The following is a 57,339-nucleotide window of genomic DNA, read 5'->3' as shown; positions in this document are numbered from 1 at the left end:
CCGCCTCACTGGACCGGCTGGACGCCCTGGTCTTCACCGGGGAGATCGGCGAAGACCAACCCGAGGTACGCGAGGAGATCTGCTCGGCCCTGACTGTTCTCGGTGTACGAGGCGGGCTGCTCGTCCCCGAACTGGAAGATCTGATGCGGGAAGGCCACCGACGCATCGATCAGGCGGTGAGAGGTGTCCCGGTCCTCGTGGTCGCAACCGGCGAGACGCAGCAGATCGCCGTCGAGACCCGACGGGTGCTCGGCGGCACGTGACTGGTCAAGGCATGTGCCGGCACATCCACACTTACCTGGCCCGCGCAAAGAACCGGCCTCCTGGACCTGGACAGCACGGAGGAGCGGCGACGTCTGGTCCTGTACGCCGCCCCGTCTGGGTCACGGGGCTCCCCGCAGACCAGACGGCTAAGCTCGAACGTGAACGAAGCCGAGCCATCCCGTCTTGAGCTGCTGCAGTTCGCGCGCCGGGTGGTCGTGCAGCAGGCGGCGGCTGCCCTAGAGCAGATCGACCGGTGGATCGCGACGGAGCAGCGGCGGGAGGCCGAGCGCCGCCGCGGTGCGGAGATGCGGCCGCCTGCGCCCGAGTGGCTGCTCGAGGTGGGCCTGAACAAGAACAACCTGGTGGCCGTGCATACGGGCGACTGCTGGGGCGTGGGAAAGCGGGCATGGCCGGTGACGCGGGCGGAGGCTCTACGTCGAGGACCAGGCCGTCGGGCAGGGCGGTGGCCGCGCGGACGAGATCGGGGAATCGGGTCTGGATGAGACTGCCTCGGCGGGACTGCAGCAGCACGGGCCCTGGGGCGGGGCAGGGGGTGAACAGGATCGCTCTTAACCCGTCCTTCTCCAGATTTGCCGTGTCTCATGAGACACGGCCCCGCCCGCGAGTCTCGCGACCAGACGGCGGCGCCCGCTTCCGGCCGCCGAGGCTGACTCATCTCCACAACCGCATAGCGTGAAGGATGTAACTCAGCGTGATCGTGCGCAGATTGACGTCCGCCATAGCGGTTCCCAAGCTGTAGAAGGGGCTGGTGGAAGGGGCCGTGGTCGTGAGCGGTAAGCAGAGTGGACTTCCCTGGCTGCTGACCGCAGCGGAGAGAGCGGCGCCGGTGGACGCCGTCGACGTCGTTGCCGAGGACCTGCGGCGGCGTTTCGAGGCCACGAAGATCTCCTTTCTCATCGTGGACCTGACGGGGAAGGCGGTGGCGCGGCTGTCCACGGCCATCGGCGCGGAGGATGGGCGGGAAGCGGAGCGGATCCCCATGGTCGGCAGCGTCTACGAGCAGGTGATTCGTACGCAGCGGCTGTATCAGGAGACGACCGGTCAGGGACAGCGGGTGATCGTGCCGGTCACCAACCGGGGGGACGCCATCGGACTACTGGAACTGCTCCTGCCCGCCGACCCCGGCGACGACGTCCTTGACGCGGTCGAGGAAGCCGCCCACATCCTGGCCTACGTCGTGATCGCCAACGGGCGCTTCACCGACCTCTACACCTGGGGCAAACGCTCAACGCCCCCCACGTTGGCGGCTGAAATCCAGTACCAGCTGCTTCCCCCCTCACTGTCGTGCGAGGCCGCACAGTTCACTCTGTGCGGGCACTTGGAGCCCTCCGAAGATCTCAGCGGCGACACCTTCGACTACTCGCTGGACCGCGACATCCTGCACGTGTCGGTGACTGACCCCATGGGCCACGACATCGATGCCGCCCTGGCCGCCACGGTGCTGGTGGGCGCCCTGCGCGGCGCCCGTCGCGCAGGAGCCGACCTGGCCGAGCAGGCTCACCGGGCCGACCAGGCCCTGGCCGGCCACGGTCGCGGTCACGCCACCGGGCAACTGCTGCGCATCAACCTCCACACCGGTCGTGCTCAGCTCGTCAATGCCGGCCATCCCTGGCCACTGCGCATGCGTGAGGGGGCCGCGGAGACGATCACCTGCGAGGCGGACCTGCCCTTCGGGCTGCCTGTGCCCGTGCCCCATCCCTACCGTGTCCAGGACATCGACCTACGCCCCGGTGACCGTCTGCTCATGCTCACCGACGGCATGCTCGAACGTCACGGGGAGAAAGTGGACCTGCTAGCCCTGCTGGAGCGCACCCGGGACCTGCACCCGCGGGAGACAGCGCTAACGCTGACGTCTGCAGTCCGCGACGCCGCCCGGGGCCGGCTCGAAGACGATGCCACGGTGATGTGCCTGGACTGGTACGGCCCTGAGCGGACCCAGCGGCACGTCAGCTCTGGCGCGGACACTCACCAGGCATCAGCCGGACAGTAGGCGCAACAAGGGCGGGCACCCCCTTGGACGGCGATAAGCTCTCGCATCTGGCCTTGCCCCTGGCTTTTGCCCAACTGCTGCGGCTCTAAAGACCTGGCCGAATGAGACATCCCGAGGTGTCCGGAGAACCGTCCCATTTCGGCTGGAACACCGGGTCGCCGGGCAGTGCGCTGGGCGGCGGCAGGCTGTCGCGGGCCTGCGCCAACATCGGCTCTATCGGTGGGCGGAGGACCATCCCGCTCCCCCGGACGGTCAGCTGGGGTGGGCGGCGGCCTTCAGTTTCCAGCCGCTGCCGCTGCACCCCTCGTGCATCGGCGGGAAGCGGTGCCCTTTGACGTCCGTGCTCCACTGGTGCTGTCCGCAGTCGCACTCGTAGATGCCCGAGTCGGGGACGATCTCGCCGGGGTGGTAGATCCGTTCGCTGTCCTTGCTCATACGTCTGGTCTAAGGGCACGGCTGACGGTCCGCGACCCGGGGCGGGTTATCCACAGCCTCCCGCGCGGTCGGCCGCCGGGCCGTACGGTGCTGCTCTGTTGATCACGACCGCCAGTGGGCCAGGGATTCCGATCAGGTGCTCCCAGACGACGTTGCGATCCTCGGTCGCCCCGGGCGGCGACCGCCAGCGCCGGCGTACAGGCCGACGTGAGAGATGTCCTTGTAGTTGCGATCCCCGGTCGCCCCGGAGGGGGACCGCCAGTAGGTCTCGGACTCCAGGGTGCGCGTGCCGGTCACGTTGCGATTCTCGGTCGCCCCGGAGGGCGACCGCCAGCCACGGCACCGACCACGATCCACACCACTGCACCAGGTTGCGATCCTCGGTCACCCCGAAGGGCGACCGCCAGAGGGCGAGGGTCATGACCCCCGTCATCCAGCGCAGGTTGCGATCCTCGGTCGCCCCGGAGGGGGACCGCCAGCCGGTACATGGTGGCGTCTGACACTACTTGAAAATGTTGCGATCCTCGGTCCCCCGGACGGGGACCGCCAGTCGACGAGGCCTTCGGCGATGAGGTCGGCGGCTTGGTTGCGATCCTCGGTCCCCCGCAGCGGGACTGCCAGGCTGCTTGAGCAGTGGAAACAGCGTATCGCTCGCTGCTGTGTGGGCGAGCAGCGAGCGACAGAGCCGTTGAATACGGACATTCGGCTTCGGTGCGACCCGCGTGTCGTGTGTCCACTTGAGGTTCCGAGGCAAGGCGCTCCCGGAACGAGCCACGGAGTCTGGAGCCTACTGGTTCGGCACACTGGCCGGCTGATGTCAGATAGGGCGGCTACGGTCTTGGCCACGGTGTGGTGTGGAGGGCGCCGCCCGGCGTGGAGGGGGAGGGAGTGGCAACTATGGGGGGTGCGTTGTATGCGCACAGCATGAGTGGGGTTTCGGGGGTGCGGCACGCGCTGGAGGATCATTTACGTGGCTCGGCTGCGCTGGCGCGGCGCTTCGGGGAGGTGTTCGGGGCCGGGGAGTTGGCGGAGTATCTGGCCCTGGTACACGACGTGGGCAAGGGGGCGTGCGCCTGGCAGGACAAGCTCAAGGCTGTCGAGGCGCGGGGTGGCAAAGGCAGAGTGGGGATCCCGCACAAGCACGCCGGCACGGTCCTGGCAGAGCGGTACACCCAACTGGCTTGTGCGGCTGTGGTCTTCGGCCACCACGGAGGCCTCCCGGATCTGGAATGCCTCCGCGACGAGTTGCACAAGACCCGCCGCGGGGGCTCAGAGGCCGCGCGAGTCGAGGAAGCGATCCAGGCTGTGGAGCGGATCGTCCCGGAGATTCATCGCCCGTCGAAGATCCATCTGCCCAGCTGGCTGCTCGATCTACCCAAGCTGGACCAGCGTCTGGGGTTCGATCTCCTGCTACGGATGTTGTTCTCCTGCGTCGTAGACGCCGACTACCTCGACACGTCGGCCCATTTCGAGGGCACGACCGTCCGGGTGAGGGAGCCAACGGTCATGGCGGCCCTGGTGGAACGCTTCGAGGCCCGGAGAAGCCAGTACCTGGTGGGGCGTGACCCTTCTCCGATCGATGCGGTGCGACAGTCCGTATATAAGCAGGCGTGCGCGGCGGCGGCGGAAGAGCCCGGTGTGTATGTGTTGCAGGTCCCGACCGGTGGGGCGAAGACCATGGCTGCGGGCGGCTTCGCGCTCCGGCACGCGGCGGAGCACGGCAAGCGGCGCGTCATCGTGGCCGTTCCCTTCATCTCGATCACCGAGCAGAACGCTGCCGTGTACCGGGACCTACTCGATCCGGAGGTCGGAAGCGGCGAGCCGGCTGTTGTACTGGAGCACCACAGTGCGGTCGACCTTGAGCCGGAGGGTGCCGTGCTCGGCTCACTGACCGAGGAACAACGTGCAGACCTGCGGCAGCGGGCTCGGACGGCGAAACTGGCGGCGGAGAACTGGGACGCGCCCTTCGTAGTGACCACGACGGTCCGGCTCTTCGAGTCCTTGTTCTCGCACCGGCCGTCGCAGATGCGGCGTCTCCACAACCTGGCCGGCTCGGTCGTCGTACTCGACGAGGTCCAGGCGTTGCCGGACCGTCTTCTCGCCCCGATCCTCAGTGGGCTGCGTGGCCTGGTCGATCACTTCGGGGTGACGGTGCTGCTGGCGTCGGCGACCCAGCCGTCCTTCTGGGAGCTCTCAGCTTGGAAGGGGCTGGAGCGTAGGGCGATCGTCGACAGTCCGGCGGCGCTGTTCGACAGGTTGCGGCGAGTGACGTACGAATGGCGGACCAGTCAGGACGTCACGTTGGAGAGCATCGCGCGCGAGGCGGCAACGTATCCGCAGGTGCTGACGGTGGTCGGGACGACGCGGGACGCGGCACGTTTTCACCGGCATTTGGAGGCCGAGTCCGCCGAGGGCCAGGTGCTGCACCTGTCGACGCGTATGACCGGCGCCCACCGCAGGGTGGTGATCGCTGAGATCCGTGAGCTGCTCCGCAGGGGCGATCCGGTCCAGGTGGTGTCCACGAGCCTGATCGAGGCAGGTGTCGATGTGGACTTCCCGCGGGTGTATCGGGCTTGGGCGCCGCCGGAGTCGTTGCAGCAGGCAGCAGGTCGCTGCAACCGCGATGGGCGACTGAGCGGACTCGGCATCGTGGTTGTCTTCGAGCCTGCCGACGGCGGCAGCCCCCGCAGCGCTGAATACAAGGCCGCGGTGCAAGCCGGGGAGCAGTTCTTTGGACCCGGCCTTGCCCAGCCGGACGATCTCGGAGCCCTGCACCGCTACTACCAGCGGCGCTACGCGTACCAGCAGGGTGGGGACGCCGATTTGGGACTGGGCTCCGAGATCCAGGACCTGCGGCGTGCCCTCGACTTCCCGAAGGTGGACCGTGCCTTCGAGATGATCGACAACGAGTACAGCGTCCCGGTCGTGGTCGTTCGCGACGAGAGCGATCGAGAACAGATCGAGTCAGCGGTCGCACAGCTGACGGATCCTTTCCGGCCATGCGGCCCGGAGGTCCTGCGCGGCCTCCAGCAACACACAGCTTCTCTTCCGAAACAGGAGGCCGAGGCCGCGCTGCGGTCCGGGCTGGCGGTTCCGGTGACCGGCGACCTGCTGCTCTGGCTCGGCGCCTATCACGACAGGCGCGGGCTCGACCCTGACGAGACGGAGAGCCCTGACGCGTACGGCGTCGTGTGAAAACCCTCCCCGACGGCGGCTCTGCTCACCGGTGATCGGGCAGGGACTGGCGGAAAAAGCCGCTGGTGAGGCACCACTGTCAGTGGGGGTGCATATCCTGCGATGTCATTACGACTCCTTCACGAATGAGGGTGTCTGGTGAGGGACTTGGGGGTTCTTCTATGGCCGTTCAGACGGCTTCGGCCTCGGTTGACCGCCGGGGCAACGGGGGGTGGGCCTTCCCCGATCTGGTGGTGGAGGTGTCCGGGCCGCTGGCCTGCTTCACCCGGCCCGAGCTGAAGGTGGAGCGGGTCTCGTATCCGGTGATGACGCCGTCCGCCGCGGTGGGCGTACTGGAGTCGATCTTCTGGAAGCCGGAGATGGCGTATGTCATCACGGGGATCGAGGTGCTCAAGCCGATCGAATGGACGTCAGTCCGCCGCAACGAGGTGAAGTCCGTGGTCAGCGCCGCGGAGGTCGCGGCGCTCCGCAAGGACCCGACGCGTCGCTACGACGTCGAGAGCGACCGTGATCAGCGCAACAGCATGCTGCTGCGCGACGTGCACTACCGGATCCGCGCGCAGATCCTCCGTGCCCCGCACGCGCGCGAGGTACCAGAACAGAAGTACCGCGACCAGCTGCGCCGGCGCGTCGACAAGGGCGCCTGCTTCTCCCAGCCCTACCTCGGCTGCCGGGAGTTCAGCGCGGCCTTTGGTCCGAGGACGGACGCCCAGCCGATCAGCCGTGACGAGGACTTGGGCGTCATGCTGCACTCCATCGCCTATCCCGCCTCCGGCGGGGAGCAGTACCACTGGTTCCACGCGCAGCTCCACCAGGGCGTGATGTCGGTGCCGCTTGCTCCGCTGGGCGCGGGTGCCGTCGCGATGCCGACCTCGTCCGGGTGGCGTGCGGATGCCGCGTCCGGCGGGGGACGGTGAGCGGGGATGCTCCTGCACCGTTTGACCGAGTACGCCGCCCGAGCCGAGGCGGACAACGCATTGCCGCCCCCGTACTACCGGCCCAAGCGAATCCAGTGGGTTCTGCAGCTGACCGAGGACGGAATGGCAGCGACCCTCGTGGACCGTCGTGCGGCAAAGGGCGAGAAGCCGATGGAGTCGCCCGCCCCGTACGCCTACCGGTCCGGGACGATGCCGCCTCCATGCCTGATGGTGGACACGGCTCAGTACGTCCTCGCCCTGCCGAAGCAGGCCCCGGGCAAGCCTGTCACCGAGCGCGCCGTCGAGGAAGGCCGACGCCGGCAGGGTGCGTACGCGGATCTGCTGCTGGCGTGGGCCGACACGGCGCCCGGTGACCCGTATGCCGAGGCGGTGCGGACGTTCGTCACCACGGGCGTCCTGCAGGGTCTCCAGGCTCCGGAGGGGATGACGGCCGGCGACAACATCGCCCTGATGATCGACAACACGTGGCTCCACCGGCTGCCCAGCGTCCAGGACGCGTGGGCGGCCATCGTGCGGTCCCGCAAGTCCGGCAAGGGGGCCACCGGCCTGTGTCTGGTGTGCGGCAAGGACGGCGAGCTGCTCGGCACGATTCCCGAGAGCATCAAGTCGGGCGCCATCCCCACCGGTGGCCGGGGCCGCGACGCCCAGCTCGTCAGCATCAATGCCTCGGCGCACGGGCGGGGCGGGGCCCTACAACTGGTCAACACCCCGGTCTGCGAAGGGTGCGGCAGCCGCGCCATGGCCGCGCTGAATCTGCTGCTGGCCAGCGAGACGAACCGCCGACGCGCCGCCGACTCGGTCACCGTGTGGTGGACGCAGGAGCCGATCGACGACCTCTTCGCAGCCCTGGACGCCGCCACCGACGCCGCGGTGGCCCGGCTTCTGGACTCCCTGCACGAGCACCCCGACCCGGCCACCGCCGAACGGATCGACCCCGCCGGCTACTACTCGCTCACCCTGGGACTCAACAACGCCCGGGCCGTAGTCCTGAACTGGCTGGACATCCCCGTCGGGCGGCTCCGTAACCACCTCGGCGCCTGGTTCGAGCACCACCGCGTCTACGACGGCTGGGAGCAGCGCTACCGCTACCTCCCGCTCTGGCGTCTCGCCCTCGCCGCGGGCCGCTGGGACGACAAGGCGAACAAGTACGTCTCCGGCAGCGCGCCGAAGGGCCTGGAGCAGGAGCTCCTTCGCGCCGCCCTGACCCGTGGACCGGTTCCCGCCCGCCTCCTGCCCCACCTGCTGCAGCGCATCCGGGCGGACCGACGCATCGACCACCCGCGCATCGCCCTGCTGCGCCTCGCGCTCCACCCGAACCGGAAGGACCACCAGGTGACCGCCCCCGCCGACCGCCTCGACACCGCCCAACTCGACCCCGGTTACCTGTGCGGACGGGCCTTCGCCGTGCTCGAGGCCATCCAGTACGCGGCGCTGCCGGACGTGAAAGCCACGATCGGCGACAAGTTCTTCGGCACCGCCATGACCGCACCCGCCGCCGTCCTGAAGTCCCTGCGCCTGGGGGCCAACGCCCACCTCAAGCGGCTGCGCCGCGACAACCGGCCCGCCCACGAGGCGCTCACCAGGAGGCTGGCCGAGGCGTTCGCCCGCTTCGACCCCGAGCAGGGTGTTCCTGTCCTCCTCACCACCAAGCAGCAGGCCCTGTTCGTCCTCGGCTACGAGCAGCAGCGCGCGGCAGACTTCGCCGCCAGGGCCGCACGCAAGAAGAACAAGGACGAGGACAAAGCGTCGGTTAAGAGCGCCGAGGGCGCCGCTCCCGAGGCCGAGTAACCGGCCGGCGGCGGAGCCCAGCACTCCGCGCTCTTTCAATGCCGTTCCCTGGCCGGCCCCGCAGCACGGAGGCCGCAGCCGGAAGATTCCCATTCGTACCACTCTGGAGACACAGGCCCATGACCAGCCCGCACCTCGACCCTAACCGCAAGATGGACTTCGTCTTCCTCCTCGAGGCCCGTGACAGCAACCCCAACGGCGACCCCGACGCCGGCGGCATGCCCCGCACCGACCCCGTGTCCGGGCAGGGCTTGATCACCGACGTCGCCCTCAAGCGGAAGATCCGCAACACGGTCGCTCTCCTCAACCAGGAGGAGAAGAAGCCCGGTTACGACATCTACGTCGAATCCGGCGTCGCGCTCAACAGCCAGCACGAGCGCGCCTACGCGGCCGACGCCCTCGGCCCGGACGCCAGCCAGCTCGACGCGCAGCAGTGGATGTGCCGGGCCTTCTTCGACGTCCGCATGTTCGGCGCCGTCATGACCACCGGGCAGAAGAACCGCCAGGCCGGGCGGGTCCGTGGACCGGTCCAGCTCACCTTCTCCCGCTCCGTGGACCCGATCACCCCGCTCGAGTTCGGCATCACCCGCGTCACCCCCACCAAGCCGGAGGACCTCGCCAAGAAGGACACAGAGATGGGATCCAAGCACATCGTCCCCTACGGCCTCTACCGCGGCGAGGGCCACTTCAGCGCCCCACTCGCCGCCAGCACCGGGGTCACCAGTGACGACCTCGCCATCTTCTGGCGGGCCTTCACCCTCATGTTCGACCACGACCGTGCCGCTGCTCGCGGCGAGCTCAACCTCCGCGGACTGTACGTCTTCGTCCACGATGACAAGTTCGGCAACGCCCCGGCCCGCCAGCTGCTCGACCGCGTCACCGTCAAGGGACCGGGCGACGCCACCGCCCGCTCGTTCAGCGACTACCAGGTGGACGTCCATGACGCCGACCTGCCCAAGGGCGTCACCCTGACCACCTTGATCGGATGACCATCACACTTCCACAAGGCGGAGAGGGAGACCTACCTCAGATCTCCCTCTCCGCCCTGGAGCACTACGCCTACTGCCCAGGCGAGTGGCAGTCGCCTTCCGGGACGGCCGAGGATCACAACTGTGGCGTCACCCCGCTCGAGGCCGCAGGGCTGTCATGTGGCGGTCGCCCTCCGGGGCGGCCGAGGATCGCAACCCCGGGCAGCGCGTCGGTATCTACACCAGCGCGGACGTGGCGGTCGCCCTCCGGGGCGGCCGAGGATCGCAACTCCGGTGACGGTGTGTACGGCGACCCGACGGATACCGCGTGGCGGTCGCCCTCCGGCGCGGCCGAGGATCGCAACGACGCGCACGGGCCCCGCGGCGCGGCGGCCTGGTGGTGGCGGTCGCCCTCCGGGGCGGCCGAGGATCGCAACGCCGGGAACCCGGTCATCAACCAGATCGGCGTCAGAGTGGCGGTTGCCCTCCGGGGCGGCCAAGGATCGCAACGGCTACGAAGTCACGCACCTGAAGAACGGCAGCGTGTGGCGGTCGCCCTCCGGGGCGGCCGAGGATCGCAACCTCCAGCCCTTGTCGCAGACGTAGACCCGCTGAGGCAGTGGCGGTTGCCCTCCGGGGCGGCCGAGGATCGCAACCACCTGCACCTGCACCTGGTGCCCCGCGCCGAGGACTGCGGTCGCCCTCCGGGGCGTCCTAGGATCGCGACTCCTGAGCGGCGTTGAACGCCTTCATGGTCGGGTGTGGCGGTCGCCCTCCGGCGCGGCCGAGGATCGCAACCTCGGCGACTACGAGGCCCGGGAGCGGCTGGCCCGGCAGTGGCGGTCGCCCTCCGGGGCGGCCGAGGATCGCAACACCGCGCTGCAGGGCGCGTCAATCCCCGCGTCCACGTGGCGGTCGCTCCGGGGTGGCCGAGGATCGCAACTCGTTGGACCACTCGACGTACCGAGCGACCTGCTTCTGAGTGGCGGTCGCCCTCCGCGGTGGCCGAGGATCGCAACGCTGAGATGGCGGCGTACAACCCGGAGAAGACCTTGTGGCGGTCGCCTTCCGGGGCGGCCAAGGATCGCAACACCATGTACGCCCACAAGAAAGCCACCCAGCCGCGCGTGGCGGTCGCCCTCCGGGACGACCGAGGATCGCAACCTATGGGACGTGACCGTGTCGGAGGCGGGTGTCGAGTGGCGGTCGCCCTCCGGGGCGGCCGAGGATCGCAACGTCATCGGCTCCGACGGAGGCACCCCGAGCGCGACCACGTGGCGGTCGCCCTCCTGGGCGGCCGAGGATCGCAACTTGCGTGCGCGGTCGTACCGGCGGGTGGTGCGCGGGTGGCGGTCGCCCTCCGGGGCGGCCGAGGATCGCAACATCTGGCACCACACCGGGGCCGCCGTCTCCAACGAGTGGCGGTCGACCTTCGGGGCGGCCGAGGATCGCAACTACACGCGGGACTCGATCACCCACACGCGGGGAATGTGGCGGTCGCTCTCCAGGGCGGCCGAGGATCGCAACGACCCACGCCGCCTGCTGGACACCAGCGCCGGTGCCGTGGCGGTCGCCCTCCGGGGCGGCCGAGGATCGCAACACCACGATCATGGCGGCGAACCACAACAGCTACAAGGGCGGCGGTCGCCCTCAGGGGCGACCGAGGGTCGCAACGACGACCTCTCCGACAACGACCGCATCGTGCTGCGCGTGGCGGTCGCCCTCCGGGGCGGCCGAGAATCGCAACGTCGTGCGCATAGGGGAGCGGTCGATCTCCTCCTCGTGGCGGTCGTGCTCCGGGGCGGCCGAGAATCGCAACACCGAGCTGATCACGAAGGCGGACGACGACCCCGAGTGGCGGTCGCCCTCCCGGGCGGCCGAGGATCGCAACGACACGGGCCCCGGCCCGGAGGACCTGGTGGACGGCGGTGGCGGTCGTCCTCCGGGGCGGCCGAGGATCGCAACTACTGGCTGCCCGACGGAGTCAGCGTCGAGTCGCCTGGCGTGGCGGCCGCCCTCCGGGGCGACTGAGAATCGCAACCAAACGTCCGACTCGGCGACCATTGAGGTCGAGCTACTGGCGGTCGCCCTTCCGGGGTGACTGAGGATCGCAACTTCACAAAGACGATCCCTGGCTGGGCCGGGTCGCTGTGGCTGCTGTCCTCCGGGGCGGCCGAGGATCGCAACGGCGGTATCGCCGACTACGTCATCAGCATCGGCACGGGTGGCGGTCGTTCTCCGGGGCAGCCGAGGATCGCAACAAGGCGCTTGGCCTGAACGCCGACGACATGGCGAAGTGGCGGTCGCCCGGGGCGGCCGAGGATCGGAACAAGGTGACGCTGGACCATAACGACGGCGGCAAGTGGGTGGCGGTCGCCCTCCGGGGCGGCCGAGGATCGCAACCCCATGGCCGCGCGCAGCGAACCGGAGAATGCGTCTGGGGCGGTCGCCCTTCGGGGCGGCCGAGGATCGCAACGACGTTTTCGCCAGCCACTGGAGCGACGAAATCGAAGTGGCGGCCGCCCTCCGGGGCGGCCAAGGATCGTAAAGCCCGCAGCTGCTGCTCAGCCCACCACCGCCAACCGGGACGGCTGGCCCGCCCCTCGCCGCTACCGCATGCGATTCCGGTAGCCACCGCTCGCCGAACCGGTCACCGGATCATGCAGTGCCATCATGTTTCTCAGCGTGGGGGCGCGCAGCAGCGGAAGGAATCCTGCCGGTGGGACGCCCCGACAAGGCCGCGCGCGCCGCCATCGCACAGCGGCGAGCGGACGCCATCGACCTGCGCTTGGCCGGCGTGGACTGGCTCACCGTAGGCCGCAAACTCGCCGCCGACCCAGCCGTCAACTCCGACCGGGTCGCCTACCCGCAGGGCTACGGCATCGACCGGTATAACAAGGGCCTCGAACCACCCACCGACGACCAGCTCATTCACGCCGCCTGCAAGGACGTCCGCCAGGCCCTCAAAGAGCGCACCACCGAGCAGGAGGAGAAAGCCGACGAGCTGCGGGCTGTGGAGAACCTGCGCTTGGACCGGCTGTTCTTCGTCGCCTACCGGCAGGCCGTCAGGGACGGCGATCTTCCCGCCATCGACCGCGCCCTGCGGATCATGGAGCGCCGCGCCCGCATGAACGGCCTCGACAAGCCGTCCAAGACGGAGATCGTCACTCCGCCCACCGAGGGCAGCGAGCTGACCGCGGTTGCCCTCGACGAACTCGAAGCCCTGATCGGCATATCCGAGGAGGCCGCGCATGGCTCGGACAACTAGCCCCGACCGCGAAGCAGCCCTGCTGTCCGCCTACCGCAGCAAGCCACCGGCGCAGCGCCGCGCCATCGCCGCGAAGGCCTCCCAAGAGCTGCGCATCCAGCTAGCCCGCATCGAACGCACCCTCGCCATGGACGCCTCGCCCGGTGCGCTCGCCGCAGTCCTCACCGAGCGCCGCGAGATGCAGGCCCGCCACCTCCACCTCATCGACCAGGCGTGGATCGACATGGCCGAGGGCCGCGCCGACCGGGTGATGATCACCATGCCGCCCCGGCACGGCAAATCCCGCCGCGCCTCCCGCTGGGCACCCCTGTGGTACCTGCGCCAGCACCCCGACCGCCGCGTCATGATCGCCTCCTACTCCGGAGACCTCGCCGAGGAGCACTCCCGGTGGATCCGCGACGCCATCGAGACGTGGGGCGACGAGCTCGGCATCCACCTCAACCCGTCCTCCCGGGCGGCGATGCGCTTCGACATCGCAGGCCACCAAGGCGGCCTCGTCGCGGCCGGTATCGGCGGCAGCCTCACCGGCAAGGGCGCCACCATCGCCCTCGTCGACGACCCCGTGCAGGACATGGCCTCCGCCGACTCCCCGAGCATGCGCCGCAAGACGTGGGAGTGGTGGCAGTCCGTCCTGCAGACCCGCCTGGAACCGGACGGGGCGATCTGCGTCATCCAGACCCGCTGGAACGAAGACGACCTCGCCGGCCGCATCCTCGCCGACGCGCAGGCCAACGAGTGGAAGATCATCGACCTGCCCGCGCTCGCCGACAGCGACACCGACCCGCTCGGCCGCAAGCTCGGCGAACCGCTGTGGCCCGAACGCTTCGACGCCGAACACCACGCCACGACCCGCCGCCGCGTCGGCGAACGCGTGTGGGCAGCCCTCTACCAGCAGAAACCGCGGCCGCCGGAGGGCGGCGTGTGGCAGCGGGCATGGATCACCGACCACCGGCTCACCACCGTCGAGTTCGGCGGCCTCGACATGGCCCGCGTCATCGTCGCCGTCGACCCCGCCGGCGGAGAGTCCGCGATCGGCGACGAGACCGGCATCATCGGCCTGGCCCGCGGCTACGACGGCCACCTGTACGTCCTCGAGGATCGCTCCGGCAGCATGGGCGCGAACGACTGGGGCCGCACCGCCTGCTTCCTCGCCCTCGCCCTCAAGGCCGACGCGATCGTGGTCGAGTCGAACTACGGCGGAGACATGGCCCGGCAGGTCCTCTCCCAGGCGTGGGAGCAGCTGCGCCGTGAGGGCTCCACCAACAACGCCCTCATGCCCCGCGTCCTCGAAGTCACCGCCAAGGTCGGCAAGCGCCTGCGGGCCGAACCCATCGCCCAGCTGTACGAGCAGGGCCTGGTCCACCACGTCGGCGCGCACGTCGCCCTGGAGGACCAGATGGTCACCTGGGTCGTCGGCATGGACAGCCCCGACCGCATGGACGCCTGCGTGCACGGCCTGACCGAACTCGCCGACCCCGACCAGCTCGCCGCCGTCGCCGGACACATCCACGACGACCGTCTCGGCGGACGCCGATAACCCCCCGGAAACGGCCCCATAAAGGCCAACGGCCCAGCCGGGCGCCGAAACCGCGCCCGGCTGATAGCCTTCCGGGCCATGTCGATCAGGGGGAAAGCGGCCGTGGCCGCCGGCGTGATCCTGCTGTTGTCCGGCTGCGGCTCAGCGCCCGCGTCGCCCGCCTCGGACCAGGTCAAAGCCTCCGCGCAGGCCCGCGAGACCGCCTCGGTGGAGTCGGGGCGCTACGCCCGGGAGAACCTGCGGTTCATCGGCAAGTCCCCCGACGACGACTCGTGCTTGGACGCGTGGAACAACCTGCTTCCCTCGGAGCAGAAGGGCCTGCTGTACGGCACGTGGATGCACGCCTGCGTTGACCCCGCCACCCCGTAGACGAGCTGGCTCAGTTGTAATCTGCGGGCATCGTTCAGGCTCGGAGGCTGGGGGGACAGCACGTGGGAACGCCGCGCCCTACGGGGGCCGAAGGCAAGGCTCTCCTTGACACGATCTGGTCGTACTTCCTCAAGGACCGTCACTGGCCCACCATCGAGGACGTCGATCAGAAGCTGTACGCGGAGGGCGTGGAGTTCGAGGAGGCCGTACGGCACCTGTGCCCTGCGCTGCTGCGGGGACTTGGTGGTGACGCAGATATCTCGCGGATACCAGGAGGCGAGCACACCCTGGCGCTGACCCTCGGTGGAGCTAGGGGCCGTCCTGGTGCCGCCCCCGCTCTCAGCGCATTCCTCGAGATCGTGCGGACGGCGGCCGCCAGCGAGCGCCAGGCGACTGGCGGGTTCCCAGCGTTGGAGCTCGCGGACATGTACGACTGGATGCACGGCGTAGGGTCCCAGCGGAACGAGGCGGTTCTGTTCGCCGCGGCCACGCTCGCACTATATGAGCCGTGCTTCCTCGGCGGTCGCGCTAGCGCGGATGAGCTGTACTGGGAGCTGCACTTCGACCGGCGCATTCGGCCCTTCGCTAACGTACGGACGTTGGACGAGTACTGGCGAATCCGCGAGCGTGTGGTGGGGCCAGCGCAGGTAGAGGCCGACTACCGGCCATTCACCATCGCAGTCCCGCGGGAGCGCGTCTCTGTGGGCGTGGAGGTAGGGCTGCCAGCCGACTCGGTTCCGGCCGCAGTTCCGCCGGAGACCCTGTCTGTCACCTGCAAGCTGCATCCGCTGATCGAGAATGTCGCTGCGGAGCGGTTCAGTAGCGGCTTCTACTACGACGCGGTCAGGAGCGCGTTTCAGGCAGTCGAGCACCGTGTCGCGACGCTGGTCGGCGTCAACGAGGTCGGCGAGCGACTTATGGGCATCGCCTTCGGCAAGCCCACACCCAAGATCACGGTGACCAGGTCCACGGGTGGCTCGCTGGAGAGCGAGCAGAACGGCATGCAGTTCCTGTTCAAAGGCGCGATGGGCGCACTGCGTAACCCTCGGATGCACGGGCCGGATGAGAAGGACGCCCGCGACGAGGCCGAGGAGATGCTGGTGATCGCCAGCTTCCTCATGCGGCGCCTCGACATTGAGGACGATAAGCGGAAGGCCGCCACTTCGGGTCCGTGATCACGCGCTGCCTCTAAGCTGGCTGCGGGCGCGGGGCCCTGCATGCCTGGAGGGGCAGCCGTGAGGCCCATGCGTGAACTGCTCATCGATGCCTGGTCGTGGCTCAACTACAAGCAGGCAATGGCCCACCCCAGCCGGCCGGGCCACCACCCGTTCCCGGAGCTGAACACGTCGTGGGTGCCGGCGGAGGAGCTGCGCCGCCTGGCCGCCTACAAGTTCTTGGCCGCGTACGACTCCAACCAGGCCGGGCAGCTCGCCTCTGTCACCGGTGACGACCACCACGGTGTGGAGCGGCGTGAGCTCGGCGACCCGTCGAAGCTGATCGACACCACCCTCAGCTACCTGCTCGGGGCGGAGCAGACCATCGTGGTGCCCGGCGCCGAGCACCCCGACCAGGCCGACGAGGAGCCCACCCCGGAAGCGCAGGCCGCGGCCGACCTGCAGGACAGGCTGCGCTCGTGGGCCGAGAAGGAGTTGCTGCCGCTGCGCGTGCAGCAGGCCGAACGCTGCGCGGTGCGCTGCGGGGACGGCGTCTACACCTTGGCGTGGGAGCCGTCCAAGCGGCGGGTGCTGCTGCGCACCTACGACCCCGGCTTCTACTTCCCCGAGTGGGACGAGGGCGAGCAGGACTCCGCCGAGTACCCCTCGCGCGTGCATTTCGCATGGGAGCTGCCCGCCGACCCGGTACGTGGCCTGAAGGCCCGCGTGCGGCGCATCACCTACGAGCTGGCCCCGATCGGTCCCGCCACAGCGCCCGGCACGACCAGCGACGGGCGTGCAATCCGTGAGCAGGTGGCCGGCGCAGACGGCGACCCGGTGCTGACCGTGGGCGACACCCTCGACCCGCTCACCGGCACCGTGACCCGCACCTACCCGTGGGCCCCGGACAAGCCCTCGGCCACGACCTGCTACCTCACCGACGCCGAATGGCTGCTGGAAGACCTCGGCGCAGCGCACGACGTGTTCAGCCTGCCCTCCAGCAAGGCCGCTTACCGGGTGCGCTCGGACGGGCAGGTCCTCGACCGCCTGGACCTGATGGTGGACTTCATTCCGGTGGTCCACGTGCCGAACTCGATCCCGGACGTCGGCGAGCACTGGGGCAAGTCGACGCTGGCGTCCGTGCTGCAGCTGCTGGACGAGCTGCAGGCCACCGACACCGACAGCGCCTCCGCGTCCTCCACCACCGGTACACCGATCGTCGCGTTGGCCGGTGCACGCTTGCCCATCGACCGCGCCACCGGCCAGCCCATGCCCGTACGGGTGGAAGCCGGCACGGTGTGGCAGCTGGCCGACAACGGCCGCATGGACACCCTGGACACCTCCGCGCAGCTCGCCGAACTCCGCTCGCGCATCGACCACCTGCTGGACCGGCTCGCCTCCAACACGCGCCTGACCGCGGCCGGACTCGGCAGCCTCGACCCAGCCAAGCTGCCCAACGGGTACTCGCTGCAGATCGCCCTCGGCCCGCTCGACTCCCTCGTCGGCTCGATGCGGCTGGCCCGCGACCACAAGTACCAGCTGCTGTTGCGCATGGTGCAGCGCCTGCACCAGGCCGGGCAGGAGTGGCCCGCCGGCGAGTCGCTGCCCGCACGCCTGGCGTGGGGCGCACACACGCCCACTGACCGGACCACCGTCCTCAACGACGTCGTGCAGGGCTACGAGGCCGGGGTGTTCTCCCTGGAGACGGCCGTGCGCATGCTGCAGGAAGCGGGCTATCCGATCGACGACATCGCCGGGGAGATCGAGCAGATCCAGAAGCGGGCCTTCGACCAAGCCGCCCGCCTCGCCGACGCGACCGGCGACAACGGTGTGGTGCGCGAATACCTTGGCCTGCCGAAAGCTGACCCCGTGCAGCAGGTGCCGCTCGTCGACCCGACCCAGGTCGGCCAGGCGGCCCCGCAGGACGGCAGCCCTGCCAGCCCACACCCGGCGCAGCCGCAGGCCCCAGCCCAGCTGGCTCCGCCCGGAGCGACCGGCGCGGTCGGCGCTGGAGGCCCTGGCCCGCGTTAACCCTCTCGCCCGGGCATGCCTGCGGCTGTGTGAGGGGAGTCGTCATTACACTCCGTGACGGAATGAAGCCACGAGGGCTGTCGGCGCGCCTTGTGCTGCACAGCGGCGTCCGAGGAGGCACATGCCTACCCGTTCACAGCAACAGCGTGCGGCCGAGAAGCTCGTAGTCCGCTCCCGATCCGGTCCCAAGACAGAACAAGCGGCCTCACCTAAGCAAGGCAGCACAGGACAAGCGGCCTCACCTAAGCGAGGCAGCAGACGGAAGACGCTGATGGACTGGATGGAGGACCACAGCTGGGTGCTTGCGGGTGTCACGGTGGCGGTGCTGGCCGGCGGCGGTCTGGTTGCATTCGTGGTGTCATTGCCAGTCACGGCAAAGCAGACGAAGCAGCCAGCCTACGAGCCCCTCCCCCCATGGGTCTGGCCGACGGTGGTGGCGTTTGTGGGAGCCGTGGCTTCCATCGGCATCTTCTGGGGCGTCTGGATGTTCAAGGAGCGAAAAGAGGCAGCAGAGAAGCAGCGTGACGCCCTCGACACGGCGGTCGAGCGGCTGCGAGAGAAGATGGAGCTGGCCAGCCTCCTCGAAGTCAACCGTCTGCTGCTGGAGAAGTACCACGGGATCGCGACCGACGAGGCCAAGAAGGCCTTCCGCGCCAGCCGCTGGGCCATGGGTATCGGCCTGATGATTCTGGTCGGCGCGTTCTTCGCGGGCTGGCTCTTCAGTGGCCGGGGCCACCTGGTCTTTGTGGGGTCCTTGGCCGCGGTCGGTGCCGCGTTCACCGCCTACCTGACCCGCACGTACATGGAGACCCACTGGTGGGCGATGGATCAACTGAACGAGTACTTCAACCAGCCTGTCCTCAACGGCTACTTCCTCACTGCTCAGCGCATCGCCCTGGACCTGCCAGACCAAGAGAAGAAGAAGGCTCTAAATAGCATCGTGGCGGAGGTGCTGGCGAGCGGCAGGCAGATGCACCAGAAGGTGGCCCGTGTGGAGCCGGCCGACACCAAAGCCCCTAAGCGACGTCGGCGCCCACGTAAGCCACGTCGGCCCTCACGTGCCTCGCAAGCCGATACCTCGAACTCCGCGCAGCAGAGCCAATAGCCGCCCCGTCGCAGGCCGTCTCGACAGCTGCGCCTGTGGCTACACTGATCGACGGCGCGGGGGCGCTGCTGCTGGAGGACTGGATCCGCATGGACAGGCTGCTGCCCGACCCCCGTACGCCCGTCGGTTACCGGCGTGACGGCCGCCCCATCTTCCCCATCCTGGGCGCCGACCCCACCGACCCGTCCAACCAGCAGCTGCCCACCGCCCCGACCGTCGTCCCGGCCATAGCCACGGTGCCGACGCCGGCAGTGGACCAGGAGGCGCTGAACCGGCTGCTGGCCCGCGAGAAGCAGCAGGGCGGCCGCGCAGCGGTGCGTGAACTCGTCGAGCAGCTGGGCTTCGCCAAGGCCGAGGACCTGACGGCGTTCGTGCAGCAGCAGCGCGACGCCAAGGCCGCGGCCCTGTCAGACCTGGAGCGCCGCGAGCAGGCCGCCGCCGAAGCGACCGCCGCAGCAGCAGCACGCGAGGCGCAGGCCGTGGCCCGGGAACGTGCTGCGGCCCGCCGCGCCGTCCTCGTCGGCCTCGGCGCCACCGGCGCGGATCTGGCCGACGCCGAACGGCTCCTGGTCGTCGAGGACGACGCCGACGAGCAGGCCCTCACCGACGCCGCCGAAGCCCTCAAGACGCGCAGGCCCGAGCTGTTCGGCGGTTCCACCGCCCCGCAGCCCGCGGCCGCGCCCGGTGGGTCGCCCGCCGGCGGGCCGCCGCCGCGCGGCGCCAACATGCCCAAGCCCGGCGCGCACGGCGCCGAGATGGCCCGCCAGCGCGGCTTCCTGACCAGCTCCTGAACGTCCCACCGGCGGGTTAAGGCCGGACTCGTGGGGACCACGCCCCCTCTCGTGGACGACGCCACCAGCCGGTGAGCGGACGATCAACCGCTTCGTCGCGTCCACGGGAGGACTCATGACCGTTCAGCCGGTCACTACCACCCAGAACCTGACGGCCGACCGGTCCTGGCTCGCCAGCCTGCACGGCACCGACTCGGTCGACACGATCACCCTCGACATGTCCACCTTCACGTCCGGCACCCACTACGTGCCGTCGACGGACACCAACATCCCCTACTCGCGGGTCCTGTCCGGCATTCCGGTCGGGAAGATCACCGCCAGTGGCCTGTACGGCCTCTACCAGACCGGGGCCACGGACGGCCGGCAGAACCTGGCCGGGTTCATCTTCGCCGAGGTCCTGTTCGCGCCGTCGCAGACGAAGGTCCCGGCCGCGCTGCTGTGGCACGGCTCGGTGAAGACCGCCAAGCTCCCGGTCGCCGTCACGGCGGTCGCCCCGTCCGCCACCTGCCAGATCCGCTTCGTGTAAGGAGGCCCTGTCGATGAGCGTCCAGGACCTGATCAAGGACATCACCACGGCGGACCTGACCACGTTCGCCCGCTACATCCCCTCCCCGGCCGACTTCCTGCTCACGCACACCGTGTTCGCCAAGGTATCCGTGCAGGACGTCATGTGGCGGATCAAGAACACCGGCCGCTACGTCAACGCCGCGAAGTACCGCAGCTTCGACGCGTCCGTGCCGTTCGCGGACCGGCAGGCGTGGCAGACGTCCACGCAGGGCATGCTGCCCGCCCTCGGCCAGAAGCTCCTGGTCGGCGAGGTCGAGCTGCTGCTGCAGGAAGCAGCCCGTGGCCAGGACGCGTCCCGCCTGGAGCAGCTGCTGTACGACGACGTGGAGCGGCACGTCGAGGCGATCAACTCCCGTCTGGAGCTGGCCGCCGGCGACGTCCTCACGGACGGCAAGTTCTCCCTGTCCGGGGAGAACGGCCTCACCCTCGACGTCGACTTCGGCGTCCCGGCGGCGAACATGCCGACCGCGCCGAAGGTGTGGTCCGACCCGACGTCCGACCCGATCGCCGACGAGCTGGGCTGGATCTCCTACCTCGACGGGATCAGCGCGCCCCTGCCCGTGGAGGTGATGACCTCCCGGCGTGTCTACTCCTACCTGGCGGGCAACAACGCCTACCGGGCGGCCTACTACGGCAGCGTGAACCCGTCGACCACGCCGACAGCGTCGCTGACGCCGCAGCAGATCAACGTGGTCCGCGACAACTACAGCCTGCCGCCGATCACCCTCTACAAGGGGCAGGTCCGCGTGGACGGCGTGTCCACGAAGTGCCTGCCCGACGACCGGTGGGTGATGCTGCCGCCGGACCGGGTGAAGTGGGGGCAGACCCTGTACGGCACCACGGCGGAGTCGCTGGTCCTGTCGCGGGGCGGCAACCCGCAGATCACCCGCGAGGACGCTCCCGGCCTGATCATCACCCGTGGCGGGCAGGACGACCCGGTGCAGCTGTGGACCAAGGGCGCGGCCGTGGCCATGCCGATCCTGTACTCCCCGGACTGCCACATCACTGCGAAGGTGCTCTGACATGGGACGACGACTGGCAGCAGCGGTGCACGTCACGCACCCGGAGACGAACGAGCCGCTGATCCTGCAGCCCGGCGACGAGCCGGACGAGACGGTGGCCGCGGTCATCACCAACCCGGCCGCGTGGGAGCCCGACGAAGACGCGGACGGCGAGGACGGCGACGGTGACGCCGGCGCGAAGACCGACACCGAGACGAAGCCCCGCTCCAGGACCCGCAAGCAGGCCGACGAGTAACCCCTGACAGGCCCGGCCCGGCACCCTCTTCCCCACCCGCGGGGGGTGCCGGGCCGTGCCGCTACCCGGAAGGATGCGCCCGTGGACGCTGCAGTCCTGGCCTGGCTCCTGGCGCAGCTCGGCCCCACCACCGACCAGACGGATCTGCAGACCCGCTACACGCGGCTCGGCACCGCGCGCGCCGTCGCCCTGGAGGTCCTGAACGAGCGGCGGGCCACACTGCTGGCCGAGCCCTTGCAGCTGACCGTGAACGGGGTCGCCACCCTCGACCAGTCCGCGAACCTCACCGGCCTGGAGAGGCAGATCGCCTCCGTGCAGGATGCGACCGACGCCCCCGATGAGCCGACCGGCGGGGACACCCTCGTCATCGCGCCGCTCCAGTCCGCGCACCGCCGGCGCCACCACCACTGGCACGGGTGGCGGTAGTGGCCTACGAGTTCCCGCCACTGACACCGGGGGATGCGGCCACCGTGGCGGCGCGCGTCGCCGCGGTGCTGGAGGACGCCTGGCAGCGGCTGGCCGACTACCAGGCCGCCGTGCTCGCCGCGATCGGCGACAACCCCCGCTCCCGGATGGTGGCCGACCGCATCGCCCAGTTCCAGGCCGCCATCGTCGACTTCCGGCAGCGCGTGGACGCCGAAGCACGCGCGTTCGTGGCCCGGCAGCTTCCCTACCTGTACGAGCAGGGGGCGCGGGCCGCAGCCGAAAGGGTCGGCGGGCACTTCTCGTGGACGCTGATCCACACCGAGGCCCTTCAGTCCCTGGCGTCCGACTCGTATGCGGACTTTCTGCGCCGCTCGGAGGAGGAGCAGCGCATGGCCGCCCAGTTCTATCGGGCGGTGCGGGATGCGGCACGCCGTGAGGTGCCGTTGCTGGCCGCCGGCCACACCACCGCCTTGCAGGCGGCGAAGGCCCTCGCGGACCGTCTGGCCGCCGAACACCAGCTGGCCTACGTCATCTACCGGGACGGGGCGCGGATGCCGGTGCGGGCGTGGGCGGAGGCTGCGACGCTGGCGAAGTCGGCCCTGGCTTACAACGCGGGCACCCTCAACCGTGCCCGCGAAGCCGGCGTGCAGTTCATGGAGGTGTTCGACGGCTCCGACTGCGGCTGGACCAGCCACCAGGACACCGACAAGCCCAACGGCACGATCCGCAGCGTGGAGGAGGCAGCGGCGTGGCCCATCTCGCATCCCCGCTGCCGGCGGGCATTCGGACCCCGACCCGACTACGTGCGTGAGGTATAAGTACCTTTTCAGTGGTCAATGGGGGAAGCAGTGTTTGAGATGCCCGTGCTTGGGGCGGTGGGGCCCGCGCAGAGCGAGGAGCTGGTGCACTTCACCAGCAGGGGCAGAGAGCCGGGGCCGGGCGTGCCGCCCGACATTCGGGCCATGACTGCCAGCGAGCGGCTGGACTCGATCCTGCGCGGCGAGGTCCTGCGCTCCTCCCAGCCTTATGGCGCGGAACGCGCCTGCCTGTGCTTCTCGGAGAGCCCACCCGACCATCTCGCCCACCTGATCGCTGACCGGCAGTTCGAGCCATATGGGATCGTGGTCACGCGGGAAGGCGTCCTTGACGCCGGCGGCGGAGCGGTCGCTTACGTGCCGGAGGACACCTACAGCCTGTTCCGCGCGGCCGGGTTGGAACACTGGGCGGTGCGGACCGGCACCGACTCGACCTGGATGCACGAACGGGAGTGGCGGGTGCCCGTGCCCGACGGGCCTCAGACCGTCGGTATGCAGTTGGGCAGCCTCAGGGCCGTCCTCGTCGGCGACCCGGCCTGGCGCCCGTCCCGGATCGGCACGGGCACGTGGATCCACATGCAGGAAGGGACGCCGTGCCATGGGTGCGGGGACCCGTTCTGTGAGGAATACACGGTGCTGCCGCGTCTGTGGCTGGAGTCCGAGATCTGGGTGTGGGACGAGGCCGCAAGAGGGGTGACGCGGTACCCGCCGGGGACGCTGACCTAGTCTCGCCTGGCGCCCTCGGGCCAGACGATCTGCACGGGCACCCCGAGACGGCGGGCGTAGGCGACGACGTCGGCGGTACCGCCGTAGCCACGGGCCGGTTGCCCGTCCCATACGGCGATCAGTCTGTCGGCGAGGCCCACCAGGATCTCGCTGCCCGCCTGATGTGCCTGCGATGTCGATTCGCGCAGCCCCGTGTGGTGGACGTCGGCGGCACGGTCTATCAGCTCGTCGTACACCGGGTGGTGCCAGTCGGGCAGGCTCGCCCGGTAGTGGACGGCGGGTACGACCACCTCAAGTCGGCCGCCGTGCGCCAGGACGGCTTCGGCGAACCACGCGTCGGGGCCGTCGGCGATGCAGCTGATGCCCACCAGGTCCTTGGGGTCGCAGTCGGCGACGACCTTGGCGAGCTGGTCGCGGACTTGGGCTTCTACCTCGGATGACAGTCCTCGGTGGCCTGTGATGCCCAGGCGCATGGCTGGTTCCCTCCTTACAGGTAGGCGTCGTGCAGCAGGCTGTCGAAGTCGCGGACGATACCGGGCGGTGTCGGCGAGGTGTAGGTGCGGCGGAAGGCGCGGGCGCGTTCGACAACACGCCCAGACCGTAGGCGCATTCCGTCCTGGAGGGCGCGGGTGGCCAGCGCGAAGCCGGAGTCGAGGCGGCCGGTTGCCAGGTGGCTGCTGGCGACGTCGAGGGTGAGCAGAGCCTGCTGCTTCTCGTGTCCGGACGACAGGGCGGTGGTGATGTCCTTCGTGGACGCCAACCAGCGTGGCCTGCCGAGGCGGGCGCCGCACACCACCCGGCAGGACGCCACCTTCCGCTCGTCGAAGGAGAACACCCACGGCCACGGGGGCGGGTCTTCACGGGACACGCGTGCGGTGTTCTGCTCGCAGGTGCGCAACGCTCGCTCGGTTGCGCGGTCATCACCGGCGGTGGCGTGCGCGACCGCTTCGATGGACGCGAGCCACGCCGCGGCGATGGCGGGGAGGTCGGCGCCGAGCTGGCGGCGTGCACGGGTGATGAGGCGCAGCCCTTCAGCGGTGTTGCCCGCCTCCACCTCGAACTGGGCGAGGCTGCCCGTCTGGTAGGCGGACAGCAGCGGATCCCCCGCGGTCCGGGCGGCCTTGATCGCTGAGCCGTACCAGGTGCGGGCCGAGCCGTGGTCTGCCATGTCCCAGGCAAGCCAGCCAACCAGGGAAGCTGCCTCGGAGCCGACGGCGGCCATGCGGGCCTTGTGGGAGGCGTCCGGTGCCTGCGAGGCGACACGCTGGATGAGCCGCACGTGGGATTGCGTGGCTTCTGTGAGGTCGCGTGAGGCGACTGTGGCGTCCAGGCGGCGGAACGCGGTGGTGGCCACGCGTAGTGCGGCTGCCTGACCGCTGTCCCACTCGGGGCGTGCCAGCGGTTGGGGGGTTATGGCTGGAGTCGCGGCGATAGCGGCGACACCGGCAAGGAATTCGCGGCGTTCCACCGTGCTGTTTCCGTTCCGGTCGTGGTCGGCGAGGCCGACCAGGTTCGGAGGGATACCGAGGTGGCTGGCTGCGCTCGCCAGGAGAGTCATGTTGTACGTGCCGACGCCACGGTCTTCGAGGCGGGACATGGCGGACTGGGACAGGCCGCAGGCTTCTCCGAGCTGCCGCTGCGTCAGGCCGACTGCCTTGCGCGCCTGTCTGATGACACGCCCATAGTCGCCATCGCGTGCAGCGTCTCGTAAGGCCTTGTTCTGGGACCAATCCATCCTCTTCCCCTCCCACGCTACGTACCGCGTCCCAGGATGTACCCGCTTCGTATGCACGGTGCGCATAAACGTATGCGCGGGTCGCATCGACGATGGCCAGCTCCTCCGAGTTGCCGGTTTCCTACAGACAGTGCCCGACAGAGTGTCAGGTCGGGGCTGACCTCTTGGAATTCCCGATCGGGGCGTCGAGACCCCATGGAGGGGAGCTGCGCTGTGAACCACAACACCGGCCGTGGCCCAGGGAGCAGCATGCATGCCGCCGGCGGGCGCCAAGCCCCTCTGGTCCCGCTGCACACGCTGCATAGCGAGGACCGGCAGCGAAGAGCCGCCGCCGAGGCGTGGCTGTACCGGGCGGCCACCTCCCGCCAGGTCGCGGGTGTGGAGTGGGCGGACCAGGGCATCGCCTTGCTGACTGCGGGCATCGTGTGGGACGCCGTACGCCTGCCGTACGGCCCTCTGGGCGCGGACCTGGAACGTGATGCCGACCCGGATCAGCTGGGCCGCCGACTGCACGAGCTGCAGGTGGCCGGCCCGGTGTTCTGCGACCCCTACAGGCCGTTCCTGTACTTCCTGGTGCCGCCCGGCACCGAGCAGGAGTGGCCGCGCTCCCTCGACCGACTCGGGGTGGCGTGCCTGGGCGGTACCCGTCCGTACGTCCATCACGTGGGAGTGCCCCGCCTGGACCGGATCTCCCCACCTGGCCCTTACTGGCTCAGCGTTCCGGACGGCACCGGCCAACTCGTTGACCCCCGGCACCTCTACCAGGTGCTGCAGGCCCGGGCGGATGATGCTGCGAGACCGGACGGCCCGGCGACTGGGCGGCGAGTGATCGCGTGAGTGGCCGCGATCCGTTAGGCACCGCCCTGGGCGCCTTATGGGCGGTCGGGCACATCGCCGTCATGACTCTCCTCGGCGTCACGGTCTTCGAGCACGCCGGGGGGCACGCCGCGACGGCCGCTGTGCCGGATATGCCGCTTACCCAGCCGGACCCGCCGCTTTCACCGGATGCCACGTAGACCGGCGCCGGCCGTGCGTGGACACCCCCTGCCGCGCACGGTCGGCGCCTTCCAACTGCCCGCCCTCGACCGCGAGAGAGACATGACCGGACCGCACCTGCTGAGATTCAAGGGCCACCCCGTCCCGTACATCGCCGCCTGGAGCAGTGAGACCGTGCCGCTGCCGCAGGTGTACGCCGCGCCGGACGGTCTTGGCCTGGTCGGGCATGCCCGCGACACCGACGGCGTGTTGTGGAAGCCGTTCGGGCTGCGCCTCGGTATGGGCCGCCCCGAGTACGGCACTGTGCACGGTCCGCGGCAGCGGCGGTGCATGCGCAGGCTGCTGTGCCAGGTGTGCGGGCAGCCTGCAGACCGTGACGAGCAGGGCGTGCTGTGGCTGTTGGAGGACGACCGCGACGAGGACTGGTGGCCTGAGGACCAGGTGACGACGCACCCGCCGGTGTGCCGTCCGTGCGCGGGCCTGGCCGCCCGGATGTGCCCGCACCTGCAGGGGAAGGTCGTGGCCGTGCGCGTCGGCCGTCCCATCGTCGATGCCGTGTGGGGGCAGCTGTACTTCCCTGAGAGGTCGATGCCGATCCCTGGGAAACGGGACGTCGTCCGGATGAGCGACCCCGCTGTGCGGTGGATGCTCGGCGGCCAGCTCGCCGCGTCGCTGCTGGACGCGCGGGTCGTGGACCTGCCCGAGCTGCGTGCTGGGGTTCCGGCCTGATGCCCCGGCCCGGTGGGGTACGCCCCCGATTGCTCCACCGGGCCGGTTCCAACGCTCTGACCTGCGGCTTTGCTGCAAAAAATCTTGACCCCCGACCCGGGTGAGTCTAGAATAAGAGCAGCGAGGGGGGAATGGCCCCCCTCCATCGCACTGGAGGTCATCTTGGAAGCCTTCGAGCGCGCCAGACTCGACTCGTTCTTCGGCCAGACCGCCCGCGAATTCGCGTGCGACCCGGCGCCCGCGTCGTTCCTCATCACCCACCTGCTGCCCGAGCGGCCGTCCTTCGTCCGCGCTGTCGCGCAGGCCACCCGGCTCAGGGCGGTACTCCCCAAGCCGAAGTCGATCACGCGGGACGCCTACCGTGAGGTCGTCGCCGCCTTCGACTGCGACGACCTCAGCCGCGACCTGTTCGCCACCGGCGACAACGCCCTCGCCTACCTGGAGAGCCGCGCAGGCGGCGAGGACGTCATCCTCCTCGACGTCGGCGGCTACTTCGCGCCCGCGCTCACCGAGATCTGCGAGCGGTTCTCCGGACGCATCCTCGGCATCGTCGAGGACACCGAGAACGGGCACCGGCGCTACGCCGACCTGCCCAAGCTGCCCTGCCCGGTCGTCTCCGTGGCCAGGTCACCGCTCAAGGACCCCGAGGACTTCCTCGTCGGGCAGTCGGTGGTCTTCTCCACCGAGGCCCTGCTGCGGTCCCGTGGAGACATCCTCCACGGCCGCCGCGCCCTGGTCCTCGGCTTCGGCAAGCTCGGCTCCAGCATCGCCCGCCTGCTGCACGCCAAGGGTGTGCACGTGACCGTGTACGACATCGACCCGGTACGCCGAACCCAGGCACTGTCTCAGGGCTTCGCTGTCGCCACCGACCGCGAGGCGGCGCTGGGCCAGGCCGGGCTGGTGCTGTGCGCGACCGGCACCCTGTCGCTGCGCGGCGAGGACTTCGGTCTGCTGCGCAACGGCGCCTACATCGCCACCGTCACCAGCTCGGAGGACGAGCTGGACCTGGAACACCTGCCCGACGTGTACCACTGCGAGCCCTCCGGGGAGCACGTCACCCGCTACGAGACCACGGGCCACTACTGGTACCTGCTCAACCAGGGCAATGCCGTCAACTTCCTGCACGGCGCGTCCGTCGGCCCGTTCATCTTCCTCGTGCAGTCCGAAATCATCGCCGCCGCACAGATGTTGAGCCGCGGCGGCCTGGATGCGGTCATGCACGAGGTCAGCCCTGCCGACAGGGCTACCATCGCCGCCACCTGGCTCCGCTACTACAACAAGTGAGAGTGACGGAAACATGATCACCAACGCGCACGTCCGGGCCACCGCCGAGGCGTACCTGCGGGAGCACCCGCAGGCCGCCGACGAGCTGGCCCCGCTGTTCGAGCTCCTGGACCAGGAGGCGCAGCTCGCGTCCCGCAAGGAGTTCCGGGGCCACGTCACCGCCGGCGCGATCCTCGCCGACACCGAGGGCCGGATCCTGTTCATCGAGCACGTCGGCCTCGGCCGCTGGCTCACCCCGGGCGGGCATCTGGAGGACCAGGACGAGGAGCTGATCCAGTCCGCGCTGCGCGAGCTCGCGGAGGAGACCGGCATCCAGCAGCAGCACGTCGTCCCGCTGCTGGACACCCCCGTGCACATCGACGTGCACCCCATCCCGGAGAGCCCCGCCAAGGGCGAGCCGGCACACCAGCACATCGACTTCCGCTTCCTGTTCACGACGTCCGTCGACGTGGCGCGGCTGCAGGCCGAGGAGGTCAGCGACGCCGCCTGGTTCGAGGCGGACCGGCTCCCGGACGGCCTGCGGGAGAACGTGCAGCAGGCCCTGAAGGAACGTGCGTGAGGGACACGCAGCCGCAGACCGGCCACCGGGGCATGGTGGCCGGGCTGCGGCCCGGACCGAGGAAGATACACACGCCTTCCATCGGCGGGGCGTACCGTACAGGGGAGGACAAGGTGCGGGAAGGGAAAGCCATGCGACTCGTGTTCGACGAGAACGAGAAGCCCGCGGTCCTGGAGCAGGCCGCCGAGGCCGAGGAGGCCGGCAAGCAGCTGCTGGCCGACTCCCTTCGCGGCATGGCGGAGAACGGCGTGGACCTGAGCCGGGACTGGGAGACGCTGCGCGTGGAGCTGTACGCCGCGCACGGCATCGACGTCACCGGTGATGGCGGGGATGCCCGTGTCGCCTAAGCACTCGCCGCAGCGGGCGCAGGTTGCCTTCACCCCCGAATGCGAGCCCGTGCTGCGCAAGCTGAGCGCGGCTGAGTTGGTGCGTCTCGATCGTGCTCTGGTGGCCATCTCCCTGGACCCGTGGATCGGGCAGGAGAAGCCGACACGTGCGGGTCACGTGCCGCTGAGGGAGTACATCGAAGGCTCCGCCCGCGTCATCTACCACGTCACCGTCCTCGGATCGGTCGTCATCGTGGCCTACCTCGAGGCCTGACCGCCCCAACTGCTGCCCCGCCTCCCGGCCCTCCATCCGGGAGGCGGGGCGCTTGCGTCCCCTGGAAAGGAAGCCGAATGCCCCTCATGACGCCGTCTGTGGCGCTGGCCAGCTGTGAGCGATCACTGCGGGACCTGCTCACCATCGTTCTGCGAGAGAAGTTCGGCGCGGACTGGATCAGGCACGTCTTCGAGGAGACAGACGTGGCCATCCTCCGCAACAAGCAGGAGACCGAGCAGAAGCGCCGCACCAAGCGTGGTGTGGTCGCGGTCTCCGGCAACCTGATCGAGTACGCCGAGTTCACCCAGCTCACTCGGCTGATCAACAAGCACTGGGAGGCGCTGAACGGGGCGCTGGGTGCCAAGAAGGAGATCACGGTTCTTCTGGACCGCTTCGAGGCCCTGCGGAACACTGTGGCCCACAGCCGCGAACTGCTCCCCTTTGAGGAGGAGTTGCTGAGCGCGATCGCAGGGGAGATCAGGAACCGAGTGACCATACATATCAGTGGCAAGGATGCTGCCGGCCAGTACTTCCCGCGGATCGAGCTGGTGCGGGACAGCTTCGGCAATAGCACCGAAACCGCCGTCCAAAACCAGCCTCAGTTGTTCAGCGTGGCTACGGGGACGACGCTGAGGCCCGGGGACGTCGTGACGTTCACCTGCCGAGCAGTCGACCCGCAGAACCGTGGCCTGTTCTGGGCCTTTCAGACGCCGGACGGCGTCCGCCATACCTCCGACGATCCTTACGGCGCAACCTTCGGCGAGGCCGTGGAGTGGACCTGGGAAGTCACCGATAAGCACATCAGCGGAATAGCCGTGCTCGCTGTGACCCTCACCAGCGACGGGAACTACCACCGCTACGGCGCTGCCGGGTATGACTCTATCGTGGCGTTCACGTACGAGGTTTTGCCGCCGCTGTCATGATCCTGCCGCGCTTGGTGGCCAGGTGAGTTGTCCGCGCGCGGGCCTACGCTCGAACGCATGAGCAGTCCCATCTCGCTGGCCGCCCTGGAACCCGTTCTCAAGCGGATCCTCGTGGACACCGTCCAGATGTTCCGGCCTGGCCCGCAGGTCCTCAACGAGGACACCGGCGAGTACGATCCTGGCCCGGACGTCATCCTCTGGGAGGGCCTGGGCGCGGTGTTCTCCGCCGGCGGCCCCGGCATGGTGATGTCGCTGGCCGGTCAGTCGTACCAGGACGACACCCGCAACCGGTATCAGCTGCTGACGTGGCTGGACGCCCCGGTGGCGTCCCGCGACGTGTGCGTGCGGGTCACGGCCGCCACCGTCGATCAGGGCCTGCTGAACCGGGTGTGGCGGGTCCTGGACCTCTCCCAGGCGCAGACCTTGGCCGTCGTGCGGACCACGTGGATGGACGAGGTCACCCAGCAGTCCTCGGCCGCGCAGGCCATCCAGCCCGCACGGGAAGCGCACACCCCGCCGTTCTAGCCCCAACTGGCTGTCCGTGCAGGTCCGTAGGCTGATCTGCATGGATGACGAGCTGCACCAGGTGCGGATCAGCGCCTCCCACGCCACCGCCACGCTGGCCCTTGACGGGCGCGACATCAGCAAGCAGGTGCGCGGCTACCAGCTGAGCCAGGCGGCCGGGGCGCCGCCGGTGCTGGTCCTGCAGATGTCCCAGCTGGTCAAGGACGACTTCGAGGGCCTGGCCCGCGTCGTCATCGGTGACCCGCCCGACCCTGGCCCCGCCGCCGCGGCGTTCCTCGCCGCGATCGACGCCGGCGAGCTGGAGCGGCAGGTGCTGGCCCGGCACGACCTGATGGACGGTGGGCCCAACGAGCTGACGCGGGCGATGCTGCGGCTCCTGCAGGAGTGGGCGCGGGGTGAGTGGAAGAGGGAGGTAGCCGATGGCGTCCCCCAGTAACGCGCACCCCAACGCCCATCCCGGTGGGGGCGCGTACACGAACGCGGCCGAGCTGGCGGCCCTGCTTGACGAGCGGGCCGCGCGGGTGCTGCCGCAGGCGGTGGCGCTGGTGCGGCACTACGCGATGCTGCTGGAGACCCAGGTGAAGGCGAACGCGAGCGGCAGGCCGGGCCCGAACGTGATCACGGGTGATTACCGGCGTTCGTGGACGCACGAGGTGCACACGGCGGGCGGGGCGGTGTCGGGGACGGTCGGCACGAACAAGCCGCAGGGGCGCCGCCTGGAGTACGGCTACATCGGCCCCGACAGTCTCGGCCGCATCTTCGACCAGCCGCCCTACCCGCACCTGGGGCCTGCTGTGCACGCCATCGAGCCGCAGTTCGTGGAGGCGTTGGGGCGGATCGTGGACGGTGGCCTGTCGTGAGCCTGGCGGAGGACCTGCACCAGGCCGTCGCCAGCGTGATGAGCGCGCACGGCTTCGGTCTGGTGTCGCGGCTGGTGTTCGCGGTGGAGGTCGTTGCGGAGGGTACCGGCGAGCTGGGCCTGCTGCGGGGCTCCACCCCCGCCACCATGCCCGTGTGGGATGAGCTGGGCCTGCACCGGTACGCGGTCACGGACATCGAGGCCGTCATCACCGCCACGAGACTGGCGGGCGAGGAGGAAGGCGAGTAGATGAGCGTGTCGGGCCGCCAGGTAGCCCTGGCCGTGCAGGCGATGCTGACGGCGGCGACGGGCCGCTCCTGCGGGTACGGGACCGCGCCCACAACCGACGACAAGCCGACCGGCAACGCCATCCCGTACAGCGTGCTGTACGAGCTGGGGCAGGTTGCCGGGTACGGGCCGCCGTTCGGTGACCCGGATGCGGACGCGCAGGTGTACGTGCAGATCTCCTCGGTGGGTACGACAGCCGAGCAGGTGTCGCTGCACGCCGACAAGGTGCGGTCCGCGTTCCTGGCCCGCGTGCCCGGCAGCGGACAGTTCGCCAACCCGATCAACGTGGCCGGTGGGCGGGTCATGGACCGCACCCTGGACCAGGAGGACGGCACGACTGTCACGTCCGGGACCTACACTTACGTGCAGCGTTTCGCCCTGCGGGTCTCTTCACCGGCCGGCTGACGAACGCTCCTCACCGCGGAGGCCCATCACGCGGACGTCCGGCCACACCGGCACGGGCTGACCCCTGGCTCGCTTATGCGACCTGTTGGGGACGGGCCTCCGCCACTCGCCGGGGGCCGGGCTCCCCGGAGAGGCAGACTCCCGTGACTACCCAGCAGCGGTTCATGCGCCGCGGCATCACCAAGTTCTACTTCCTGAAGGCGATCGCCGACACCGGCAACGTGCCGACCCGTACCGAGCTGGCCGCGGCCAACGCCACCGACCTGTCGGGTTCCATCTCCGACGTCGCCGGCTGGTCGCTGGCCAACAGCCCCATCGACACCCCTGACATGGGCTCGACCCTCACCACGAACATCCCGGGCGAGGACAAGGCCGACTCCTCCAGCCTCACCTTCTACGAGGACCAGGCGCAGGAGACCATCGAGACGCTGCTGTCGAAGGGCGTCGTCGGCTACATCGTGATCATGCGTAAGGGCGACGTCGAGGCCAGCAAGTCGATGGACATCTTCCCCGTCCGTGTCGCGGGCCGTGCCCCCGCCTACTCCGCCGGTAACGACCCGGCCAAGTTCACGGTGACCTTCGCGATCTCGGGCCAGCCCACGCTGGACGCCGCGATCCCGGCCGCCGTCTGACCTGAGGGGGATGCCGCATGAGCAGCACACGAAAGAGCGCCCAGCCGCCGGCCGCCGCCGTCGCCAAGGACGCCCACTGGTCGGCGAAGATGGCGCGGCTGCGCGCCCGGAAGCTGCCCGAGTCGACGCTGTCCATCTGCGACGACGAGGCCGTGAAGGTCGCCGTCGCGGATGCGGCGCTGGAGCTGGCCAAGGCCCGCGCCGCCGCCGTCGCCGAATGCGTCGAGCAGGGCATCAGCGAGGACAAGCGGGAGGCGTGGGTGGCGTCCAACCCGCAAGTCGTGGCCGCCGATGTGGCCCTGACCCGCGCTCAGGACGCCCAAGCAGAGGCGACGTTGGTCCTCACCTTCCGGGCGCTGCCCCGGCCGGTGTGGGAGCAGCTGCTGCGCGACCACGCACCGACCGAGGCGCAGGCCGACAAGGGCATGGAGTACAACGTCGACACGTTCCCGGCCGCCGTGATCTCCGCCTGCCACGTGGAGCGCGACGAGTCGGGCGCCGAGGTCGACGGCATGTCCGTCGCCGACGCTCAGGAGCTGTTGGACGCCTGGCCGGACGCCGAAGCCAAGGCCCTGTTCACGGCGGCCCTGGTCGTCAACCAGACACTGCGCGCGGACCTGGGAAAAGGCTGATCTCCGACCCGTCGTTCCGGGCCGAGATGGAGCTGTGCCACACCTATGGAATGCCACACAGCCAATTCATGGGGGCCGGCGACGGGCGGTGGACCGCTTTGGACCGGGCGAAGGCGCTGGCGTGGCTGGCGTACACGCGGGCGGTGTGCTCCGGGTGCGGCACCAGGGCGGACGAGTGGCGGCCGGAGCTCGGCGGGGACCGATTCGCGTACGTCTCCGACGCCACCGTGTGCCCAGGGTGCGAGCTGCTGGAGATGGAGCGTGAGCAAGTGCCGGACGGTCCACAGGGGCGCGGGGTCAAGATCGGGCTGAGGCCCAGACGGGAGCAGTAGGTGAGCAGCGCCTACAACCTGTACGTCGACCTGACCGCGCGGACCTCCGGGCTGACCGGTGGCCTGCGCTCGTCGGCGTCGCAGCTGCGGGCCTTCGACGGTCAGTTGCAGCAGGTCAACCGGACCCTGCTGGAGACCGGTTCGGCCACCGAGCGGCTCGCACGGCTGCAGGCGTCGGCGTCCGCTGACGCCGTTCTGGGGCAGGCCAGGGTCACCGCCGCGGTGGAGCGCACCGCGGCCGCGCAGGCGGCTGCCGCTGCCGCCTCCGAACGCTCTGGCCGGGCGTCGGTGCTCGCGGCGAACCTGGCGGCGCGCGCGGAGCGGGAGCGGGCGCTGGCCGTGGCCGCCGGCGAGCGCACCATGCGCGCCCAGGCGGTCGCGCAGAACATGGCGGCCCGCGCCCAGGCGGCGACCGGGCGGAGCGCGGCGGCAGCGCAGGCCACCGCGAACGCTGCCGCCACGGCGGCGACACGGGCCGCGCAGGCGCAGACGCTGCAGGAGGAGCGGGCCGCTGCCGCGCAGGCCGCCGCGACCCGCGCTTCCGGGGTGGCGTCGCGGGCCGCGCAGGCTCGTGCGGCGGCGGATGCGCGGGCCACGGCGACGCTGGCCGCACGCGATGAGGCGGAGGCTGCCGCGTCCGCGCGGGCCGCGGCGAACGCCTCGGCGGTACGGCGGGCGCAGGCCGCCGCTGATGCGGAGACCCGCGCGGCGACGCAGGCCCGCATCGACGGCTACCAGAGGACGGGCGTGGTGCTGTCGGCGGTGCTCGCCGCTGGCGTCTACGGCGCGGTGCAGCTGGAGAAGCGCATGGCGAACGTCATGACGATCTCCCAGCAGATCAACGCGTCCACGGTGTCGGGGTTCACCGACCAGATCGTCACCCTGTCCAAGGGGATGACGCAGTCCGCCGACCAGCTCGCTGAGGGCCTGTACCAGGTTGTGTCGACCGGCTTCGACGGCGCGGACGCGATGACGATCCTGTCGGTGGCCGCGAAGGGCGCCAGCGCGGGCCTGACGACGACGGAGATTTCCGCCCGGGCGCTGCTGGGTGTGCTGAAGGCGTACGGCCTGCCGGCGTCCAAGGCGGCCGACGTGATGGACATCATGTTCCAGACCGTCAACAAGGGCGTCATCTCCTTCGAGGAGCTGGCCCTGCACCTGGGCGACATCGTGCCGATGGCTGCCGCGGCGGGGATCTCCTTCGACGATCTGGCGTCCGCGTACGCCGCGGTGACCCTGGCGGGCGTTCCGGCAGCCGAGTCCGCGACCGGCCTGAACATGCTGATGACGCGCATGATGCAGCCGACGCAAGAGCTGACCGACATGATGCACAAGCTCGGCTACGAGTCGGCGGCGTCGGCGGTCCAGCAGGACGGTCTGTACGTCGTGGTGAACAAGCTGACCCAGGCCACTCACGGCTCCGCTGAGGCGATCACTGGCCTGTTCCACGATGTGCGGGCCTCCCGCGCGATGCTCGCCCTCGCGGCGAACGACGGCAAGAACTACGCCGACACCTACCAGGGCATCGCCAACGAGGTGGAGCGGGCCGGGGCCGCGCACAAGGCGTTCGAGATGCAGATGAACACGGCCGCTGGCCAGTGGCAGATGTTCGTCAACCGCAGCAAGGCCCTCGGGATCGACCTGGGGCGGGCGCTGCTGCCGGTGCTGCAGACCGTCGGGAACGCCCTGTCCGTGTTCGCCGGCGCGATCGCGGACGCGCCGACCCCGCTGAAGAACATGGGTGCCGGGCTGCTGGCGATCTCTGCCGGTGGGGCGCTCGCCCTGGCCGCGGTCACCAAGCTCACCGCGCAGTGGCAGGCGTTCCGGGTAGCGCAGGCGGAAGCCTCCGCTGGGGGCGCGGTCATGCCCGCGGTCCTTCGGGGCGCGGGCCTGGCCGTGTCGGGTCTGACGGCGCTGCTGACGGTGGGCGTGCTCGCCTACGCGGCGTATTCGGCGTCCAAGGAGAAGGCCAAGGCGGCCACCGACGACCTGGTGACGGCGCTGCGCGCCGAGCGGGAACAGGGCGACCAGGGGGCGGGCCTGCGCGCGCTGACGGAGTCGCTGACCAACTCCGACGACGCCGACAAGCTCAAGAAGGTCGGCATCAGCATGGCGGACGCCCTGGACGCCATCACGACCGGCGGGTCGAAGCTTGCCGCCCTGAAGAAGACGATCTGGGAGAACGCCTCCTTCGCCTCGGTGGACCCGTCCGGCCAGGTGTCCACGACGCTGACCACGCAGGGCCAGAAGGCCATGGCCGTGCTGGACAACCAGCACAAGATCTGGTCGAACGCGGTCAAGAAGGAGGCCGACCTTGCTGCGGCGATGCAGATCGTCAACGCCAAGGTGCAGCAGGCCAAGCTCGGCGCGGCGAACGCGTGGAACCTCGACAAGCTCGTGCCGACCGGGCAGGACGGGCTGCCGGCGTACACCGACGAGATGAAGGCGATGGCCGACGCGCTCGGCTCCATCGTCGACCCGGCCAAGGCGTGGCAGGCCGCGCAGGACAAGGTCGCCAAGTCCAACAAGAACGCCAAGGCCACGCTGTCGGACTACATGAAGGAGCTGCGCGACCAGCTGAAGGCGCTGCGCGGCTTCCAGGGCAACCTGTCCAAGCTGGGCATGGCCGGATACGGCGACCTCGCCGACCACTTCGCCAAGCTGGGCGTTTCCTCCGCGCCGATCCTGGACGAACTGGTGACCCAGCTCAGCAAGGGCAAGACGAAGGTGGCCGACGAGCTGGAGTCGATCATCGGCGAGTCGGCGGCCCGCGCCCAGCCGGCGTTTCGGGCGGGCCTGGCGCAGCTGCCCGCGATCGCAGCCCGCTACGGCAAGAAGATCGCCTCGGAGTTCGCGGACGCCGCCGAGACCAACGACAGCGGGAAGTTCGCGCGGGTCATGCAGAAGATGGCCGTCTCCGACATGAGCCGGGCTGTGAAGATGGGCAGCTCCTCCGCCCGCACGCAGCTGTCGCGCGGCATGGACCTGCTGGCCAGGGTCGCATCCGAGGGCGGCGCGGACGCGGCGACCGCCCTGCAGCAGGCCCTGCTGTCGGGCAACGTCACCCACGCCATGGACCAAATCCACGCCATCTGGGGCGCGGACCCGCCGATCACCGCCGCCGACCTGCAGAGCGTCGTGAGCGCGTTCCAAACGGCGGGCTCGCAGGCCAAGGGCGAGTGGTCGGGGATGCTGGACCTGATCACGCAGGTGTCGAAGTCGAAGGGCACCGAAGCGGCGGCGTCGCTGACGTCCGCGCTGCTGTCCGGGGACATGGCGGCCGTCGAAGCGCAGCTGCAGGCGATCGGCGTGAGCGTGCAGGAGATCCCCGGCACGAAGAACATCTCCATCAGCGTCAACCCGCCGGCGCCGGTATCCGTTGAGGTGATTCCGCGCGTCGGCGGCACGGGTCCGTGGAGGAACAAGCCGCTGCTGGCCGATGGCGGCCTGATGTCGTTCTATGCCGACGGCGGCATGCGTCGTGAGAATCACATCGCACAGATCGCACCTGCGGGGACGTGGCGGGTGTGGGCGGAGCCGGAGACCGACGGGGAGGCGTACATCCCGCTGGCCCGGACGAAGCGGGCCCGCTCCAAGGAGATCCTGGACGAGGTGGCACGCCGTTTCGGGGCGACCGTCACCTACCACGCCGGTGGTGGTCTCTCGAACTGGTCGTACACGCCGGCGGGCGGCACGGGCGGCCTGTTCTCCCTGCAGTCCATCGCGTCGGACTCGATGAACAAGAAGGGCGACGCGGTCGACCTGGACAAGTTCACCAAGAACCTGAAGCACTCGGTGTGGGAGGCGCAGCGGTGGCGTAAGGACCTGGGAACGGTCGCGCACCGTGCCGGGCAGGACGTCGCCGATGCGCTGGAGGCGATGGGCGAGGACGGCATCGCCTTGACCCACAAGATGGCCACCGGCAGCTCGAAGTACATGAAGGAGATGGCGGCCGAGCTGAAGAAGCTGGCCGACACCGCCAAGGCGAGCCTGTCGGACTACACCAGCCAGCTGTCCGGCGCGACGAAGCAGACCGCCGACTTCCAGAAGAACCTCGCCACGCTGGCGGCTGAGGGCTACGGGGACCTTGCTTCGCGGCTCGCCGCGCAGGGCGACCAGGCCGCGCAGGACCTCGCGGCGCAGGCTGTGAAGAGCAAGTCGGCCGCGGCGAAGGCCGACAAGGCTTCCAAGGCCGCGTCGGCGACGCTGCCCGATGAGGACATGGCCGACCTGCTGTCTATCATCGGCGCGATCAAGACGTCGAAGACCGGCATCCACGACGTCGCGGACAGCACCAAGCTCGGCGAGGACCGCATCATCGAGGTGGCCAACGCCGGCAAGTCGCAGCTGTCGAAGGCCCTCGGGAAGCGGGCTACGCAGTTCCTGTCAGATCTGTCGCGGGCCAACAAGGGCCTGTCGTACGCGCTGGGCGGCGTGCTGACGCCCGGCCTGTACGCGACGAGCAACGGGCTGATCAAGTTCGCGGAGCCTCCCACAGAGGGCGAGGCGTACATCCCGCTCGGGCAGTCCAGCCGGTCGCAAGCGACGGCCGTGCTCGAGGACGTCGCCCACCGGTTCGGCTACACCCTCACCGCGCACGGTGTGACCGGGCCGACGCGGGTGGATGCCAAGCCGTCCGGCGCGGTGCAGGTCGTCGTGGTGCGAGAGCAGGCGCGGCCGCTGATCTGCCAGATGCCGGTGAACGTTGCCGCCGGCGCGGACGGCCGCGGGCTGGCGCAGGACATCGGCGCGGAGGTGATGCGGCGCCTTCGTGCCGCGCAGCGAGGAGGCAAGCTGTGACGATCGCTCTGGAGGACTACCAGTTCGACGTGGGCGGCCTGGCCATCGGGACGGGCACGCTGCTGCCAGTCGGCGACGTAACCGGGGTGGGCGCCCCGGACCGGCGTACCGCCGACGTCGACAACCCCACCGACGACGGCGGCTTTCCGGGCCTGGATCTGTTCGGGATACGCACCCTGTCCATCGAGGCCGGTATCCGTACCCCCGCCGATCCGGGCCAGGCCCTCGACCTCCTCGCCCAGCTGCAGCAGATCACCGGCACCGACTCGATCCGCAAGACGGCGGGCGCTTTGGCGACGCTGCGGGTGAAGATGCCCGGCCGGGACACGAAGTGCCTGTTCGGCCGGTGGCGGCGCGTGGAACCCGTGTCGATGTCGCAGGCCGTGTACGGGTGGATTCCGCTCACGCTGGAGTTCGCGGTGACCGACCCGCGCTGGCACGGCGACCAGCTGCAGGGCCTGATGCTGCCGCTGGACATCTCGGATGACTCCCAAGGGTTCACCGCGCCGGTGGTCGCCCCGATCACCACCGGCGTGTCCAACCCTGCCGAGCGGCCCGGCTGGATCACCAACGAGGGCGACCAGCCGGCCTGGCCGACCGTGCGTTTCGACGGCCCGGTCACCAACCCGAAGGTGTGGATCGTGGAGACCGGCCGCTACCTGCAGCTGCAGACGAGCCTGGCCGCCGGCGAGCGGATCGACATCGACACCCGGCCCGGAACCCGCTGGGTGCTGCGCAACGGGTCCGGCAACGCGGCGCCGGCGCTGACCTCCGGGTCCCGCATGGACCTGTTCCAGATCCCGCCTGGCACGAGCGAGGTCCGCTGGACGGCCACGGACTACACGAACACCTGCCGCCTGACCGTGTCGTGGCGCGACGCCTACACCGCCCTGTGAGGAAGCGAAGATGACGCTGATCCAGCCGCCGATGATGATCAACGGTGGCACGCACCCCGCCCGCACCATGCGCATGATGATCCGCGACCTATCACGCGGATCGCAGGGCGTGACCGAGTACAACGACCTGAAGGTGACCCAGCAGACCACCCCCGGCGCCGGGGTGCAGGTCGCCGACGGCTCCGGGGTGGTGCGCGGCGCCTCCTGGGGGCAGGGCTCCTACACCCAGTACAACGTGGGCACGGCCCTGGTGAACATCGCCCCGACCGGGGGCACGGCCCGCACGGACATGGTGGTGCTGCGCGTCCTAGACCCCGAGTACGAGGGCAGCCTGAACCCGGCCTCGGACGACATCGGCTTCTTCGACGTGGTGTCGAACGTGTCGGCTACGGCGACGCAGCCGCCGGCGGGCATGACCGCGATACCCCTTGCCAGGATTGCGCTCCCCCCCAACACCGCCACCGTCACCAACGCGATGATCACCGACCTGCGGCAGATCGCGAACCCGCGCAGGGACCGGCAGCTCTACACCGCCTTTCCCAGCTCGTTGTCTTCGCTGACCGCGCAGAACGGCGTCTGGTACAACTGGCCGACTGCGGCCCGGTGGAACGTCGCCATCCCGTCGTGGGCGATCACCGCGAAAGTCGTCGTCACCCTGGCGGGCCTGCGGCTTTCCGATTCGAACGTGTTCGCGAGCATGCAGACGATGCTCGGCTCGGACCCGGGGCAGAGCACGGCCATCGACGACGACCAGGGCACTGGCGTCCGGCGCTCCACCATCGTTCTCGCCGACTCCATCACCCTGTCGGCCGCTGCGCGAGGCACCACGCAGTTGCTGTACGTCCGCACCCAGCCGTCAAGGGTCGAGTGGGGCAACCTCAGTGTGGACGGCGCCACGTCACTCATCGCGGACGTGGAGTTCAACGAGGGCGTGTTCTGACGTGACCTCCTACCGCTACCTGACGTGCGATGCGGTCAGCGGCAGCGTCCTGGCGTGGGATCTGCCGCTGACCGACGTCAGCTACGGTCCGGAGCTGAATGGGCCCGGTCAGATGCAGGCCACGCTGGAGCCGCACCTGGCGCACGTCCTCGGCTCGATGGTCGATCCCGGCAACACGCTGATCTTCGCGGAGCGGGACTCGCGGCTGATGTGGGGCGGCCTGATCTGGCGGGCGGAGCCGGAGGGCGCGAAGTACCCCATCGAGGCGGCCGGGTTCGGCTCGTACCTGAACAAGCGGCACGACGTGGACGGCAACCTCAACGGGCGGGGCCCCTACACCAACGCCGACCCGTGCAAGCTGATCCGCGACGTGTGGGCGTATTGCCAGTCCCAGGCGGACGGCGACCTGGGCGTGGTCGTGGACGGCACCACCTCGAAGGCGACGATCGGCACCCCGGAGGAGCCGTACGCGACGGCCTGGTGGGAGGCCCCGGCCCTCGGCGACGTCGTCTCCGATGCGGTCGCCGTGTTCGGCGGCCCGGAATGGACCGAGCGCGTGTCCTGGGTGGGCGGGAAGCCCGAGCGGCGCATCCAGATCGGCTGGCCCCGCCTCGGTACTCGCCGCACCGATGTGTCGTTCACGAGCGGCGTGAACATCGTTGACTCGACGCCGGTCACCTACGACGGCGACGCCTACGCGCAGGTCGTCGTCGCTCTGGGGGCGGGCGAGGGGCAGGCCCGGCGCCACGTCGTGGACGCCGTACGGGACGGCCGGCTGCGCCTGGAAGAGGTCCTGGACCTGCCCACGGTCAAGGGACAGGACCAGCTGGCGGCGAAGGCCCGCCAAGGCCGGGTCGCCCGCCAGAAACGTGGCTCGATCGAGCAGGTCGAGCTCATTGACCACCCCGCGGCCCGCTTCGGCTCCTTCCAGGTGGGTGACGACGTGCGGGTGCAGGTCCACGACCAGTGGACCGACTACGACGGTTGGGCGCGAGTGACCGGATGGACGCTCACGCCGGCGCAGGGGGACCAACAGGAACGGATGTCGGTGAGCCTCGCGCCCGCCGACTCCTTCATCTACGGAGGCTGAACCCCTTTGGCTGACACCCTTGCTGGCCTGGCGGTCAGGATCGCCACCCTGGAGCGCCTGGTGCGCGACATGTCGCGGTCCAGCCGCCTGGCCTACTCCTCGATCGAGAACGGCTCCCTGGGCTTCTACGACGGCGACGGACTGCTGCGCGGCAGCATCGGCCTGCAGGCGGACGGCACGGTCGGCATGCAGGCCGTCAACGGCCCGCCCCCGCCCGTGCCGTCCACGCCCGAAGTCACGTCGGTCCTGGGTGGCGTGGCCGTCACCTGGGACGGTGCGTTCGCTGACGGCAGCACGGCCCCGACCGACTTCGCCTACGTGGCGGTGCACTCCTCCACCAACCCGGACTTCACCGACGACTCCCTGTTCTCCGGGTTCTACACCGCCGCGGGCGGCACCATGACGGTGCCGGCGAGCCTGCCGACGTGGATACGCCTGATCTGCGTCTCCACGTCGGGGATAACCTCCGAGCCGTCCCCGGTGACCGGCCCGGTCGGGCCCGCTCCGGTCGTCGCTCAGGAGGTCCTGGACGGCATCATCACCGACCTGTCGCTCGCTGACGGGGCGGTCACCCGGGCGAAGCTCGAAGCCGGGGCGGTGGACGGCACCGTCCTGGCTGATGGCGCGGTGAGCACGCCGAAGCTGGTCGCGGGCGAGATCGACGGCCTGGTCCTGGCGGCCGGGACGGTCGACGCCGACAGGCTGGTGGCGGCCAGCCTCACCGCCGCCCAGATCAAGGGCCTGAGCATCACCGGTGACCGGCTCGTCGCCAACACGATCACCGCCGACCAGATGGCTGTCGGCACGATCACCGCGGCGTCGGGCATCATCTCCTCGATCGACGCCGCCAAGATCACCGTCGGCAAGATCAAGGCGTCGCAGATCGACGCGACGAGCCTGGTCATCTCGGGTGCCAACGTCAGCGGCACAGTCGCCTCGGCCACCACGGCGACCACCGCCAACACCGCGACGACCGCGGGCTCCGCCACCACGGCGGGCTCCGCCACCACGGTCACCGGCTCGATCGGCTCCGGAGTGACCCTGCCACCCACCCAGATGGGCGCCGGGCAGATCCCGCAGACCACCACCATCAACGGTGGCTCGGTCATCACGGGCACCCTGGACGCGGCCGCCATCAAGGCCGGGACGATCTCCGTCGACCGGCTGACCGCCGGCCTGGCCGGGCAGGTCGGACAGAAATGGTACGACTTCGGCGACAACGCCTCGAAGTGGAACAGTCTGAACAGCCCCACGATCACCACGGTCGCTGTCACGGACGCGCAGTCCGGCGGAAACGTGATGCGGTGCGTTGGCCCCGTGGCGGGCGCCAACCGGCCCGATGTGAAGATCCCCTTTGACCCGTCCGTGACGTACCGGGTCAGCGGCCGGTTCCGGCAGACCGTCGCCAACTCCACGCCCGGCACGAACCAGAAGCTATACGTGGGCGTAATGGGTCTGGCCGCCGACGGTGTCACCTTCGTCAACCAGACAGGCGCGAACTCGCGCGGCACCCAGTTCTATCCGGCTGCCGACTCCCAAGACCTGGTGGCCGGCGGGGGCTGGGTGACGTACACCGGCTACATCAAGGGCACCTCGGACAGCCCCGCCAGAGGGGTCACGCCGAACGCCAACGCGCCCATGCAGCTGCACTCCAACGTCCGCTACATCTCGCCCGTCCTCTACACCAACTACAACGGTGGCAGCGGCACGGTCGAGATGGACATGTTCGCCATCGAGGTCGTCGAGTCCGGCGGCATCACCGCCAGCAACATCAAGGCCGGCGCGATCGACGGCCAGACGATCACTGGTGCTCTGCTCCGTACCACGGCCACCGGGAAACGCATCGAGATCGGCTCGGATAACCAGATCAAGGCCTACAGCGGCCATGCCCGCGAAACCCTCCCAGGTTTCATCCAGGGCTCCGTCCAGACGGACGCCGGTGTGGTTACGTCCTCCCTCCTCATCAACGCACCCCAGATCGATGCCATCACACCGCAGAGCGTTGAAATCAGCACGTCCACGGACGGATCCCGGTCTGCCAGCCTCGGCGGGTTCAAGGCCTACACCTACGCAGACGGAACCCAAGAGGCCATAGCCGCAGGAAAACTGACGGTGGTCGGCGTTCTGACCGCAGCCAACTTGCGCACGGGCAGGGTGACCATCACCCCTACCGCGGGCAACACGCCCACCCCCTACACGATCACCGGCCTGGGACTCGCCGGGAATTCGTTCTTCGGCCAGGCCACCGCCGCAACCACGGTCCCCGGCACAGCCGTCAAGGGCGTCTCCGTCTCTGACACGAGCAGCAGCGGCCTCACCGTGTGGCTGACCCGAGACGCCGCCATCGCCACCGCCGTCGATTACCTCGCCATAGGAGTCTGACCTTGAGCACGCCCCCCATAGAGGAAGCCACGCCCACGATGATGCAGGCCACCTGCCACACCCCCGGCTGCCCGGTGGAGGACGTCACGTACACCGTGGCCATGTACCCGTGTTCGGTTCCGCCCACCTGGCGCGCGGTCTGCGCTCAGTGCGGGCAGGCCGTCACCGACATCGTGCCCGTCTGAGCGACTGACGTGGCGTCCCCCCGTGCCCGTAGACTCGTGGGCGGCGCGGGGGCGCCTATCGGAGGAGTGCGCGGTGACACAGCCGCCGAGCGCCGAGCCCACCCTGTGGGAACTGCACCGCGCACTGCAGCAGTTGCGCGAGGACCAGAACAGCGGCATTCAGCAGCTGCGTGACGATCTGCGCGGAGACCTGGCCGCGATGAACGCCCGCTTCGAGGAGACCGTCTCCAAGGAGGTCTACCAGGCGGATCAGCGGCTGGTGAACACGCGGCTGGCCACGATGGAGGAAGCACAGCGCACCGCGGCCAGGGTCCGCGAGAGTGACCAGCAGCAGGCGGCGAGCACCCGCAAGTGGCTGATCTCGGCGTTCGTGGCGCCGCTGCTGGTCGCCCTGCTGCAGCTGTGGCTGACCAGCAAGGTCGGGGCGAGCCCGTAGCGGCGCCCCGCCGCGGCAGCACACTCTTCGTTCGTCCGGCGCGGGGGAGAAACGGCACCGGACGTGCCTCTTACTCACGGCATCCTCACCCACCGCTACCCACACCACACCAAGCTGGGCCGCCACCAGGTCCTCGACGCCCGCTCCCTGCAGTGGGTGCACGAGCACACCGGGGCGGCCCTCAAGCCCGTCCAGCACACGCCGCGCATCCCGGTCCTGGACCAGGAGGACCTGTTCGCGCAGGGCATCCACCTGTCCCAGGTCATCGCCGGCGCGGAGGACGTTGATGCGCTCGGCTCGTGCACGGGCAACGCCGGTACGGCCGGTGTGTCGCTGCTGCTCGACGACGCGGAGGCGAAGGCGGCCGGGTTGGACCTGGCCGATCCCAAGAGCGTCGAGGAGTGGGCGATCGGCCTGTACGCCGAGGCGACCGGCCTGGACGACGCGGACGGGACGTTCCCGCCTGCCGACACCGGCAGCTCGGGCCTGGCCATCGCCAAGGCCCTAAAGCGCCGCGGCCTGGTCGGCCACTACCGGCACGCCACCAACGCCACGGCGGTGGCTTCCCTGCTGCAGACCGGGGGCCTGCTGTTCGGGGTGCCCTGGTTCAAAGCCTGGTTCGAGCCCGACCGGTACGGCTTCATCGACGGCGGCGACTGGGAGTCCTCGCCGCTGGCGGGCGGCCACGAGATCTTCGTGACCGGCCTGGAGCAGGTGGTGCAGGACCACGCCGGCCGGGTCGAGCCCGGCTCCACCGTCATCCGCTTCCGCAACTCCTGGTCGCGGTCGTGGGGCGACGACGGCGACGGGCTGATGACGCTCGCCACCTACCAGCGGCTGCGCCGCTACATCGACGCGATCCAACTGGCCAAGTCCGACGCGATCCAACTGCGGAAGTAAGGAGACGGGGCCGATGCTCAAGGCCATCGACATCAGCAGCCTGCAGGCACACCCGAACATGTCCGGCGTGGACGTCGTTCTGATCAAGGCGTCCGAGGGCCGCACCTACGCCAACCCGCTGCGCGATGCGCAGGAGAAGGCCGCCCGCGACGGCGGCAAGCAGGTGGGCTGGTACCACTTCCTGTGGCCGGGCAACATCCAGGCGCAGGCCGAGTATTTCGTCCGCTGCGCCGACCCCAAGCCGGGCGACGTCCTGGCGTGCGACTGGGAGACCACGACCTCGCACACCGCGGCGACCTGCGCGGAGAAGGACCAGTTCCTGAAGGCCGTGAAGAAGCTGAAGCCGGGCCTGCGGGTGATCCTCTACTGCAACCTGGACTTCTGGAAGCGGCACGACACCACCTCCGAGTGCGGTGACGGCCTGTGGATCGCCGATCCGGGCGTGGCGGCGGGCAAGCCGCGCGTGCAGCACAAGTGGGTGATCCACCAGTACGGCATCCGCGGCGGCCAGGACGTCGACGTGTGCAACTTCGCCTCCGTGCAGGCATGGAAGGACTGGGCGGGCGCCCCGAAGACGCCGACGCCGCCGAAGCCCAAGCCGCCCAAGCCGCGGTACGTGCCGCCGGCGTTCCCCACCGGTCTGGCGCCGGGCAAGTCCAAGCCGTCGGCGAGGGGGCTGCAGAAGGCGCTGCGCGCGGCCAAGTTCATGACGATCTCGGACGCGGACCTGTCGGACCACTACGGGCCGCGCACGGAGGCCGGTGTGGACCGGTTCTTCGACAAGTACCCGCAGTTCCGGTCCAAGGGCAAGCCGCACGACACGGCGATCGGCCCGAAGGGCTGGGCGTTCCTTTGCACCCTCGCCTACGGCGGGAAGTGAGCGCGGTGGACGAGGCAGACGTCATCCGCCGGTTCACGTTCCACCCGGCCGACACCAAGGAGCGCCGCCAGGCGCATGAGGACATCCGGTCCGCGTGCCTGGAGCTGGGGCTGATGCTGCACAACGAGCTGCCCGCCGGCGCGGAGAAGCAGTCGGCCATGTTCCGCCTCGAGGAAGTCATGTTCTGGGCGAACGCCGCGATCGCCCGCCAACCCAAGGAAGTGACCTCGTGAACCTGTACGTGTCTCTCATCCGCACCGGCATCCCGGCGCTGGCCGGATGGCTGGTGACGCTGGCCGCAGCCCACGGTCTCCACCTGGACGCGCAGGCCCTGGCCGGCGTGCTCACGCCGGTGGCCGCGTTCTGCTACTACACGGTGTTCCGGCTGGCCGAGCATTACGTCTCCCCGAAGTGGGGGTGGCTGCTCGGGTACGCCCAGCCTCCGCAGTACGACCTCGCCGCGTAGCTTCCCGGCGTCGGGAAAGACCAAGGCCCCCACCGCACGCGGTGGGGGCCCCGACCTCTTGGAGCCCTCAGCGTAGCAGTGCCGGCGGACCGGCCCCAGGCGTCCGCTGAAAAGCCCGGCCCCGCACGCCCCGCTTAGAATCTAAGTGCAGTCCAGTGGAGGAGAAGGGGGTCCGTGGTGGCCAAGAAAGCGTTCCTGGCCGGCAGGCAGGAGTTCGCTGCGCTGTACGGGGTGAGGGCCCAGCAGGTCACGTCGTGGCTGGCGCGCGGTGCCCTGAACTACGACCACGCGGTGATCGTGTCCGGCTCGCCGTACTGGCTGCTGAGCTTCGTGCGTGACTTCGGGGCGATGACACCGCGGGGCAAGGAGCTGGACCAGCGTCTCCTGAAGCAGCTGGTGGCCTCGCAGGAGCCCGGCGTGTGGGCGCGCACCAAGGCGGAGATACCGCCGGTGCTCGGCCTGCAGGAGGCGACCGCCCTGTTCGGCCTGTCCAGCCAGCAGAACCTGTCCGCCGTGGTGCGACAGGGCCGCTTCGTACCGCCGGACTACCAGCTGTCCGGGTCGCCGCTGTGGCTGCTGGACACCCTCATCGAGGCGGCGCCGGAGATCCGGTCGAAGTCGCGGACCGTGATGTGGGCGATCGTGCCGCAGGTCGAGGCGGCGCTGAGGCAGGGCTGCTACACCGGCCCCGGCTCGGTGATCGTCCCCCGTGGGAAGGCCGCCGCGAAGGCCCTGCGACCTGGGCAAACCGTGTGACACAGACCCCATTGGGGGATAGAATAAGAGCATCGGCCCGGAGCGGGCCGGTGCTCTTTTCTTTGGAGGAACGATGCACGCTGTCCACGCCGTGGCGCGGTCGCCGACCGCCGGCCGGAGGTCCCGAGGAGGCGCCCCGGTGGTTGATCGTGTCAGACCCTTCATGAAAGATGTGCCACACCACTCAAGCGGTGTACGCACTTCCGGGGGTCTTGTGCCCGTTTACCAGCAGGAGCAACTGCTCGGCCTGGACGACATCCAGCGCGTTCAGCAGCCCGCGATCCACCCCGGTCAGTCCATCCAGCAGCGGTTCGAGGCGTTCCACGCCCTCAACCCGTGGGTGCTGCGGCACCTGGAAGCACTGACCCAGGACTGCGTCGCCAAGGGCTTTCGCCGCGTCGGCATCGGGATGCTCTTCGAGCTCCTGCGCTGGCGCTACGGCGAGGCCACCCACGGCGACGCCTTCCGGCTGAACAACAACTTCCGCAGCCGGTACGTGCGGCTCCTGATCGAACGCCACCCCGAGTGGGCGCGGCTGTTCGAGACCAGGGCCCTGCGTGCCGCGTGAGACCAACGACCTCTTGGAGCAGCCCAGATGGGCATCAAGCTGAAGACCCGCAAGCCGACCGGCATCGTGCCGTGGCCGCTCATCCTCATCGAAGGGGATGAGGGGGCCGGAAAGACGTACTCCGCCGCCGAGTTCTCCGCCTCCGAGCTGATCGGCCAGATGTACTGGGTCGACCTCGCCGAGGGCAGCGCGGATGAGTACGCGGCCATCCCCGGCGCCGACTACGAGATCATCGACCACGACGGCACCTACCGGGACATCTACGAGCAGATCCGCGCCGTCTACGACGAAGCCCGCCGCGCCGCCCTCGCCGGCGAACCGCCGGTGGTGCTGTCCGTCGACTCCGGTACCTCGCTGTGGCGGATGCTCAAGACCTGGACCAACGAGCGGGCCCGGCGCGGCAGGAGCAACGCGCAGCGTCTGCAGGACGACCCCGACGCCGCGATCGAAGTCGGCATGAACCTGTGGAACGACGCCACCGAGCGGTGGTTCGAGGTCATCCACCTGCTGCAGACGTTCCCCGGCATCGCCATCATCACCGCCCGCGGCAAGCAGATCACCGCCATCGACGACAACGGCAAGCCCGTCACCGACAACCGCGGCCGCGCCCTGCGCGAGTGGAAGGTCCAGGCACAGAAGGACCTCGCGTTCGACTGCTCGGTGTGGGTGCGGATGCGCCGCGGCCGCGCCCCTCAGGTCATCAAGGCCCGCTCCCTGCAGCTGCGCATCGAGGACGGCAGGCCGCTCGACCTGCCCAACTTCAGCATCGAGGACCTGGTCTTCAACCGGCTCGGCTGCTCGCTGTCCTCCCAGCCCCGCCAGATGCCCGCCCTGGTCGGCGACCGCGTGCAGGGCTGGCTGGACGAGCACGACGTGGCCGAGCTGCGGGACGTGGAGAAGCTGCGCCAGCTGTGGTGGGACGCCGCAGACGACGACAGCGGCCTGACCCGCGCCGAGGTCGTCTCCATCCGCGCCGCGATCGAACGGAAGGTCGCCGAGATCGAGAACCCGCCCACAGACATGGGTCAGGGCCCGCTCTCCGACGCCGACAAGCTGCGGGCCGCCGCCGAGCGCAGGGCCGAAGAAGACGCCGGCGAGGAGCCGGACGAGGACGAGGGCGAGCGCCGCCCGGTCCGCAAGGCCGCCACCCCCGCCAAGCGCACCGCCAAGCGCACCGCGAAGCGCACCGTCTCCAAGACGGCCGCCGCCCGCGCCTGACCCCCCTTTTCCCTCGCGGGCCGGGCCTCCTTCGGCCCGGCCCGCCCCCGATCTTCCTGGAGTTGTTGTGACCGCTCAGCCCGTAGAGAGCGCGACGCCGTCGCTGTGGACGGCCGCGCACGACGTCGACGCCAGACGGCCCCGTTCCCTTCAGAAGCATCTCGGCGCCTCGGACACCGTGTGCGAGCGCCGCGCCGCCTACATCGTCGCCGGGACCGCCCCGAGCGATGAGACCGACAAGAAGGCCGCGATCCTCGGTACCTACATCCACGAGGGCCTGCTGGGGGCCGCACGCAGCGAGTACCGCTGGCTGGTGGAACGCGCCGTCGCCGACGAGACGATCAAGGGCCACATCGACGCCGTGCAGCTCGATGAGGCCACCGCCGCCCGCCTGCCCGCCAGGCACCGGCCCCTGGTGCCCGCCGAGCACGGCGTGACGGTGGAGGACGTCAAAACCAAGAGCACCTACCTGTGGGACAAGGTCCGCCGCTACGGTCCGACCGCAGCCGAGCTGCGCCAGGTGTACCTGTACGCCGATCTGCTGCGCACGGTCGGCTTCGAGGACGTACGCGGCCAGCGGTACCTGTCCAAGCTGGGCCCGCTGCAGGTGGAGCGGATCCGCTTCCGCTTCGTCAACCGCGACAACGGCGAAGAGCACATCCAGGAGTTCGACTTCGACCCGATGGAGGCCACCCGCGCCCGCTGGTGGGTGCAGCGCGTGCTGGAGCTGGACAGCCCCGACCAGGCCCGCCGCGACTTCGACGGGCCCGGCCTGGACGCCATCTGCGACCACTGCCCGTTCATGACGGCCTGCTGGGGGCTGCCCAAGGTGCCGGAAGCGCCGGTGCAGACGGTCCTCATCCACGACGACGCCGACCGGGCGCAGGCCCTCGCCGATTACGTGCGCGGTCACGAGCTGGAGACCGAAGGCAAGCGGATCAAGAAGAAGGCCCGCGCCATGCTGGCGACGTCGCCGGCGGGCGCGTACGGAGCCAACGAGCTGGCATGGGGCGGCGAGAACCCCAAATGGGCCGTCGACGTGCAGGCGATGGTCGACCTACACGAGGACGCGGCCATTCCCGTGCCGATGGTGCCGGACGAGGACCGCATGGTCACCAACCTCAAGACGGCGGGCCTGGCGGTCCCTGAGGTGAAGACCTCCGAGACCACGCCCAAGACCATCATCGTGCGGCCCTTCAAGGCCTGATCCGGTGCGCCGCCGCCCGCCCCCTGGCCGGGGCGGGCGGTGCCGTGCCGACGGAGGGAACTTCCGTTGTCCATTCACCTGATGGTCGTCGCCGCGTACCTGCCCGAGGACGTGGTGACCCAGTCTCAGAAGCTGGCGCTGATGAAGATCTGCGACTCGGCCGACGACGAGACGCGCCTGTCGAAGCCGGGCCTGCGCAGGCTGCGTGCCTGGGTCGGCGTGGGCGAGAAGCGGTGCATGACCATCGTGACCGACCTGGTCGCCAAGGGCCTCATAGAGCGCGTGGAGGTCGGCAAGGCGGGCCGCCGCGCCGTCTACCGGGTGTTCCCCATGGGCGTGCCTGCGATCCCGTCCAACGACGATCTGGAGGCCCGCTTCAAGGCTGCTGACGCCGCGCCGAAGAACCCGCGGCTTGCCCGCGCCGGCGTTACTCGAGCAGCGCCGTCCAAGCCCGCGATGACGCACGAGGACATCGACGTGCGGGCGCTGGCCGCCGGGGAGGGCGTGCGAGAGGCAGGGTTCCCCCAGGGGAACCCTGAGGAGGAGGGAGGGAGGGTTCCCCCCGGGGAACCTTCAGGGTTTCGCGAGGGGAACCCACTGGGTTCCCCCGGGGGAACCCCTTCTTTTCCTTCTTCTTCCTCTGTCCTTCCTTCCCCCCCACCCCCCGCGGCTGGCGCCGCAGGGGAGCCCGCCGCTGGCTGCCCCAGACACTCCGTCCCGGCCGCCAACTGCCGTGCCTGCGGCACGAACCCGCGCGCCGGGCGCGCGGTCCGCGAGCGGGACAGGGCGGACGCCGACCGGCAGGCGCAGCAGGACTGGCTGCGCGGCTACCAGGAGGATCTGGCGCGCGCTCGGCGCGTCGCGCTGGAGCGGCCGGGGGACGTCGAGGCCGCGCGGCAACTCGCGCGCCAGAGTCTGCGCGAGGGACGCGAGAGGGGGCGCCAGGGCGATCCGCCGCCCGAAAAAAATCCTTGACCCCCCTCCGAATGGGTTTAGAATAAGAGGGTTGGGCAGGGAGAAGCCCGGCCTACACCGCGAGGAGAACTGAACATGAGCGAGCAGCAGAGCGTCGCGACCTGCGAGGGCGGCAGCTGGAAGCTGGTAGTCCGTCACGTGAGCGACGACCTCACGATCGCCGAGGTGTGGTGCTTCGGCGCCAAGCTGAGCGAGACGACACTGAACACCGACGGCGTTGTGACGGTGACGGATCCGTCCGTTCACTCGGCCTAACCCCCGGTGCGGGCGGCGGATGACTCCGCCGCCCGCGTCCGGATGTGCCACACCACTCGAACGACACGACCTCTTGGAGAACCGCATGAGCAACCTGCCCGCCCTGCGCCGCGAAGCCCCGGACCGCCTGGTCCTGGACTCCGCCCAGCAGGTCACCCCCGTCCTGATCGCCCTCGCCCGCGCCTGGCGCGAGGACCCCGTAGGCATCGGCGCCCTGTTCGGCGACATCGCCGACCACGACGACACCGCCCGCGCCCAGGCGCACCTGGACGGCCTCGGCGAGGCCGAGCACGCCCGCGACCAGCTCGCTGACCAGCTCCTCGCCGAGGTCGGCGGCGCCGGCTTCCACCTCGACCACACGCGCGACCGCCACGCCGCCCACCAGGCGCGGCGGATCGCCGAGGAGGCCCGCCGCATGGCCGATCTCCTCGACGCGCACGCGCACTGGATCACGATCGAGGTCGAGGAGGCCGAGCGCGAGCAGACGGCCCGGCAGCTGGCTGAACTCCGCTACCTGCAGGGGGTTCTGCGGGCGGCCGGACTGCCCGTCCGCCTGGCCACGACCCCGTGCGGGCACTGCTCCTGCTGGGGCCACCACGCCAACGGCCTGCCCTGCTGCATGGGGTGCGGCACGCCCGGTCACGCCATGACCGCGCACGCCGGCTGACCCAGCGATGGCCGCAGCCAGCCAGCGCGGAAGCATCGTGTGCACCTGGTGCAAGCACCCCAGGCCGGCCGACAAGATCCGGTACTGGGACGGCAAGCCCCAGTGCACCGACGAGATCCGCTGCATGAAACGGATCCCCCGCAAGACCAGCTACTGACCCGCAAGACGGGGAGGGGCGGCGGAAAGAGTTCCGCCGCCCCTGTTCCCAGATGTGCCACAACTCTGTACCGTTCCATCCACCTCTTGGAGATCACGTTGAACCTCGCACCCATGCCTGACCACGGACGCGCCAACCGCCCGGAATGGCAGGCCCTTTGGCAGCAGTACGAGCCGGTCACCACGCCGCTGCGTTCGGTCGGCCTCGTCTGCGACGTCGACCCCTGCGGCGGGCAGACCGTCCTGTTTGTCGACCTGCCCGACGGCAGCCACCTGGCCATCCACGACCAGGAGGAGCTGCCGAACCGGCTGGAGCAGGTCACCGGCTGGATCATCCAGCGCGGCCACCGCGACAACCCGACCTACGACGCCCTGGTCTACGACTCCACCGAGGGCGGCGAACACGCAGCCCACGGCGCGGACATCGTCACGATGCTCGCCGCGATCGCCCTGCACCTGAAGACGCTGCCCGACGCCGACACCCGCGAGGCCGGGACCAAGCTCGGCGAGCTCCTGCTGGCGACCGCGCAGCGGTTCGCCGTCAGCTTCCTCGGCGTCAACTCCCAGCACACCGGCCACGGCCGCATCATCAGCGGCCCCTTCGACAGCCAAGGCGAGGCGGTCAAGGAGTACGGCTGGCAGACCCACCTCCTCGAGGAGAGCGGCTGGGAGCTGGTCCACGAACAGGGCGGTACCACCTGGCCGGTGACGGCGTGGAAGCGCCGCGACGTCCTGCAGATCGTCTACGTCAGCCGCCAGCCGCTGCTGTGACCCCACCCCCTGAACCACCCGGCCCCGCGCCCACACCGGCGCGGGGCCTTCACCCCGATCTCTTGGAGAACACCTTGTTGGCAACCCTTCCCGCAGGCGTCGAGCTGACGTTCGACGACCTGCTCGCCGGGGCCGGCGGCTCCTCCTCCGGCCTGGTGGAGGCCGGTTGGCGCGGCAAGCTCGCCATGAACCACTGGCAGACCGCGATGGACTCCCACGCCGCCAACCACCCCAGCATCGAGCACCTGACCGCCGACGTCACCGGCTACCCGATGCGATACCTGCCCAAAGCACTCCTTTTGTGGGCCAGCATCATTTGCACCGAGGTGTCCCCGGCCGGCGGCCGCGTTCACCCCACCGATCAGCTCGACCTGTTCCAGGTCCTCGACCAGCTCGACGGCGACGAGGCCGAGGAGTGGAAGGCACTCACCCCGGAGGCCTTCGAGAGGACCCGCGCCACCGCCTGGTGCGTCGTGCGCGCGTGCGAGGCCAAGCGGTTCCCGTACGTCGTCATCGAGAACGTCGTCGAGTTCGCCCAGTGCTGGGTCCTGTTCAAGACCTGGGTCAAGGCGATGACCGAGCTGGGCTACGAGCGCCCGCAGATCCTGTGCGCCACCTCCGCCCACATCGGCGACGATGACAACCTGCGCGCCCCCCAGTGGCGGGACCGCATCTACATCGTGTTCCGCCTCAAGGGCATGCCCAAGCCGGACCTGGAGCCCCGCCCCAAGGCGTACTGCTTCGACTGCGGCAAGGACATCGCCGCGAAGAAGGTCTGGTTCACGCCCGGCGTGCGCATCGGCAAGTACCTGCGCGACTACAGCTACCGCTGCCCCAACACACGCTGCCACCACGCCGAGGTCGAGCCCTACGTCCGCCCGGCCGCGTCCGTCATCAACTGGGACGACCTGGGCCAGCGCATCGGCGACCGTAAGAAGCCGCTGGCGGAGACCACCATGGACCGCATCCGCGCCGGCCTGCTCAAGTTCCCCCACACCCCGACGTCGATCACCCTCAACCACGGCAAGGACGGCACCGACCGCGCCTACCCGGTCACCGAGCGGCCGTTCTCCACGCGCACCATCAAGCAGGGCGACGCGCTGCTCGTGCCGACCGGCGGGACCTGGAACACCGCGTGCAGCGACGTCGCCGAGCCGATGCGCACCCGCCTGACCCGCGAGAGCGAAGCCCTGGTCACGGTCGACCCCGAACCGTTCGTGATCACCTACCGGCAAAACGCCCTCCCGGCCAGGGCCACCGAGCCGGTCACCGCGGTCACCGCGCAGGGCAACCATCACGGCCTGGTCCGCCCAGGCGGCGGGCCCGTCCCGCCCGAGCTGCGCAACGCCCTGGTCATCCCCTACCGCAAGGCCGCCGTGAAGACGGCCGCCGAACCGGTGCACACGCTGTCCACCCGCGACTCCGCCGCCCTGCTGCGCACCGCGCCCGCGATCGAGGACTGCTGGTTCCGGATGCTCAAGCCGCGCGAGCAGCTGATGGCCCAGCGGTTTGAACGCCGGTACATCGTCATCGGCACCCAGGCCGAGCAGACCATGCAGGCCGGGAACGCGGTCAGCGTCAACGTGGCCCGGCACATCGGCGAGCGCATCAAGGCGGTCCTGTGAGCCGCGACTGGACCCTCGACGCGCCCTGCCGCGACGAGCACGGATTCACGCCCAGCGAGGACGACTTCGCCAGCGAAGCCGACCTCAGGCGCCTGTGCGGGCCGCTGCTCGCCACGTGCGGGCCGTGCCCGTTCCGCGCCGTGTGCATCGCCACGGTCAAGCCCGCCCAGGCCCGCTTCGACGGCATCGCCGGCGGGCGCCTGTGGTGGGGCGGCCTGGTCATCGCCGCCCTCGACGACGTGTTCGAGGACGAGCTGACCGAGCCGAAACTGCGCGCCTCCTGCGGCACGGAGGCCGGAGCCCAGGACCACAAGCGCCACGGCGAACGCGTCTGCCCGTCCTGCCGGCAGGCGGAGCGCGAGATGGCCGCCCGCCGCAAAGCCCAGAAAGCCAAGCAGCCCAAGCAACTGCAGCTCGACTTCGCCTGACCCGCCCCTGCCCGCCCCCGCCCGGGGGCGGGCCCCACCAAGCCCTTGGAGGAACGATGCCCCACCCGACCACCGCCCGCCCGCTGCGGCAGGTCCTGCAGCCGATGATCGCCGGCGCGGTCCTGGCCAGCTCCCACCCCGGCCTGACCGCCGACAGCATCGAAGTCGACCACCTCGGCGTCGCCACCGGCGACGACCCGCTCGGCCTGCGCGTGTTCCTGTACCACCCCAGCGCCGACGTGTTCGAGCAGTGGGCGGAAGCCATCCAGGCCACCGAGTACAGCGCGCCGAAGACAACCAGCCGGCCCGGCGAGCTGTCCCACACCGCCACCGGCCGCATCGGCAACACCCCCGTCGAGGTGACCTGCGTGAGCCTGCGCGGCGAGTGGGTGTGGCGGGCCACCACCGGCGGCGGCGTCCACAAGCGGGACAGCACCAAGGACGGCGTGATCGCCGCCTGCGGCGGCTTCATCATCGGCGTCGCCGACCCCGCCCAGTGGGAGGTGCCCGGCCTGCGCTGCCCCGGCTGCCTCGCCTCAGATACCGCCCCGGCGGCCGTCCAGTGATCCGCACCAAGGGCCGCGCCTGCACCGGCAAGCGCCGCCACGACACCGAAGAGCAGGCCGAGGAGCACCGCCAGCGGCTCATCGCCAAAGGCGGGGTGCGGCTGACGACCTACCGGTGCCGCAACCGGACCTGCCGCGGCTGGCACGTCGGCCACCTCCCCAAGCCCCGCACCTGACCAACCCCGCACCTCTTGGAGAGCCCTGTGAACCAGATCAACGCCCTCTGCGCCCGCCTGGGAGAACGCGCCGCCGGATCGTGGCAGGAAGAGTCCGCCGTGTGGCTGCTGGCCACGCACGGGCACTGGCTGCCCGAGCTGCAGCGCGCCCGCCTCATCGTCGACGACGGCGAGGGCTCCTCGCGTGTCGCCTGGCGGCTCGTCGCCGCCGCCTGCCTGAACGCCGGCGACGGCACGCTGAGCGGCACCATCGAGGCGTGGCAGGTCCTGCGCCTGGCCTGCGTGCTGACCGGACGGCACGTGCTGTCCCTGGGCAACCTCTACACCCTCGACGAGCACAACATGCGCCTGGCGCTGCACGCGATGGCGTGGGCCGCCGGCGGCCACGCCTGGGCCGCGAGCCTGGGCCTGCTCCCGCCCGCCCACGAGGCCGAGACGCCCTCCGGCCGCGTGCGGTGCGAGGCCCACCCCGGCGTCCACAACCAGAGCCGCGACTGCAGACACCCGCACTACGCCGGCGTCGACGGGCCCGAGCCCCAGGTCGGCCACCCCTACCGCGTGACCGACTGACCCACCCGAAGACCGGGCCGCGCCCGCGGTGACAGCCCCTGCGGGCGCGGCCCCCACCACCAACCACCCTTAACCCCAAGGAGCAGAGCGTCCGTGGACACTCCCCGCCGTGCCCAGCTGGTCATCGAGATGCTGCAGCACGCCGTCAACGGCCGACACGACGACGCCACAAGCGTGCTGGCCCAGATCGCCCAGGCGTGCGACGGCCAGCAGATGTACGGCGTGTGCTGCGGCGTCGCCGACGCCGCACGGCAGAGCCTGATCCGCCTGTTCGGCGAGCCC

64 protein-coding genes (2 of these 64 only partly in view) are annotated in these 57,339 nt (G+C 70.0%); 61 read left to right on the top strand and 3 right to left on the bottom strand.

Features of this window, described 5'->3' with window-relative positions; translation table 11 throughout:
- The 3 genes from IE318_RS19540 to IE318_RS19535 all read left to right on the top strand — a co-directional run.
- On the top strand, positions 1-263 hold the end of the coding sequence (locus IE318_RS19540) for an acetate/propionate family kinase (protein ID WP_229903607.1). Its footprint begins 736 nt before the window's first position; only the last 263 of its 999 coding nucleotides appear in the window; its start codon lies beyond the left edge, outside the window; the stop codon is at positions 261-263.
- A gap of 306 nt (positions 264-569) precedes the next feature.
- Positions 570-767: a DUF6233 domain-containing protein gene (locus IE318_RS45005; RefSeq protein ID WP_229903611.1), complete on the top strand. Its 198-nt coding sequence runs from the start codon at positions 570-572 to the stop codon at positions 765-767.
- Positions 768-1,111: 344 nt separating this feature from the next.
- A complete protein-coding gene (locus IE318_RS19535; RefSeq protein ID WP_189902104.1) occupies positions 1,112-2,275 on the top strand; it encodes a SpoIIE family protein phosphatase in 1,164 nt (387 codons plus the stop codon).
- Positions 2,276-2,527: 252 nt separating this feature from the next.
- On the opposite strand, the gene IE318_RS19530 is transcribed toward IE318_RS19535, so the two are convergent.
- The gene (locus IE318_RS19530) at positions 2,528-2,710 is read right to left on the bottom strand and encodes a hypothetical protein (protein WP_189902063.1); all 183 of its coding nucleotides are present in this window, start codon (positions 2,708-2,710) and stop codon (positions 2,528-2,530) included.
- Between the two features lie 897 nt (positions 2,711-3,607).
- Between IE318_RS19530 and IE318_RS19525 the strand changes: the two genes are divergently transcribed.
- The 17 genes from IE318_RS19525 (at position 3,608) to IE318_RS19445 (ending at position 23,645) form a co-directional block, all read left to right on the top strand.
- Positions 3,608-5,905, top strand: coding sequence for a CRISPR-associated endonuclease Cas3'' (locus IE318_RS19525; protein ID WP_189902061.1), 2,298 nt, complete (start codon positions 3,608-3,610; stop codon positions 5,903-5,905).
- A 161-nt stretch (positions 5,906-6,066) separates the two neighbouring features.
- A complete protein-coding gene (gene cas5c / locus IE318_RS19520; RefSeq protein WP_189902059.1) occupies positions 6,067-6,822 on the top strand; it encodes a type I-C CRISPR-associated protein Cas5c in 756 nt (251 codons plus the stop codon).
- A gap of 6 nt (positions 6,823-6,828) precedes the next feature.
- The gene (gene cas8c, locus IE318_RS19515) at positions 6,829-8,631 is read left to right on the top strand and encodes a type I-C CRISPR-associated protein Cas8c/Csd1 (protein WP_189902058.1); all 1,803 of its coding nucleotides are present in this window, start codon (positions 6,829-6,831) and stop codon (positions 8,629-8,631) included.
- A 119-nt stretch (positions 8,632-8,750) separates the two neighbouring features.
- Positions 8,751-9,620: a type I-C CRISPR-associated protein Cas7/Csd2 gene (gene cas7c, locus IE318_RS19510; RefSeq protein ID WP_189902057.1), complete on the top strand. Its 870-nt coding sequence runs from the start codon at positions 8,751-8,753 to the stop codon at positions 9,618-9,620.
- 2,698 nt (positions 9,621-12,318) lie between these two features.
- Entirely contained in the window at positions 12,319-12,867 is a 549-nt protein-coding gene (locus IE318_RS19505) for a hypothetical protein (RefSeq protein WP_189902056.1), read from the top strand.
- Positions 12,851-14,404 carry a terminase large subunit domain-containing protein gene (locus IE318_RS19500; RefSeq protein ID WP_189902055.1) on the top strand — a complete coding sequence of 518 codons (1,554 nt, stop codon included), beginning with the start codon at positions 12,851-12,853 and terminating at the stop codon, positions 14,402-14,404. The genes IE318_RS19505 and IE318_RS19500 overlap by 17 nt, the downstream gene beginning before the upstream one ends.
- Positions 14,405-14,482: 78 nt before the next feature.
- Entirely contained in the window at positions 14,483-14,773 is a 291-nt protein-coding gene (locus IE318_RS19495; protein WP_189902053.1) for a hypothetical protein, read from the top strand.
- Positions 14,774-14,835: 62 nt separating this feature from the next.
- Entirely contained in the window at positions 14,836-15,948 is a 1,113-nt protein-coding gene (locus IE318_RS19490; protein WP_229903604.1) for a TIGR02391 family protein, read from the top strand.
- A gap of 60 nt (positions 15,949-16,008) precedes the next feature.
- On the top strand, positions 16,009-17,958 hold the full coding sequence (locus IE318_RS19485; RefSeq protein WP_194717498.1) for a hypothetical protein: 1,950 nt from the start codon (positions 16,009-16,011) through the stop codon (positions 17,956-17,958).
- A gap of 271 nt (positions 17,959-18,229) precedes the next feature.
- Positions 18,230-19,063, top strand: a complete 834-nt coding sequence (locus tag IE318_RS19480) for a hypothetical protein (protein WP_189902049.1) — start codon at positions 18,230-18,232, stop codon at positions 19,061-19,063.
- Positions 19,064-19,098: 35 nt separating this feature from the next.
- Positions 19,099-19,854: a hypothetical protein gene (locus tag IE318_RS19475; RefSeq protein ID WP_189902047.1), complete on the top strand. Its 756-nt coding sequence runs from the start codon at positions 19,099-19,101 to the stop codon at positions 19,852-19,854.
- Between the two features lie 115 nt (positions 19,855-19,969).
- Complete coding sequence (locus tag IE318_RS19470) at positions 19,970-20,380, top strand: head decoration protein (RefSeq protein WP_189902045.1); 411 nt, start codon at positions 19,970-19,972, stop codon at positions 20,378-20,380.
- Positions 20,381-20,393: 13 nt separating this feature from the next.
- Positions 20,394-21,443 (top strand): major capsid protein, encoded by a 1,050-nt coding sequence (locus IE318_RS19465; protein WP_189902043.1) that lies wholly within the window; start codon positions 20,394-20,396, stop codon positions 21,441-21,443.
- Between the two features lies 1 nt (position 21,444).
- Complete coding sequence (locus IE318_RS19460; RefSeq protein ID WP_189902041.1) at positions 21,445-21,678, top strand: hypothetical protein; 234 nt, start codon at positions 21,445-21,447, stop codon at positions 21,676-21,678.
- A gap of 81 nt (positions 21,679-21,759) precedes the next feature.
- On the top strand, positions 21,760-22,104 hold the full coding sequence (locus IE318_RS19455) for a hypothetical protein (RefSeq protein ID WP_189902039.1): 345 nt from the start codon (positions 21,760-21,762) through the stop codon (positions 22,102-22,104).
- On the top strand, positions 22,095-22,922 hold the full coding sequence (locus IE318_RS19450) for a hypothetical protein (protein WP_229903603.1): 828 nt from the start codon (positions 22,095-22,097) through the stop codon (positions 22,920-22,922). Before IE318_RS19455 ends, IE318_RS19450 begins: the two co-directional genes overlap by 10 nt.
- A 144-nt stretch (positions 22,923-23,066) precedes the next feature.
- Positions 23,067-23,645 (top strand): hypothetical protein, encoded by a 579-nt coding sequence (locus tag IE318_RS19445; RefSeq protein WP_189902037.1) that lies wholly within the window; start codon positions 23,067-23,069, stop codon positions 23,643-23,645.
- Here the strand turns inward: IE318_RS19445 and IE318_RS19440 are convergent.
- Both IE318_RS19440 and IE318_RS19435 read right to left on the bottom strand, forming a co-directional pair.
- Positions 23,642-24,118: a hypothetical protein gene (locus IE318_RS19440; protein ID WP_189902035.1), complete on the bottom strand. Its 477-nt coding sequence runs from the start codon at positions 24,116-24,118 to the stop codon at positions 23,642-23,644. The genes IE318_RS19445 and IE318_RS19440 overlap by 4 nt on opposite strands.
- Before the next feature lie 14 nt (positions 24,119-24,132).
- Positions 24,133-25,380, bottom strand: coding sequence for a helix-turn-helix domain-containing protein (locus tag IE318_RS19435; protein ID WP_189902034.1), 1,248 nt, complete (start codon positions 25,378-25,380; stop codon positions 24,133-24,135).
- A gap of 249 nt (positions 25,381-25,629) precedes the next feature.
- On the opposite strand from IE318_RS19435, the gene IE318_RS19430 reads away from it, so the two are divergent.
- The 41 genes from IE318_RS19430 to IE318_RS19230 all read left to right on the top strand — a co-directional run.
- Positions 25,630-26,217, top strand: coding sequence for a hypothetical protein (locus tag IE318_RS19430; RefSeq protein WP_189902032.1), 588 nt, complete (start codon positions 25,630-25,632; stop codon positions 26,215-26,217).
- A gap of 192 nt (positions 26,218-26,409) precedes the next feature.
- Positions 26,410-27,105: a hypothetical protein gene (locus tag IE318_RS19425; protein ID WP_229903602.1), complete on the top strand. Its 696-nt coding sequence runs from the start codon at positions 26,410-26,412 to the stop codon at positions 27,103-27,105.
- Between the two features lie 162 nt (positions 27,106-27,267).
- A complete protein-coding gene (locus tag IE318_RS19420; protein ID WP_189902030.1) occupies positions 27,268-28,389 on the top strand; it encodes an adenosylhomocysteinase in 1,122 nt (373 codons plus the stop codon).
- 13 nt (positions 28,390-28,402) lie between these two features.
- A complete protein-coding gene (locus IE318_RS19415) occupies positions 28,403-28,948 on the top strand; it encodes an NUDIX hydrolase (protein WP_189902028.1) in 546 nt (181 codons plus the stop codon).
- Complete coding sequence (locus IE318_RS19410; protein ID WP_189902026.1) at positions 28,945-29,295, top strand: hypothetical protein; 351 nt, start codon at positions 28,945-28,947, stop codon at positions 29,293-29,295. The genes IE318_RS19415 and IE318_RS19410 overlap by 4 nt, the downstream gene beginning before the upstream one ends.
- The gene (locus IE318_RS19405) at positions 29,279-29,548 is read left to right on the top strand and encodes a type II toxin-antitoxin system RelE family toxin (RefSeq protein ID WP_229903601.1); all 270 of its coding nucleotides are present in this window, start codon (positions 29,279-29,281) and stop codon (positions 29,546-29,548) included. Before IE318_RS19410 ends, IE318_RS19405 begins: the two co-directional genes overlap by 17 nt.
- Before the next feature lie 77 nt (positions 29,549-29,625).
- Entirely contained in the window at positions 29,626-30,471 is an 846-nt protein-coding gene (locus tag IE318_RS19400; RefSeq protein ID WP_189902024.1) for a hypothetical protein, read from the top strand.
- 57 nt (positions 30,472-30,528) lie between these two features.
- A complete protein-coding gene (locus IE318_RS19395) occupies positions 30,529-30,996 on the top strand; it encodes a DUF6093 family protein (RefSeq protein ID WP_189902022.1) in 468 nt (155 codons plus the stop codon).
- A 40-nt stretch (positions 30,997-31,036) separates the two neighbouring features.
- Entirely contained in the window at positions 31,037-31,432 is a 396-nt protein-coding gene (locus IE318_RS19390) for a hypothetical protein (RefSeq protein WP_189902020.1), read from the top strand.
- Positions 31,416-31,856, top strand: coding sequence for an HK97 gp10 family phage protein (locus IE318_RS19385; protein WP_189902018.1), 441 nt, complete (start codon positions 31,416-31,418; stop codon positions 31,854-31,856). The genes IE318_RS19390 and IE318_RS19385 overlap by 17 nt, the downstream gene beginning before the upstream one ends.
- Positions 31,853-32,104, top strand: a complete 252-nt coding sequence (locus IE318_RS19380) for a hypothetical protein (RefSeq protein ID WP_189902016.1) — start codon at positions 31,853-31,855, stop codon at positions 32,102-32,104. Before IE318_RS19385 ends, IE318_RS19380 begins: the two co-directional genes overlap by 4 nt.
- Positions 32,105-32,548 (top strand): hypothetical protein, encoded by a 444-nt coding sequence (locus IE318_RS19375; protein WP_189902014.1) that lies wholly within the window; start codon positions 32,105-32,107, stop codon positions 32,546-32,548.
- Positions 32,549-32,691: 143 nt separating this feature from the next.
- A complete protein-coding gene (locus tag IE318_RS19370; protein WP_189902012.1) occupies positions 32,692-33,180 on the top strand; it encodes a phage tail tube protein in 489 nt (162 codons plus the stop codon).
- A gap of 17 nt (positions 33,181-33,197) precedes the next feature.
- Complete coding sequence (locus IE318_RS19365; RefSeq protein ID WP_189902010.1) at positions 33,198-33,812, top strand: hypothetical protein; 615 nt, start codon at positions 33,198-33,200, stop codon at positions 33,810-33,812.
- A 50-nt stretch (positions 33,813-33,862) separates the two neighbouring features.
- A complete protein-coding gene (locus IE318_RS19360; protein ID WP_229903600.1) occupies positions 33,863-34,144 on the top strand; it encodes a hypothetical protein in 282 nt (93 codons plus the stop codon).
- Positions 34,145-38,944: a phage tail tape measure protein gene (locus IE318_RS19355; RefSeq protein WP_189902008.1), complete on the top strand. Its 4,800-nt coding sequence runs from the start codon at positions 34,145-34,147 to the stop codon at positions 38,942-38,944.
- A complete protein-coding gene (locus IE318_RS19350; protein ID WP_189902006.1) occupies positions 38,941-39,840 on the top strand; it encodes a phage distal tail protein in 900 nt (299 codons plus the stop codon). Before IE318_RS19355 ends, IE318_RS19350 begins: the two co-directional genes overlap by 4 nt.
- A 10-nt stretch (positions 39,841-39,850) precedes the next feature.
- Positions 39,851-40,780: a hypothetical protein gene (locus IE318_RS19345; RefSeq protein ID WP_189902004.1), complete on the top strand. Its 930-nt coding sequence runs from the start codon at positions 39,851-39,853 to the stop codon at positions 40,778-40,780.
- Position 40,781: 1 nt separating this feature from the next.
- On the top strand, positions 40,782-41,870 hold the full coding sequence (locus IE318_RS19340; RefSeq protein WP_189902003.1) for a hypothetical protein: 1,089 nt from the start codon (positions 40,782-40,784) through the stop codon (positions 41,868-41,870).
- A 6-nt stretch (positions 41,871-41,876) separates the two neighbouring features.
- The gene (locus IE318_RS19335; RefSeq protein ID WP_189902001.1) at positions 41,877-44,252 is read left to right on the top strand and encodes a hypothetical protein; all 2,376 of its coding nucleotides are present in this window, start codon (positions 41,877-41,879) and stop codon (positions 44,250-44,252) included.
- 2 nt (positions 44,253-44,254) lie between these two features.
- A complete protein-coding gene (locus IE318_RS19330; RefSeq protein WP_189901999.1) occupies positions 44,255-44,437 on the top strand; it encodes a hypothetical protein in 183 nt (60 codons plus the stop codon).
- A 73-nt stretch (positions 44,438-44,510) separates the two neighbouring features.
- Entirely contained in the window at positions 44,511-44,873 is a 363-nt protein-coding gene (locus IE318_RS19325; RefSeq protein WP_189901997.1) for a hypothetical protein, read from the top strand.
- A 63-nt stretch (positions 44,874-44,936) separates the two neighbouring features.
- Positions 44,937-45,773 (top strand): hypothetical protein, encoded by an 837-nt coding sequence (locus tag IE318_RS19320; RefSeq protein ID WP_189901995.1) that lies wholly within the window; start codon positions 44,937-44,939, stop codon positions 45,771-45,773.
- Positions 45,774-45,786: 13 nt separating this feature from the next.
- Positions 45,787-46,653 carry a GH25 family lysozyme gene (locus tag IE318_RS46325; RefSeq protein ID WP_189901992.1) on the top strand — a complete coding sequence of 289 codons (867 nt, stop codon included), beginning with the start codon at positions 45,787-45,789 and terminating at the stop codon, positions 46,651-46,653.
- Between the two features lie 5 nt (positions 46,654-46,658).
- On the top strand, positions 46,659-46,886 hold the full coding sequence (locus tag IE318_RS19310; RefSeq protein ID WP_229903599.1) for an Acb2/Tad1 domain-containing protein: 228 nt from the start codon (positions 46,659-46,661) through the stop codon (positions 46,884-46,886).
- Entirely contained in the window at positions 46,883-47,119 is a 237-nt protein-coding gene (locus tag IE318_RS19305) for a hypothetical protein (protein ID WP_189901988.1), read from the top strand. Before IE318_RS19310 ends, IE318_RS19305 begins: the two co-directional genes overlap by 4 nt.
- 174 nt (positions 47,120-47,293) lie before the next feature.
- The gene (locus IE318_RS19300; protein ID WP_189901986.1) at positions 47,294-47,875 is read left to right on the top strand and encodes a hypothetical protein; all 582 of its coding nucleotides are present in this window, start codon (positions 47,294-47,296) and stop codon (positions 47,873-47,875) included.
- Between the two features lie 214 nt (positions 47,876-48,089).
- The gene (locus IE318_RS19295) at positions 48,090-48,443 is read left to right on the top strand and encodes a hypothetical protein (protein ID WP_189901984.1); all 354 of its coding nucleotides are present in this window, start codon (positions 48,090-48,092) and stop codon (positions 48,441-48,443) included.
- Between the two features lie 27 nt (positions 48,444-48,470).
- Positions 48,471-49,661 (top strand): DEAD/DEAH box helicase family protein, encoded by a 1,191-nt coding sequence (locus IE318_RS19290; RefSeq protein WP_189901982.1) that lies wholly within the window; start codon positions 48,471-48,473, stop codon positions 49,659-49,661.
- A gap of 67 nt (positions 49,662-49,728) precedes the next feature.
- Complete coding sequence (locus tag IE318_RS19285) at positions 49,729-50,868, top strand: PD-(D/E)XK nuclease family protein (protein WP_189901980.1); 1,140 nt, start codon at positions 49,729-49,731, stop codon at positions 50,866-50,868.
- Between the two features lie 66 nt (positions 50,869-50,934).
- Complete coding sequence (locus IE318_RS19280; RefSeq protein ID WP_189901977.1) at positions 50,935-51,843, top strand: hypothetical protein; 909 nt, start codon at positions 50,935-50,937, stop codon at positions 51,841-51,843.
- Positions 51,844-51,918: 75 nt separating this feature from the next.
- A complete protein-coding gene (locus IE318_RS19275) occupies positions 51,919-52,098 on the top strand; it encodes a hypothetical protein (protein WP_189901975.1) in 180 nt (59 codons plus the stop codon).
- A gap of 85 nt (positions 52,099-52,183) precedes the next feature.
- Positions 52,184-52,765: a hypothetical protein gene (locus IE318_RS19270; protein WP_189901973.1), complete on the top strand. Its 582-nt coding sequence runs from the start codon at positions 52,184-52,186 to the stop codon at positions 52,763-52,765.
- 7 nt (positions 52,766-52,772) lie between these two features.
- Positions 52,773-52,922: a hypothetical protein gene (locus IE318_RS19265; RefSeq protein ID WP_189901971.1), complete on the top strand. Its 150-nt coding sequence runs from the start codon at positions 52,773-52,775 to the stop codon at positions 52,920-52,922.
- Between the two features lie 113 nt (positions 52,923-53,035).
- On the top strand, positions 53,036-53,692 hold the full coding sequence (locus tag IE318_RS19260; RefSeq protein ID WP_189901969.1) for a hypothetical protein: 657 nt from the start codon (positions 53,036-53,038) through the stop codon (positions 53,690-53,692).
- A gap of 74 nt (positions 53,693-53,766) precedes the next feature.
- The gene (locus IE318_RS19255) at positions 53,767-55,317 is read left to right on the top strand and encodes a DNA cytosine methyltransferase (protein ID WP_229903598.1); all 1,551 of its coding nucleotides are present in this window, start codon (positions 53,767-53,769) and stop codon (positions 55,315-55,317) included.
- The gene (locus IE318_RS19250) at positions 55,314-55,745 is read left to right on the top strand and encodes a hypothetical protein (protein WP_189901967.1); all 432 of its coding nucleotides are present in this window, start codon (positions 55,314-55,316) and stop codon (positions 55,743-55,745) included. The genes IE318_RS19255 and IE318_RS19250 overlap by 4 nt, the downstream gene beginning before the upstream one ends.
- Before the next feature lie 56 nt (positions 55,746-55,801).
- Positions 55,802-56,311 (top strand): hypothetical protein, encoded by a 510-nt coding sequence (locus IE318_RS19245; protein ID WP_189901965.1) that lies wholly within the window; start codon positions 55,802-55,804, stop codon positions 56,309-56,311.
- A complete protein-coding gene (locus IE318_RS19240) occupies positions 56,308-56,487 on the top strand; it encodes a hypothetical protein (protein ID WP_189901963.1) in 180 nt (59 codons plus the stop codon). Before IE318_RS19245 ends, IE318_RS19240 begins: the two co-directional genes overlap by 4 nt.
- A gap of 27 nt (positions 56,488-56,514) precedes the next feature.
- Positions 56,515-57,057, top strand: a complete 543-nt coding sequence (locus tag IE318_RS19235; RefSeq protein ID WP_189901961.1) for a hypothetical protein — start codon at positions 56,515-56,517, stop codon at positions 57,055-57,057.
- Positions 57,058-57,150: 93 nt separating this feature from the next.
- Positions 57,151-57,339 carry the start of a hypothetical protein gene (locus IE318_RS19230; protein ID WP_189901959.1) on the top strand. Its footprint extends 270 nt past the window's final position, so the window shows 189 of its 459 coding nt (coding positions 1-189); it begins with the start codon at positions 57,151-57,153; the stop codon falls past the right edge of the window.

The organism is Streptomyces spiralis (genome assembly GCF_014654675.1).
GTDB lineage: Bacteria > Actinomycetota > Actinomycetes > Streptomycetales > Streptomycetaceae > Streptomyces > Streptomyces spiralis.
Note: the sequence above shows the minus strand (reverse complement) of the source record. Positions and strands in the feature narration are given on the sequence as shown.

What these genes read in the sequence shown, in the direction of transcription:
- IE318_RS45005 (WP_229903611.1), top strand. Translation starts at nt 570, where the DNA reads ATGCGGCCGCCTGCGCCCGAGTGGCTGCTCGAGGTGGGCCTGAACAAG.
- IE318_RS19530 (WP_189902063.1), bottom strand. Translation starts at nt 2,710, where the DNA reads ATGAGCAAGGACAGCGAACGGATCTACCACCCCGGCGAGATCGTCCCC.
- IE318_RS19525 (WP_189902061.1), top strand. Translation starts at nt 3,608, where the DNA reads ATGGGGGGTGCGTTGTATGCGCACAGCATGAGTGGGGTTTCGGGGGTG.
- cas5c (WP_189902059.1), top strand. Translation starts at nt 6,067, where the DNA reads ATGGCCGTTCAGACGGCTTCGGCCTCGGTTGACCGCCGGGGCAACGGG.
- cas8c (WP_189902058.1), top strand. Translation starts at nt 6,829, where the DNA reads ATGCTCCTGCACCGTTTGACCGAGTACGCCGCCCGAGCCGAGGCGGAC.
- cas7c (WP_189902057.1), top strand. Translation starts at nt 8,751, where the DNA reads ATGACCAGCCCGCACCTCGACCCTAACCGCAAGATGGACTTCGTCTTC.
- IE318_RS19500 (WP_189902055.1), top strand. Translation starts at nt 12,851, where the DNA reads ATGGCTCGGACAACTAGCCCCGACCGCGAAGCAGCCCTGCTGTCCGCC.
- IE318_RS19495 (WP_189902053.1), top strand. Translation starts at nt 14,483, where the DNA reads ATGTCGATCAGGGGGAAAGCGGCCGTGGCCGCCGGCGTGATCCTGCTG.
- IE318_RS19480 (WP_189902049.1), top strand. Translation starts at nt 18,230, where the DNA reads ATGGACTGGATGGAGGACCACAGCTGGGTGCTTGCGGGTGTCACGGTG.
- IE318_RS19470 (WP_189902045.1), top strand. Translation starts at nt 19,970, where the DNA reads ATGACCGTTCAGCCGGTCACTACCACCCAGAACCTGACGGCCGACCGG.
- IE318_RS19465 (WP_189902043.1), top strand. Translation starts at nt 20,394, where the DNA reads ATGAGCGTCCAGGACCTGATCAAGGACATCACCACGGCGGACCTGACC.
- IE318_RS19460 (WP_189902041.1), top strand. Translation starts at nt 21,445, where the DNA reads ATGGGACGACGACTGGCAGCAGCGGTGCACGTCACGCACCCGGAGACG.
- IE318_RS19445 (WP_189902037.1), top strand. Translation starts at nt 23,067, where the DNA reads ATGACTGCCAGCGAGCGGCTGGACTCGATCCTGCGCGGCGAGGTCCTG.
- IE318_RS19440 (WP_189902035.1), bottom strand. Translation starts at nt 24,118, where the DNA reads ATGCGCCTGGGCATCACAGGCCACCGAGGACTGTCATCCGAGGTAGAA.
- IE318_RS19435 (WP_189902034.1), bottom strand. Translation starts at nt 25,380, where the DNA reads ATGGATTGGTCCCAGAACAAGGCCTTACGAGACGCTGCACGCGATGGC.
- IE318_RS19430 (WP_189902032.1), top strand. Translation starts at nt 25,630, where the DNA reads ATGCATGCCGCCGGCGGGCGCCAAGCCCCTCTGGTCCCGCTGCACACG.
- IE318_RS19415 (WP_189902028.1), top strand. Translation starts at nt 28,403, where the DNA reads ATGATCACCAACGCGCACGTCCGGGCCACCGCCGAGGCGTACCTGCGG.
- IE318_RS19405 (WP_229903601.1), top strand. Translation starts at nt 29,279, where the DNA reads ATGCCCGTGTCGCCTAAGCACTCGCCGCAGCGGGCGCAGGTTGCCTTC.
- IE318_RS19400 (WP_189902024.1), top strand. Translation starts at nt 29,626, where the DNA reads ATGCCCCTCATGACGCCGTCTGTGGCGCTGGCCAGCTGTGAGCGATCA.
- IE318_RS19395 (WP_189902022.1), top strand. Translation starts at nt 30,529, where the DNA reads ATGAGCAGTCCCATCTCGCTGGCCGCCCTGGAACCCGTTCTCAAGCGG.
- IE318_RS19390 (WP_189902020.1), top strand. Translation starts at nt 31,037, where the DNA reads ATGGATGACGAGCTGCACCAGGTGCGGATCAGCGCCTCCCACGCCACC.
- IE318_RS19385 (WP_189902018.1), top strand. Translation starts at nt 31,416, where the DNA reads ATGGCGTCCCCCAGTAACGCGCACCCCAACGCCCATCCCGGTGGGGGC.
- IE318_RS19375 (WP_189902014.1), top strand. Translation starts at nt 32,105, where the DNA reads ATGAGCGTGTCGGGCCGCCAGGTAGCCCTGGCCGTGCAGGCGATGCTG.
- IE318_RS19365 (WP_189902010.1), top strand. Translation starts at nt 33,198, where the DNA reads ATGAGCAGCACACGAAAGAGCGCCCAGCCGCCGGCCGCCGCCGTCGCC.
- IE318_RS19360 (WP_229903600.1), top strand. Translation starts at nt 33,863, where the DNA reads ATGCCACACAGCCAATTCATGGGGGCCGGCGACGGGCGGTGGACCGCT.
- IE318_RS19345 (WP_189902004.1), top strand. Translation starts at nt 39,851, where the DNA reads ATGACGCTGATCCAGCCGCCGATGATGATCAACGGTGGCACGCACCCC.
- IE318_RS46325 (WP_189901992.1), top strand. Translation starts at nt 45,787, where the DNA reads ATGCTCAAGGCCATCGACATCAGCAGCCTGCAGGCACACCCGAACATG.
- IE318_RS19290 (WP_189901982.1), top strand. Translation starts at nt 48,471, where the DNA reads ATGGGCATCAAGCTGAAGACCCGCAAGCCGACCGGCATCGTGCCGTGG.
- IE318_RS19275 (WP_189901975.1), top strand. Translation starts at nt 51,919, where the DNA reads ATGAGCGAGCAGCAGAGCGTCGCGACCTGCGAGGGCGGCAGCTGGAAG.
- IE318_RS19270 (WP_189901973.1), top strand. Translation starts at nt 52,184, where the DNA reads ATGAGCAACCTGCCCGCCCTGCGCCGCGAAGCCCCGGACCGCCTGGTC.
- IE318_RS19265 (WP_189901971.1), top strand. Translation starts at nt 52,773, where the DNA reads ATGGCCGCAGCCAGCCAGCGCGGAAGCATCGTGTGCACCTGGTGCAAG.
- IE318_RS19260 (WP_189901969.1), top strand. Translation starts at nt 53,036, where the DNA reads ATGCCTGACCACGGACGCGCCAACCGCCCGGAATGGCAGGCCCTTTGG.
- IE318_RS19245 (WP_189901965.1), top strand. Translation starts at nt 55,802, where the DNA reads ATGCCCCACCCGACCACCGCCCGCCCGCTGCGGCAGGTCCTGCAGCCG.